At 52.9% G+C, this 57671-nt stretch carries 52 protein-coding genes, 7 tRNA genes and 1 pseudogene (2 of these 60 cut by a window edge); 34 read left to right on the forward strand and 26 right to left on the reverse strand.

Annotated features, from left to right (window positions below):
* Positions 1-10: transfer RNA gene (locus tag KKH3_RS14310), tRNA-Ala, on the reverse strand (it extends 66 nt beyond the left edge of the window).
* 47 nt (positions 11-57) lie between these two features.
* Positions 58-133: transfer RNA gene (locus KKH3_RS14315), tRNA-Ala, on the reverse strand.
* 266 nt (positions 134-399) lie between these two features.
* Here KKH3_RS14315 and KKH3_RS14320 point away from each other — a divergent pair.
* Positions 400-1266: an alpha/beta hydrolase gene (locus tag KKH3_RS14320; RefSeq protein ID WP_234991562.1), complete on the forward strand. Its 867-nt coding sequence runs from the start codon at positions 400-402 to the stop codon at positions 1264-1266.
* An 82-nt stretch (positions 1267-1348) separates the two neighbouring features.
* On the opposite strand, the gene gltX is transcribed toward KKH3_RS14320, so the two are convergent.
* A complete protein-coding gene (gene gltX, locus KKH3_RS14325) occupies positions 1349-2764 on the reverse strand; it encodes a glutamate--tRNA ligase (RefSeq protein WP_039360803.1) in 1416 nt (471 codons plus the stop codon).
* Between the two features lie 291 nt (positions 2765-3055).
* On the opposite strand from gltX, the gene KKH3_RS14335 reads away from it, so the two are divergent.
* From KKH3_RS14335 to KKH3_RS14350, 4 genes are all read left to right on the forward strand, one after another.
* Positions 3056-3131, forward strand: a tRNA-Val gene (locus KKH3_RS14335).
* A 58-nt stretch (positions 3132-3189) separates the two neighbouring features.
* Positions 3190-3265, forward strand: a tRNA-Val gene (locus tag KKH3_RS14340).
* Between the two features lie 55 nt (positions 3266-3320).
* Positions 3321-3396, forward strand: a tRNA-Val gene (locus KKH3_RS14345).
* Between the two features lie 7 nt (positions 3397-3403).
* Positions 3404-3479: transfer RNA gene (locus tag KKH3_RS14350), tRNA-Lys, on the forward strand.
* Positions 3480-3693: 214 nt separating this feature from the next.
* Here KKH3_RS14350 and KKH3_RS14355 read toward each other — a convergent pair.
* Positions 3694-4506, reverse strand: a complete 813-nt coding sequence (locus KKH3_RS14355) for an oxidoreductase (RefSeq protein ID WP_039360810.1) — start codon at positions 4504-4506, stop codon at positions 3694-3696.
* Positions 4507-4658: 152 nt separating this feature from the next.
* Positions 4659-5765 carry an NADH:flavin oxidoreductase gene (locus KKH3_RS14360; RefSeq protein ID WP_039360824.1) on the reverse strand — a complete coding sequence of 369 codons (1107 nt, stop codon included), beginning with the start codon at positions 5763-5765 and terminating at the stop codon, positions 4659-4661.
* A 192-nt stretch (positions 5766-5957) separates the two neighbouring features.
* On the opposite strand from KKH3_RS14360, the gene KKH3_RS14365 reads away from it, so the two are divergent.
* The 3 genes from KKH3_RS14365 (at position 5958) to KKH3_RS14375 (ending at position 8423) form a co-directional block, all read left to right on the forward strand.
* Positions 5958-7007: an aldo/keto reductase gene (locus KKH3_RS14365; RefSeq protein WP_039360825.1), complete on the forward strand. Its 1050-nt coding sequence runs from the start codon at positions 5958-5960 to the stop codon at positions 7005-7007.
* An 83-nt stretch (positions 7008-7090) separates the two neighbouring features.
* On the forward strand, positions 7091-7672 hold the full coding sequence (locus KKH3_RS14370; protein WP_039360830.1) for a TetR/AcrR family transcriptional regulator: 582 nt from the start codon (positions 7091-7093) through the stop codon (positions 7670-7672).
* Positions 7673-7988: 316 nt separating this feature from the next.
* Positions 7989-8423 (forward strand): DoxX family protein, encoded by a 435-nt coding sequence (locus KKH3_RS14375; RefSeq protein ID WP_039360832.1) that lies wholly within the window; start codon positions 7989-7991, stop codon positions 8421-8423.
* A gap of 81 nt (positions 8424-8504) precedes the next feature.
* Here the strand turns inward: KKH3_RS14375 and KKH3_RS14380 are convergent, their stop codons facing one another.
* The 7 genes from KKH3_RS14380 to dgt all read right to left on the reverse strand — a co-directional run bounded on the left by KKH3_RS14380 (position 8505) and on the right by dgt (position 17337).
* Positions 8505-9497, reverse strand: a complete 993-nt coding sequence (locus KKH3_RS14380; RefSeq protein ID WP_039360833.1) for a sulfate/molybdate ABC transporter ATP-binding protein — start codon at positions 9495-9497, stop codon at positions 8505-8507.
* Positions 9487-10368 carry a sulfate ABC transporter permease subunit CysW gene (cysW, locus tag KKH3_RS14385; protein ID WP_039360835.1) on the reverse strand — a complete coding sequence of 294 codons (882 nt, stop codon included), beginning with the start codon at positions 10366-10368 and terminating at the stop codon, positions 9487-9489. Before cysW ends, KKH3_RS14380 begins: the two co-directional genes overlap by 11 nt.
* A 12-nt stretch (positions 10369-10380) precedes the next feature.
* Positions 10381-11193: a sulfate ABC transporter permease subunit CysT gene (gene cysT / locus KKH3_RS14390; protein ID WP_010280704.1), complete on the reverse strand. Its 813-nt coding sequence runs from the start codon at positions 11191-11193 to the stop codon at positions 10381-10383.
* Between the two features lie 276 nt (positions 11194-11469).
* Entirely contained in the window at positions 11470-12474 is a 1005-nt protein-coding gene (locus KKH3_RS14395; RefSeq protein WP_369987577.1) for a sulfate ABC transporter substrate-binding protein, read from the reverse strand.
* 332 nt (positions 12475-12806) lie between these two features.
* Positions 12807-13964 carry a CdaR family transcriptional regulator gene (locus tag KKH3_RS14400; protein ID WP_039360836.1) on the reverse strand — a complete coding sequence of 386 codons (1158 nt, stop codon included), beginning with the start codon at positions 13962-13964 and terminating at the stop codon, positions 12807-12809.
* 232 nt (positions 13965-14196) lie between these two features.
* Entirely contained in the window at positions 14197-15636 is a 1440-nt protein-coding gene (gene degP, locus KKH3_RS14405) for a serine endoprotease DegP (RefSeq protein WP_039360839.1), read from the reverse strand.
* Positions 15637-15825: 189 nt separating this feature from the next.
* Positions 15826-17337, reverse strand: a complete 1512-nt coding sequence (gene dgt, locus KKH3_RS14410; protein WP_039360840.1) for a dGTPase — start codon at positions 17335-17337, stop codon at positions 15826-15828.
* Positions 17338-17582: 245 nt separating this feature from the next.
* Between dgt and mtnN the strand changes: the two genes are divergently transcribed.
* The 3 genes from mtnN to KKH3_RS14425 all read left to right on the forward strand — a co-directional run bounded on the left by mtnN (position 17583) and on the right by KKH3_RS14425 (position 19623).
* Complete coding sequence (gene mtnN / locus KKH3_RS14415) at positions 17583-18281, forward strand: 5'-methylthioadenosine/S-adenosylhomocysteine nucleosidase (RefSeq protein WP_039360841.1); 699 nt, start codon at positions 17583-17585, stop codon at positions 18279-18281.
* A 2-nt stretch (positions 18282-18283) separates the two neighbouring features.
* Positions 18284-19114 carry a vitamin B12 ABC transporter substrate-binding protein BtuF gene (btuF, locus tag KKH3_RS14420; RefSeq protein ID WP_039360844.1) on the forward strand — a complete coding sequence of 277 codons (831 nt, stop codon included), beginning with the start codon at positions 18284-18286 and terminating at the stop codon, positions 19112-19114.
* A 230-nt stretch (positions 19115-19344) separates the two neighbouring features.
* Positions 19345-19623, forward strand: a complete 279-nt coding sequence (locus KKH3_RS14425) for a hypothetical protein (protein WP_039360845.1) — start codon at positions 19345-19347, stop codon at positions 19621-19623.
* A gap of 330 nt (positions 19624-19953) precedes the next feature.
* Here the strand turns inward: KKH3_RS14425 and erpA are convergent, their stop codons facing one another.
* Complete coding sequence (erpA, locus tag KKH3_RS14430) at positions 19954-20301, reverse strand: iron-sulfur cluster insertion protein ErpA (RefSeq protein ID WP_005969047.1); 348 nt, start codon at positions 20299-20301, stop codon at positions 19954-19956.
* Positions 20302-20702: 401 nt separating this feature from the next.
* Between erpA and hemL the strand changes: the two genes are divergently transcribed.
* Together hemL and KKH3_RS14440 are read left to right on the forward strand one after the other, a co-directional pair.
* A complete protein-coding gene (hemL, locus tag KKH3_RS14435) occupies positions 20703-21983 on the forward strand; it encodes a glutamate-1-semialdehyde 2,1-aminomutase (protein WP_039360846.1) in 1281 nt (426 codons plus the stop codon).
* Positions 21984-22168: 185 nt separating this feature from the next.
* Positions 22169-22792 carry a glutathione S-transferase family protein gene (locus tag KKH3_RS14440; RefSeq protein WP_039360850.1) on the forward strand — a complete coding sequence of 208 codons (624 nt, stop codon included), beginning with the start codon at positions 22169-22171 and terminating at the stop codon, positions 22790-22792.
* 14 nt (positions 22793-22806) lie between these two features.
* Here the strand turns inward: KKH3_RS14440 and KKH3_RS14445 are convergent, their stop codons facing one another.
* Positions 22807-24267, reverse strand: a complete 1461-nt coding sequence (locus tag KKH3_RS14445) for an aminotransferase-like domain-containing protein (protein ID WP_039360853.1) — start codon at positions 24265-24267, stop codon at positions 22807-22809.
* Positions 24268-24403: 136 nt separating this feature from the next.
* Here KKH3_RS14445 and KKH3_RS14450 point away from each other — a divergent pair, with 136 nt between their 5' ends.
* Positions 24404-24994, forward strand: coding sequence for a LysE family translocator (locus KKH3_RS14450; RefSeq protein ID WP_039360856.1), 591 nt, complete (start codon positions 24404-24406; stop codon positions 24992-24994).
* Between the two features lie 41 nt (positions 24995-25035).
* Here KKH3_RS14450 and fhuB read toward each other — a convergent pair whose 3' ends face one another.
* The 5 genes from fhuB to hrpB form a co-directional block, all read right to left on the reverse strand.
* Positions 25036-27054: a Fe(3+)-hydroxamate ABC transporter permease FhuB gene (gene fhuB / locus KKH3_RS14455; protein ID WP_052201347.1), complete on the reverse strand. Its 2019-nt coding sequence runs from the start codon at positions 27052-27054 to the stop codon at positions 25036-25038.
* Positions 27047-27973 (reverse strand): Fe(3+)-hydroxamate ABC transporter substrate-binding protein FhuD, encoded by a 927-nt coding sequence (fhuD, locus tag KKH3_RS14460; RefSeq protein WP_039360857.1) that lies wholly within the window; start codon positions 27971-27973, stop codon positions 27047-27049. Before fhuD ends, fhuB begins: the two co-directional genes overlap by 8 nt.
* Positions 27974-27989: 16 nt before the next feature.
* Positions 27990-28787 (reverse strand): Fe3+-hydroxamate ABC transporter ATP-binding protein FhuC, encoded by a 798-nt coding sequence (gene fhuC, locus KKH3_RS14465; RefSeq protein ID WP_039360858.1) that lies wholly within the window; start codon positions 28785-28787, stop codon positions 27990-27992.
* A gap of 673 nt (positions 28788-29460) precedes the next feature.
* Positions 29461-31941 carry a bifunctional glycosyl transferase/transpeptidase gene (gene mrcB / locus KKH3_RS14470; protein ID WP_039360867.1) on the reverse strand — a complete coding sequence of 827 codons (2481 nt, stop codon included), beginning with the start codon at positions 31939-31941 and terminating at the stop codon, positions 29461-29463.
* Between the two features lie 102 nt (positions 31942-32043).
* Positions 32044-34506 (reverse strand): ATP-dependent helicase HrpB, encoded by a 2463-nt coding sequence (hrpB, locus tag KKH3_RS14475; RefSeq protein ID WP_039362475.1) that lies wholly within the window; start codon positions 34504-34506, stop codon positions 32044-32046.
* Between the two features lie 92 nt (positions 34507-34598).
* Between hrpB and thpR the strand changes: the two genes are divergently transcribed.
* The 10 genes from thpR (at position 34599) to tnpA (ending at position 42755) form a co-directional block, all read left to right on the forward strand.
* A complete protein-coding gene (gene thpR / locus KKH3_RS14480; protein ID WP_039360871.1) occupies positions 34599-35129 on the forward strand; it encodes an RNA 2',3'-cyclic phosphodiesterase in 531 nt (176 codons plus the stop codon).
* A gap of 34 nt (positions 35130-35163) precedes the next feature.
* A complete protein-coding gene (gene sfsA, locus KKH3_RS14485; protein WP_039360874.1) occupies positions 35164-35868 on the forward strand; it encodes a DNA/RNA nuclease SfsA in 705 nt (234 codons plus the stop codon).
* Positions 35869-36135: 267 nt separating this feature from the next.
* Complete coding sequence (gene dksA / locus KKH3_RS14490) at positions 36136-36591, forward strand: RNA polymerase-binding protein DksA (protein WP_010280759.1); 456 nt, start codon at positions 36136-36138, stop codon at positions 36589-36591.
* Positions 36592-36722: 131 nt separating this feature from the next.
* Complete coding sequence (gene gluQRS / locus KKH3_RS14495) at positions 36723-37655, forward strand: tRNA glutamyl-Q(34) synthetase GluQRS (RefSeq protein ID WP_039360876.1); 933 nt, start codon at positions 36723-36725, stop codon at positions 37653-37655.
* A gap of 106 nt (positions 37656-37761) precedes the next feature.
* Complete coding sequence (gene pcnB, locus KKH3_RS14500; protein ID WP_205939285.1) at positions 37762-39174, forward strand: polynucleotide adenylyltransferase PcnB; 1413 nt, start codon at positions 37762-37764, stop codon at positions 39172-39174.
* On the forward strand, positions 39174-39689 hold the full coding sequence (folK, locus tag KKH3_RS14505) for a 2-amino-4-hydroxy-6-hydroxymethyldihydropteridine diphosphokinase (protein ID WP_039360883.1): 516 nt from the start codon (positions 39174-39176) through the stop codon (positions 39687-39689). The genes pcnB and folK overlap by 1 nt, the downstream gene beginning before the upstream one ends.
* 104 nt (positions 39690-39793) lie before the next feature.
* Positions 39794-40588: a 3-methyl-2-oxobutanoate hydroxymethyltransferase gene (panB, locus tag KKH3_RS14510; protein WP_039360885.1), complete on the forward strand. Its 795-nt coding sequence runs from the start codon at positions 39794-39796 to the stop codon at positions 40586-40588.
* A 312-nt stretch (positions 40589-40900) separates the two neighbouring features.
* Positions 40901-41755 carry a pantoate--beta-alanine ligase gene (gene panC / locus KKH3_RS14515; protein ID WP_039360889.1) on the forward strand — a complete coding sequence of 285 codons (855 nt, stop codon included), beginning with the start codon at positions 40901-40903 and terminating at the stop codon, positions 41753-41755.
* Positions 41756-41772: 17 nt separating this feature from the next.
* Complete coding sequence (panD, locus tag KKH3_RS14520; RefSeq protein WP_014916285.1) at positions 41773-42153, forward strand: aspartate 1-decarboxylase; 381 nt, start codon at positions 41773-41775, stop codon at positions 42151-42153.
* Between the two features lie 164 nt (positions 42154-42317).
* Positions 42318-42755, forward strand: coding sequence for an IS200/IS605 family transposase (tnpA, locus tag KKH3_RS14525; RefSeq protein ID WP_039281630.1), 438 nt, complete (start codon positions 42318-42320; stop codon positions 42753-42755).
* Positions 42756-42826: 71 nt separating this feature from the next.
* Here the strand turns inward: tnpA and KKH3_RS14530 are convergent, their stop codons facing one another.
* Positions 42827-43597 carry an ABC transporter permease gene (locus KKH3_RS14530; RefSeq protein ID WP_039360891.1) on the reverse strand — a complete coding sequence of 257 codons (771 nt, stop codon included), beginning with the start codon at positions 43595-43597 and terminating at the stop codon, positions 42827-42829.
* On the reverse strand, positions 43594-44532 hold the full coding sequence (locus KKH3_RS14535) for an ABC transporter ATP-binding protein (protein WP_039360893.1): 939 nt from the start codon (positions 44530-44532) through the stop codon (positions 43594-43596). The genes KKH3_RS14530 and KKH3_RS14535 overlap by 4 nt, the downstream gene beginning before the upstream one ends.
* A gap of 138 nt (positions 44533-44670) precedes the next feature.
* On the opposite strand from KKH3_RS14535, the gene can reads away from it, so the two are divergent.
* Complete coding sequence (gene can / locus KKH3_RS14540) at positions 44671-45312, forward strand: carbonate dehydratase (protein WP_039360896.1); 642 nt, start codon at positions 44671-44673, stop codon at positions 45310-45312.
* A 59-nt stretch (positions 45313-45371) separates the two neighbouring features.
* Here the strand turns inward: can and hpt are convergent, their stop codons facing one another.
* On the reverse strand, positions 45372-45905 hold the full coding sequence (hpt, locus tag KKH3_RS14545; protein WP_029369092.1) for a hypoxanthine phosphoribosyltransferase: 534 nt from the start codon (positions 45903-45905) through the stop codon (positions 45372-45374).
* 151 nt (positions 45906-46056) lie between these two features.
* On the opposite strand from hpt, the gene KKH3_RS14550 reads away from it, so the two are divergent.
* Positions 46057-46491: a GNAT family N-acetyltransferase gene (locus KKH3_RS14550; RefSeq protein WP_039360898.1), complete on the forward strand. Its 435-nt coding sequence runs from the start codon at positions 46057-46059 to the stop codon at positions 46489-46491.
* On the opposite strand, the gene KKH3_RS14555 is transcribed toward KKH3_RS14550, so the two are convergent.
* On the reverse strand, positions 46492-47577 hold the full coding sequence (locus KKH3_RS14555; protein ID WP_039360901.1) for an ABC transporter ATP-binding protein: 1086 nt from the start codon (positions 47575-47577) through the stop codon (positions 46492-46494).
* A gap of 4 nt (positions 47578-47581) precedes the next feature.
* Positions 47582-49204, reverse strand: a complete 1623-nt coding sequence (locus tag KKH3_RS14560; RefSeq protein WP_039360903.1) for an ABC transporter permease — start codon at positions 49202-49204, stop codon at positions 47582-47584.
* A gap of 294 nt (positions 49205-49498) precedes the next feature.
* Here KKH3_RS14560 and KKH3_RS14565 point away from each other — a divergent pair, with 294 nt between their 5' ends.
* From KKH3_RS14565 to nrdF, 7 genes are all read left to right on the forward strand, one after another.
* Positions 49499-49846 (forward strand): YacC family pilotin-like protein, encoded by a 348-nt coding sequence (locus tag KKH3_RS14565; protein WP_039360905.1) that lies wholly within the window; start codon positions 49499-49501, stop codon positions 49844-49846.
* Positions 49847-49956: 110 nt separating this feature from the next.
* The gene (gene speE / locus KKH3_RS14570) at positions 49957-50820 is read left to right on the forward strand and encodes a polyamine aminopropyltransferase (protein ID WP_039360908.1); all 864 of its coding nucleotides are present in this window, start codon (positions 49957-49959) and stop codon (positions 50818-50820) included.
* A gap of 45 nt (positions 50821-50865) precedes the next feature.
* Positions 50866-51660, forward strand: coding sequence for an adenosylmethionine decarboxylase (gene speD / locus KKH3_RS14575; protein ID WP_039317746.1), 795 nt, complete (start codon positions 50866-50868; stop codon positions 51658-51660).
* A gap of 698 nt (positions 51661-52358) precedes the next feature.
* Positions 52359-52598, forward strand: a complete 240-nt coding sequence (gene nrdH, locus KKH3_RS14580; protein WP_014916295.1) for a glutaredoxin-like protein NrdH — start codon at positions 52359-52361, stop codon at positions 52596-52598.
* Positions 52599-52608: 10 nt separating this feature from the next.
* Positions 52609-53016 carry a class Ib ribonucleoside-diphosphate reductase assembly flavoprotein NrdI gene (gene nrdI / locus KKH3_RS14585; protein ID WP_010280810.1) on the forward strand — a complete coding sequence of 136 codons (408 nt, stop codon included), beginning with the start codon at positions 52609-52611 and terminating at the stop codon, positions 53014-53016.
* Positions 53013-55160 (forward strand): class 1b ribonucleoside-diphosphate reductase subunit alpha, encoded by a 2148-nt coding sequence (gene nrdE / locus KKH3_RS14590; protein ID WP_052201348.1) that lies wholly within the window; start codon positions 53013-53015, stop codon positions 55158-55160. The genes nrdI and nrdE overlap by 4 nt, the downstream gene beginning before the upstream one ends.
* Positions 55161-55184: 24 nt before the next feature.
* Positions 55185-56147: a class 1b ribonucleoside-diphosphate reductase subunit beta gene (nrdF, locus tag KKH3_RS14595; RefSeq protein ID WP_039281728.1), complete on the forward strand. Its 963-nt coding sequence runs from the start codon at positions 55185-55187 to the stop codon at positions 56145-56147.
* A gap of 96 nt (positions 56148-56243) precedes the next feature.
* On the opposite strand, the gene KKH3_RS14600 is transcribed toward nrdF, so the two are convergent.
* A tRNA-Asp gene (locus KKH3_RS14600) sits at positions 56244-56320 on the reverse strand.
* A 171-nt stretch (positions 56321-56491) separates the two neighbouring features.
* On the reverse strand, positions 56492-57229 hold the full coding sequence (gene dnaQ, locus KKH3_RS14605; RefSeq protein ID WP_039360915.1) for a DNA polymerase III subunit epsilon: 738 nt from the start codon (positions 57227-57229) through the stop codon (positions 56492-56494).
* Here dnaQ and rnhA point away from each other — a divergent pair.
* A pseudogene (rnhA, locus tag KKH3_RS14610) lies at positions 57183-57671 on the forward strand (ribonuclease HI); it runs 79 nt beyond the window's last position. The gene dnaQ and the pseudogene rnhA overlap by 47 nt on opposite strands.

Here is a 57671-nt window from a genome sequence, read left to right on the forward strand (position 1 = left end):
CTATAGCCCCACAACGTGTAGAATGTTCGTGATAATCAACCAAACAGAGGGAGTGTTTGGTGGAGCTAAGCGGGATCGAACCGCTGACCTCTTGCATGCCATGCAAGCGCTCTCCCAGTTGAGCTATAGCCCCGTATCTTACAGCATCACCGAGAAGGTAAGTACTGTGCGAACGCGTCGCATAATATGAAACCCGATTCGCAGTGTCAACGGCTAAATCCGGTTATCCGATTAACCGCTGAAAAAGACGCCAAGGGTGAGAAAAAACAGGCGGCAATTTCGATGTCATCTCATCATTAGCACAATAAAAAAGCTGCTAACGATAACGCGATTTATTATCATCATTTCACGTTACGCTTCTGCCTCCTATATAAGCCTCATCACATGCGCTATTTTCCTATGATTGTATTTTCTCTGATGGTATCTGCCTCTGGCGTGTTACCTGTTCGGGGCCAGCCGACCATTCCTGATATGACCGAACAAGCAAAAGCTCAATTTGAGATCAGGCACGTTGACATAAAAAGCAATGGGCATGCCTATCGGCTTTTCATCGCGCAGCCCCACCAACCTGCACCTGAAGGTGGTTATTCAATTCTGTACATGCTGGATGGCAATGCTCAGTTTCCCGTTGCCGTAAACAGCTATAATGCGAAAAACGGCGCAGCACCGCTGATCGTCGCCGTCGGTTATCCGATCGATAAGCCTTACGATGTTCCCGCCAGAACACGCGACTACACGCCACCGACAACCCTGACTGACCCAGATTTTGCCGCAGGCGGCGAAGCCGAAGCGTTTTATCAATTCCTGCAATCCACGGTAAAGCCTTGGGTTGAAGCAAACTACATCGTCAATAAGCAGAAACAAACGCTGGCTGGGCACTCTTTCGGCGGTCTGTTTACGCTCTATACGCTTTTTAACCACACCGAATCTTTCCAGCATTATGTTGCCGCAAGCCCGTCTATCTGGTGGGGAAATGGCGTTGTGATTCCGGCAAGAACGCCGCTGCTCACTACACCACCGCGGTCAATCACCATCACGGCAGGGGAAAATGAAGATGAGCCTGCCAAAATGCAGGCGGGTAAACCTGTTGATGAAAAGCGGGCTGAACGGCTCAGCCAAAGAAAAATGGTGGAAAGAGCAACGGCACTGGTCGCACAGCTAAATGAACAAGGTTCAAAAGCTGACTTTATTCTGTTTTCCGGTAAAGGGCACGGCGACGTGATCCCCGATGCCATTGGTAAAGCGGTTGCTATTGCCGGTCAATAATCCCCATACCACACCATAAAAAAAATGAACCCCGACTTCTGGCCGGGGTTCATTTTATATAACGCTATTCACACGATAGCGATTACTGCTGCGCTTCGCGCTCGGCAATGAACGCCAGTGCTTTATCAATACGCGCCAGCGAACGCTGTTGACCAATCGCGTGCACCGTAACGTCAACGCCTGGAGACTGGCCAGCACCCGTGACCGCAACGCGCAGCGGCATCCCGACTTTGCCCATGCCCTGACCCAGTTCATCCGCCGTGCCCTGAATGGCGTGATGGATGTTCTCAGCCGTCCAGTTCGTCATCGCGGCCAATTTCTCGCGCACCAGTTCAAGCGGCTGACGCGCAACCGGGCGCAGGTGTTTCTTCGCCGCATCGGCGTCAAACTCAGCAAAATCTTCATAGAAATAACGGCAGGAATCCGCCATTTCTTTCAGCGTTTTGCAACGTTCGCCCAGTAAACCAACCAGTTCACTCAATTGCGGACCGGTACGGGTATCAATCCCAGCCTGTTCAATATGCCATGACAGATGCGTTGCCACGTATTCTGCGGGTAAATGGTTAATGTAATGATGATTTAACCATTGCAGCTTCTCAGTGTTGAAGGCGCTCGCCGATTTGCTGACAGCATCCAAAGAGAACAGAGACTTCATCTCATCAATAGAGAAGATTTCCTGATCGCCAGACGACCAGCCTAAACGCACCAGATAGTTCAGAAGTGCTTCCGGCAGATAACCGTCATCACGGTATTGCATCACACCGACAGCGCCGTGACGTTTGGACAATTTCTTACCATCGTCGCCCAGAATCATCGACACATGCGCATAGTCTGGCACGGGTGCGCCCAGCGCTTTCAGGATGTTGATCTGGCGCGGCGTGTTGTTGATATGGTCTTCACCACGGATAACGTGCGTGATTTCCATATCCCAGTCATCGATAACGACACAGAAATTGTAGGTCGGTGAACCGTCAGTACGACGGATAATCAGGTCATCGAGCTCCTGATTGCTGAATTCAATCGGCCCGCGGATGCGGTCATTGAAGATGACCGAGCCTTCCTGCGGGTTGAGGAAACGCACAACGTGCGGCTCATTATCAGCATGATGTTCGTGAGAACCACGGCAACAGCCGTCGTAACGTGGTTTTTCGCCGTTTTCCATCTGCTTTTCACGCAGCGCTTCCAGACGTTCTTTAGAGCAATAGCATTTATATGCCGTACCGTTTTCCAGCATCTGGTCAATAACGGCGTTGTAACGGTCAAAGCGTTTAGTTTGGTAGTACGGGCCTTCATCCCAGTTCAGGCTCAGCCAGTTCATACCATCCATAATGGCATCAATCGCGTCCTGAGTTGAACGCTCCAGATCGGTATCTTCAATACGCAGCACGAATTCGCCGCCCTGATGACGGGCAAACAGCCAAGAGTACAGTGCGGTGCGAGCGCCGCCGACGTGAAGATAGCCAGTAGGACTAGGGGCGAAACGGGTTTTGATTTTCATTTGGGATTACAGCCTTATTACGCAACGGCTGTCGGCATAGACCGACATAAGCTCAGAGAACAAAAGTGGACAACATTCTATCACTCTGCTTCGATTCCTCAACGCCGTAACATGCCGCACAGGCTTTTATTCTGATAGCAATCGCAAGATAACAGGCTGAATTGCGCAAGGATGCAGCACCAACGGCGATAAATACGACGCCTTGACTAATTTTGCAACGAACAATCATTTTAGTTTTAAAAAGCGTTGACTCATATTCAAGGATCCCTATAATGCGACTCCACACAGCGGGGGTGATTAGCTCAGCTGGGAGAGCACCTCCCTTACAAGGAGGGGGTCGGCGGTTCGATCCCGTCATCACCCACCACTCTTTACGGGTTTTAAGTAAAAGTGTCTCGCTGTGTAGAGTAAGAAGATTTGAGATTGGGTGATTAGCTCAGCTGGGAGAGCACCTCCCTTACAAGGAGGGGGTCGGCGGTTCGATCCCGTCATCACCCACCAATCTCATACCAGCTGGTCTTCTTATTAGAAGTTGAAGTAAAAGTAGTTCAGAAGTGGGTGATTAGCTCAGCTGGGAGAGCACCTCCCTTACAAGGAGGGGGTCGGCGGTTCGATCCCGTCATCACCCACCACTTCTGCGGGTCGTTAGCTCAGTCGGTAGAGCAGTTGACTTTTAATCAATTGGTCGCAGGTTCGAATCCTGCACGACCCACCACTTCCGCAAAGTGATTCCTCTCTGAAGTAAACTCACCAAACATTATCTATTGCACGAGTCGTGTAGCTCAGACAAAACCATTGAATATGGTTTTGACAACGCTTGCAAAGGCGCCTTTCTGCTATCTGTTATTCTCAAAATTTGAATCAACAACAGATTCAAACCAGCATTGGCCCCAAATAAATGAGGCCAGATAATTGCACAAAATCTCATGTCATACGTCAAGCCGAAGGCTTTTACGGATACCAGCATCCAGGAGACTCGGCGCAAATCGACGCAATAACGCCAGATGAGCTGCCTCCGTACCAGACGTATAGCGGATTTTCGGGTGTTTCGCACGAGCCACTTTTAGCACAACCTTGGCGACGACAGCCGGATCGTCTGCATTTTCCATTGCCTTCTTCACCACTTTGCCTAACTCGCGCCGTACAGACGCATATTCATCCAGCATCGCATCCGGCAATACATTGTTCGCTTCAAACTGCGTCTTCGTATAAGCCGGTTCTATGACGGAAACCCGGATACCACGCGTACGTAATTCATGGTCCAGCGCTTCAGAATAGCCTTCGACCGCATGCTTGCTGGCCGCATAAAGTGCCATATAGGGCATCGGCACCATACCAAGAATAGAACCGATATTGATGACCCGCCCCGCCCTCTGCTGACGCATGTGAGGCACAACGGCCTGAACCATCCTGACAATGCCCAAAAAATTGGTGTCAAAGATCGCCTGAGCCTGTTCAAGCGAACTTTCTTCCGCACCTGCCGGACTCAGTCCAAAACCCGCATTGTTCACCAACAGGTCGATACGCCCTTCTCGCCGAATAAGTTCACTCACCGCCTCTTTCACTGACTTATCGCTGGTCACATCCAAAGAGAGCATTTCAAACCGTTTATTTCCTAACTGTGCACCTCGCCTGCTGGTTCCGTATACGGTATAACCCGCCAGCGCCAACTGCTCCGCGATAGCCTCTCCAATCCCCGATGAAGCGCCAGTAACCAGCGCGACGACGTTATCTGACGCCATAAAAGACTCCTTACCTAAATTAAAGGTCAAACATTTAAATGATGACTAACATATATAATGAGAAAATAAAGCCGACATGATGCAGGAACAATTCGATGTCGGCATAAAAAGACGTTCCATACCGCAGCCGGATCGGCCGCAGCACTTGAACATCACGCGAGTACGGCTAAATCCGCAGCATCAAAACCGCGTAATTTATCAGTCTGTCCAGAACGCACTTTTTGCACCCACTGTGCATCAGAGAGTAGTACCCGACCGACAGCGATCAAATCAAACTCTTCGCGCTCCATTCGCGCATACAGATTGTCCAACGCAGCTGTACCAGAACCTTCGCCACCAAATGCAGCAAAAAAGTCTGAGGTCAGCCCCACCGAACCCACGCTGATTGTCGCTGCGCCTGTGAGCTTCTTCGCCCAACCGGCGAAGTTAAGCCCCTCTGCCCCGTCAATCTCAGGAAATTCCGGCTCCCAGAAACGGCGCTGTGAACAATGGAGAACATCCACTCCGGCCTCAACCAGTGGTGCTAACCAGTCCGTCATCTCCTGTGGAGAGGCGGCAAGCCGTGCGCTGTAGTCCTGCTGCTTCCACTGACTCACACGCAGGATCAGTGGAAAGTCCTGCCCGACAGCCGCTCGGACAGCACGGATAACCTCTGCGGCAAAGTGAGAACGTTCACGGATCGTTGTTCCACCGAAAGCATCTGTACGCTTGTTCGTCCCTGGCCAGAAGAATTGATCGATCAGGTAACCATGTGCGCCATGCAGTTCCAGCGTGTCGAATCCCAGCCGTTTGGCATCGGCTGCCGCACGGGCGAAAGCCGCCACGGTATCGGCAATGTCTTCTTCCGTCATCACCACACCGCGAGGCTCATCCGGGCCAACCAGCCCTGAAGGGCTTTCAACAGGTGCATCCGGTTCCCAGCCGCGGCCATGCGTTGATCCCGTATGCCAAATTTGTGGCCCAATACGACCACCAGCGGCATGCACCGCTTGAGCCACCGCATCCCAGCCTGCCAGCGCCGCCTCACCGTGGAAAAACGGAATCCCTGGCATGTTGCGCGAAGCGGGACGATCGACCACCGTCCCCTCCGTCAGAATCAGTCCTACGCCCCCTTCGGCGCGGCGGCGGTAATATTCCGCATTCGCCGGGCCGGGAATCCCGCTTTCCGCCATACCCCGGGTCATCGGAGCCATAACGATGCGATTAGGAAGAGTCAAATCTTTCACCGTGAAAGGGCTAAACAGAATATCGTCAGACATGGATATTTCCTTTTTAAGGTTTAACGCCATGGCGGCGTTGAACATTGATTAAAAATGCAATACATGCGGTTAAACAACCCCCGTTAGCATTCATTGTCTCTCATAAAGAGGATGTCACTTTGCTTGCACATATAGATGATGTATGACATATATAATAAATGTCAACCGACATTTAAAAGTAAGGAAAATAGAATGAAATACACAACGTTTGGGCGTAACACAGGCCTACGTGTCTCCGAGCTGGCCCTCGGAACAGGAAATTTTGGCACTGGTTGGGGCTATGGTTCTGAAAAAGAACAAGCGAAACAGGTCTTTGATCGTTATGCCAACGCGGGCGGTAATTTCATTGATACGGCAGATGCTTACCAGTTCGGTCAATCTGAGCAGATGGTTGGAGAATTCATTGCCGCCGACCGCGATCATTTTGTCGTGGCGACAAAATACACTTTAAGCGCCATGCCGGAAGCAGGAATATCTCGAACCGGCAATAGCCGTAAGAACATGATCTCATCTGTAGAAAACAGCCTTAAGCGACTGAACACCGATCGTATTGATGTGCTGTGGGCGCACTTTGATGACCAATTAACACCGCTGGAAGAGATTGTTCGTACTTTCGACGATCTCATTCGGGCAGGAAAAATCCAGTACGCAGGCTTCTCTAATTTCCCTGCCTGGCGCATTGCCCGAGCGGACACCATCGCAGAATTGCGCGGCTGGTCGCGAATTGCTGGTATTCAAGTGGAATACAGTCTGGTGCAGCGCACCGCAGAGCGGGAACTGTTGCCGATGGCTGAAGCGATAGGGCTGGCAGCAACGCTTTGGTCTCCACTGGGTGGCGGCCTGCTGACGGGCAAATACCGTCAAAGCAAAGAAGGCCGTCTGACCGGTTTTGGCGGAAGATTAGTGCATACCGAGCAAGACACCGCGTTGCTGGATGAGGTATTCAGCGTCGCGCAGGAACTAAACGTATTACCGATACAGATCGCTATCGCCTGGTTGCGCCACAAATCCGCCCGCGCCAGCACCAGCCAGATCCCCATTCTGGGTTCCCGCACTCTGGCGCAGTTGGACGATACGCTGCTCGCATTGGATGTCACGCTAAGCGACGATCAGGTCGCCCGTCTGGACAAAGTCAGTGCGATTTCACTGGGAACGCCGCACGATCAAATCGCGGCTACCTTGCCCAAGGCTCAGGGAGGCGACAGCTCCCATCTCATTGCACCGTGGCCACCACGTGCCTGATCTGCTATTGATGAAGGTCATCATCTATTGAGTCTGGCTTTTCCATACCCTAAGATGATGCCTGACAGAAAAAGGAGAACAAAATGGCCCGTGTATCAAAGCAGCAGATGGAGCGTAATCGAGAGGAGATCATTCAGGTGTCTTCACAGCTCTTTCGTGAACGGGGCCTGAACGGTGTCAGCGTGAACGATTTGATGGCCGCAGCGGGGCTAACCCACGGCGGCTTTTATGGTCATTTTGCTTCTAAAGATGAGCTAGTCGCCATAGCCAGTCGCAAGGCGCTGGAAGATTCCGCTTCTCACTGGAAGGAGATAAACCAATGCTCAGCTCAACATGATTTGAGAACCTTGGTGGAACACTACCTTTCCCCTACTCACCGTGATAGTGCGAAGGATGGCTGTGCGCTCACCGCGCTAGCCAGCGACATAGCCAGAGAAAGTGAAGGCAAGCCGGTACACGAGGTTTATCTCAGCGGTGTCAAAATCATGCTGGATAGGCTGGAATCACTTTCCACAATAGAAGATAAAGCGCAGCGCAGGCTGCATGCTCTGGCACAATTTTCCCTGTTATCCGGCGCATTAACGCTGGCACGCGCCACTGCGGGTGATGCCTTGTCGGATGACTTTCTCTACGCCGCTAAAAAGGCGCTGCTTGACGAAGCCTGACTCCCCGTAGAAAAGGGGCCGAACGTATCTGCCGATGCCCCAAACCGTATTCACACTTAAAACACCAATACCTGACTCAGGCCGCTCCTTTTCATAACGCCTTGTTATTGCGTTATTCCCATCCATCATTAGACCGGCACAACCGCAGTGCTATGCTTATCGGCGTCCGCATGCTTCACATAATTTTTTGACAGAAAATATCAAATTTATTGGTTTTCTATTCAGCCCCTAAATCGACGACACTGCCGCACTATACAAAGCATTGCCAATAAGCATTACTAATAAACATTTTTGCTCACTTATAAGGTTGTCTATTATGATTTCTCAGTTGAATCAGTGGTTCACGCGTTTAACCGATCATCCTGATGCAGGTAAACTTTTACTGCGTTTAACCGTAGGTATTCTGCTGCTGTTTCACGGGGTAGCAAAAATTGAACACGGTGTGGGTTGGATCGTACAAATGCTGCAAGGCGCAGGACTGCCTGGTTTTATTGCTTATGGCGTTTATATCGGCGAGGTTGTTGCCCCAATCTTAATTATTCTGGGCGTATTTACCCGCATTTCCGGCCTGATTGCCGCACTGACGCTGGTTGTTGCGACACTGATGGTTGGCACCGGTAAATTCTTCACCCTGACCAACGTGGGTGCCTGGGCGTTAGAAGTCGAAGCTCTCTATTTCTTTGCGGGCATTATCATTATGCTGGTTGGCAGCGGTCGCTACTCTATTGCTTCCAACCCTGCTTATCGCTAATTCCCGCTATCCGGTAGGTATTGACGATAAAAGCAAAAACCCGCGAATTTCGCGGGTTTTTTCATGCCTGAGAGCCGCCGATTAGATTTCCCAATCGTGGCTGTAACGCTTGGGTTTGAACTGAATCACATCGCCTTTCTGTAGCCCGTGTAGGCTTGCATCATCTTTTGCGACTTCTGCTTCAATCAGCTCCGACTGTTCGCCCAGTTTCAGCGACAGACGCGTTAAGGCTCCGAGTGGGCGAATATCGCGCACCGTCACCGCCTGATAGCCATCCTGAGCCTGAACGGATAGCGATACCTCATGTGGACGGAACAGAATCGTCTCTTCCGTCTGCGCCACTTTCAACCGGTTACTGTCGCCAAGGAAATGGTAAACAAACTCGCTGGCCGGGTTGTTATACACTTCCGCCGGCGTACCAATTTGTTCGATGACACCTTTGTTCATCAGCACGATGCGGTCGGCGACTTCCATCGCTTCTTCCTGATCGTGCGTCACAAATACCGACGTCAGATCGATATCCTCATGTAGCTGAGACAGCCAGCGACGCAGCTCTTTACGCACCTTGGCATCCAACGCGCCAAAGGGTTCATCCAGCAGCAGGATGCTCGGTTCAACGATCAGCGCACGCGCCAGTGCGATACGCTGGCGCTGGCCGCCGGAAAGCTGTTCAGGATAGCGATCCCCCAGCCAGTCCAACTGCACCAGATTTAGCAGCTCATGTACTTTCTTTTCGATTTCACTCTTTGATGGCCGGATATTTTTCGGCTTCATTCGCAGCCCAAACGCAACGTTATCGAACACCGTCATATGGCGGAACAGCGCGTAGTGCTGAAAGACGAATCCCACATTGCGCTTACGCACATCGTGGACGGACACGTCCTGACCGTGAAAAATAATGCTACCGCTATCGGGCTGTTCCAGCCCAGCAATGATGCGCAGCAGCGTGGTCTTACCACAGCCCGATGGCCCCAGCAGCGCCACCAGCTCGCCGCTGTGGATCGACAAATTAATCTCGTTCAGCGCCCGGAACTGGCCAAATTGTTTATTAATATTGCGAATCTCAATGCTCATTTTTGGCCAACTCCTGTTGTTTCTGTATTTGCTTCGTCAATCGGCTCTCACTCCACTGGCGCAGTAACAGTACGACCAGTGACATAATTAGCAGCAGGATCGCCACACTGAAAGCCGCAACGATGTTGTACTCGTTATAAAGAATTTCGATATGCAACGGCAGCGTGTTAGTCAGGCCGCGAATATGGCCGGAAATAACGGAAACGGCACCAAATTCCCCCATCGCGCGCGCGGTACACAGCACCACGCCGTAAATCAGCGCCCATTTCACATTCGGCAGCGTAATGTGCCAGAACATTTGCCAGCCGTTCGCCCCCAGCAGCCGCGCCGCTTCTTCTTCTTGCGAGCCCTGCTCTTCCATCAGCGGAATCAGCTCACGGGCAACATAAGGCAGCGTGACGAAAATTGTCGCCAGTACGATGCCAGGCACGGCGTAAACAATTTGCAAATCGTGTTCAAGCAGGAAGGGATAGATTTTGCTTTGCGCCCCAAACAACAGCACATACACCAGTCCCGCCACCACGGGGGAAACGGAAAATGGCAAATCAATCAGCGCCAGCAGAAAGCTCTTGCCACGAAATTCGAATTTCGTCACACACCATGCCGTCGCCAGCCCAAACACCACGTTTAACGGCACGGAAATGACGGTCGCGAGTAACGTCAACTTAAGCGCAGAGATCGCATCCGGTTCGGTAATCGCATCCCAAAATGCGCCGACGCCTTTATCCAGCCCCTGAGTGACCACCATCATCAGCGGCAGTACCAGAATCAGGAAAAAAACAACCCACGCTAATGAAACCAGAATGTAATAGGCTGCGGGCTGTTTTTTTCTTTTAGCCGCGCTGGCCTGAGCGGAAATAACCTGTTCCATGACGACCAGCCCTTACAGTTTCGGTTGAATGCGGCGCTGCAACACGTTAATCAGCAGCAGCATAATGAAAGAAACCAGCAGCATGAACACGCCGATCCCGGTTGCGCCTTTGTAATCATACTGATCGAGCTTGGAGACGATCAGCAGCGGCAGGATTTCGGTTTTAAACGGAATATTCCCCGCGATAAACACCACGGAACCGTACTCCCCGACGCCGCGGGCAAAGGCCAGCGCAAAGCCCGTCAGCCAGGCGGGTAACAGCGCAGGAAGCAGCACATGGCGGAAAACCTGAAGCGGGCGCGCGCCAAGGCAGGCAGCGGCTTCTTCCACTTCTTTGGGAATATCGGCGAGCACGGGTTGCAACGTTCTGACCACGAAAGGCAGCGTAACGAAAATGAGCGCCAGCGTGATGCCAATGCCGGTGTAGGCAATTTTGAACGGAAAAAGCGAGCCAATCAGGCCATTCGGCGCATACAACGCCGTCAGCGCAATCCCCGCCACGGCGGTTGGCAGCGCGAAGGGCATATCGATCATGGCATCGATCACTTTACGACCGGGGAAAGTATAACGCACGAGTACCCACGCTAGCAGCGTGCCAAGGATACCGTTAATAAAGGCCGCGGCCAGTGCCGTACCAAACGAAAGCCGCAGGGAGAAAAGCACCTGTCGGCTGGTTATCAGATCCCAAAACTGGCCGAACGTTAGTTGGCTGGCATACAAAAACATCCCCGCCAACGGAATGAGGACAATTAACCCTAAATAGCTCAGGCTAAACCCTAACGTTAGCCCGAAACCGGGAATCACTGAGGAAGAACGTTGTGACATACCGTGCCTTTAATTTTCATACTCACTATCCAGCCAACAACTGCTTGCCGACGCGCGCTACCTGACGGAAGGTTTAAGGCTGCTATCAACTAATGCCACTCGTTTAAGCATCGAGATACACGGAGCGACCACAGAGGGGAAACCTCCCTGCGGGAACCTCCCCCTGTATCTCCCCTAATAACGGGCTTAAGTGACCAGTATTACGCTGTCGCCAGCCTTTTAACCTGAAAAAAGCCGCTACGGTGATAGCGGCCTTAATCCGTCAGACGTTAAAACTTACTTATTGATCTCTTTAAAGATTGCGTCGAACACGCCGCCATCGTTAAAGAATTTATCCTGTGCCGCTTTCCAGCCGCCGAAATCCTTATCAATCGTCACCAGATTCACTGGCGCAAACTGATCTTTAAACTCTTCGGCAATCTTGGCGTTACGTGGGCGGTAGAAATTTTTACCAATGATGCGCTGTGCTTCATCGCTGTAGAGGTATTGCAGATAAGCTTCAGCCTGCTTCTGCGTTCCCTTACGCTCAACCACTTTGTCGACAACGGCAACCGGTGGTTCAGCCAGAATCGACAGAGACGGTGTCACGATCTCAAGCTGATCGCCGCCCTGCTCTTGCAGAGACAGGTACGCTTCGTTTTCCCATGCCAGCAGCACATCGCCTAACTGACGCTGTACAAAGCTGATGGTTGCTCCACGCGCACCGGTATCCAGTACTGGCGCATGGCGATACAATTCCGTGACAAATTTCAGTGCGGTTTCATCATTGCCACCCGGTTGCGCTTTGGCATACGCCCACGCAGCCAGGAAGTTCCAACGTGCGCCACCCGAGGTTTTCGGGTTTGGCGTGATCACTTCAACGCCTGGCTTCACCAGATCGTTCCAGTCTTTGATTTGCTTCGGATTGCCTTTGCGTACCAGAAAAACGATGGTGGAGGTATAAGGTGTGCTGTTGTCAGGCAGACGCGCCTGCCATTTAGGGTCGATCAGCTGTTGGTTCAGGTTTAATGCATCAATATCACCAGCCAGTGCCAGCGTCACCACGTCAGCCTGCAAACCATCAATTACCGAGCGCGCCTGCTTTCCAGAACCGCCGTGTGAATTTTTGATGGTGATATCTTCACCCGTGGTCGCTTTCCAATGCTTGATAAACGCCGCATTGTATTGCTGGTATAGCTCACGCGTCGGATCGTAAGACACGTTTAATAATTCGGTAGCCGCCGAGGCTACACCAGAAAATAACAGCGCTGCCGTAGCAACAGATAACCCCAGACGACGTATTGACATTCTTATCACTCCCTAACCTTAATGCTTGAAAGTATTTAGATAAAATAATGACGAATGTGGCTGGTTAGGCCGTTTATGCGGTTATCGAACTGACAACGACAATATGGGAGTGACAATAGTGGATATAGGGAAGGGGCAAAAATATTGTTTCGCGATAATTTATGCTATCGCGTTATATTGTTAATGGTTATGTAATAGTTTTCAATCTAAGCAATTTTGTTGCAGCGGAAATCTTTTTACAACGGGATATGAGATAACCCTGATGCCTTGCGGCATCAGGTGAATACGGCGGAGAATAGGCTTAAGCGGATGCGCACCTTTCTGCCCTACTCTTCTTCATCCAACTGCAAAGCCACGTATAGCAGCAGACGGTCGTCGAAATTCCCCAGATCTAACCCTGTCAGTTCAGAGATGCGGTTAAGGCGATATTCCAGCGTATTACGGTGAATAAACAGCGCTTTCGCCGTCGCGCCAGGTTGAACGTTATTACGGAACCAGGCACCCAGCGTCCGACGCAGCAGGCCATTGCCATCCATTGCTTTAAGCTTCGAGAGCGGACGCACCAGCTCGTTTGCCTGCCAGCCGCCGCGCAGGCTATCCAGCAATACGGGCAACATCAAATCCTGATAGTAATAACAGCGCTGGGCGGGCATACGCTGTTTGCCTACGCTCATGGTCGTTCGCGCCGTGCGGTAAGAGCGCGCGATGCTGCCGGGGCCAGCAAAATAGTTTCCCAGCGCCAGCCGTACCCGCAGCCGGCTGCTTTCCGCCATACGCGACATCAGCGTATCCACCCGACGCCGGTGCTCCTCTGCATCCCAGCGCCCGTGGCTGTTCAGCGCCGGTTTTAGCACCACCATTTCCGTTAGAGAAACGATGGCGATGAGGTTGTCACGCTCCGGCGTAGTCAGCAACGTCTGCAACTGCTGTAGCTCCGCCATGGCGGAGTCGACACCGAGCTGCCCGCTGTCGACTTCGATCACCGCAGCAACGCGGGGCTTATTCAGATCAATGCCTAAGCGCTGCGCCCACTCCATGAGAGCGGGAGACAGATCGTCGGTGCGAATCAGGTTCAACACCAGTTCTTCGCGCAGACGGCTGTCCTGCGCCAGCATATGCAGCAGCCTCGCTTGCTCCAGCATCATTTCCGCCGTCATACAGACAAGCTCGCCGTATTGCCGTAGCTGGCTGGGGTTTCCCGTCAGGCCGATGACGCCAACAATTTCGCCATCAATGCGCAGGGGTAAATTGATACCAGGACGCACGCCGTGCAGGTGACGCGCGACGGCATCATCAATATCGACGACTCGCCCCTGCGAAAGCGCCAGCAGCGCGCCTTCGTGCAACTCCCCCAATCGTTCCTGATCGCCACTGCCGATAATCTTACCGCGAGCATCCATCACGTTGATATTGCTATCAATGATCTGCATGGTCCGCGCGACAATATCCTGTGCCATCTTGGCATTGAGATGATACGACGCCATTTTTACCTCTGAGAGGAACATTGACAATTGCACCAGCATACCGTCACACGGTGCGCCACACATTGTGCAAATTAACAAAGAAACAGGAATTAGGTTAAATCTGTGGAAGAACTCACAAAAGCACTTTCAGGGAGAAGCGAGAGGTAGCCGGGCACCCGCGTGCCCGACCAGAAGACTAACGTAACAAATTGTCTTAAAAGGTAATTATTAACTTACACGCCGAACCGTTCGATTACTGAGCCAGCAGATAAATCGTGCTGTCACCGCGACGCACGTTTAAAGCCAATACGGCTGGTTTGCTATCCAGAATTTTACGCAACTCGCCAATATTCTGTATCGCCTGCTGGTTAACGCCAAGAATAATGTCGTCCTTCTTCAGGCCAATTTTAGCCGCCGCAGAACCGGGTTTAACGTTATCGACCTTGACGCCTTTTTTGTCGTCCACCTGAGTATTGCTCAGCTCGGCACCTTCAATGCCAGAGTAGAGATTACCGGAGGCCACCTGAGCCTGATTGCTCTGTTGCAGCGTCACCTCAACCGTCAGCGGTTTACCCTCGCGCAGCAACCCCAGCGCGACTTTACTGCCCACCGGCAACGACCCAACCTGCGCGCGCAGGGCAGAGAAGCTGCTGATCGCCTTACCATTCAGCGTGACGATCACATCGCCCGCTTTGATGCCCGCCTCATCTGCCGCCGACTTCGGCCGCACCTGGCTTACAAACGCACCGCGCTGTGCATCAACTTTCATCGCCTGAGCCAGCTCGGAGTTCAGCTCCGTCCCGGTGATACCCAGCTCGCCGCGCTTCACTTCGCCAAATTCGACAATCTGTGCAACGACGCTTTTCACCATATTGCTGGGGATAGCAAAACCAATCCCGATATTGCCACCATCTGGAGCAAGAATCGCAGTATTCAGCCCAACCAGTTCCCCATTCAGGTTCACCAGCGCCCCACCGGAATTCCCCCGGTTGATCGCCGCATCGGTCTGAATAAAGTTCTCGTAGTTTTCAATATTCAACCCGCTACGCCCCAACGCAGACACAATGCCCGATGTCGCCGTTTCCCCTAAACCATACGGGTTACCAATCGCTACCGTATAATCACCGACCCGCAGTTGCTCGGAATCCGCGATCTTAATCGCCGTCAGATTTTTAAAATCTTTCAACTGCACCAGCGCGATATCTGAACGTGTGTCTTTGCCTAATACTTTGCCGTCATACTTACGACCATCGCTGAGTCGGACCTGAATTTTATCAGCGTTATCCACCACATGGCTGTTGGTCACCACATAGCCTTTCTCTGCATTAATCACGACGCCTGCACCCAGCGCCTGGAAATTTTCCTGCTGCGGTGGCTGACCGTCGTCATCACCTTCTCCCTGACACATCGGCGATGACTGGAACGGCGATCCCTCCTGACAGAAAGGCGAGTTTTCACCAAAAAACGGCTGAAGCTGCGGTGGGATCCCTTCTTTTCCCGCATTGGTGGTATGCCCTTCTACATAGATGCTCACCACAGAAGGCATGACCTTTTCCAGCATAGGAGCCAAACTGGGTAATTGACCCGATGACGCGGCAGACGCCGCTGACTCTGCGGCATTTGCCGTGGTAGAACCCATCGCCATCGCCAGACTTAACGCCAGCGCACTCAAAACCAGTGATTTTCTTTTCATAGGAGGCTATCTCATAGTAATCAACACGCGAGTCTTACGGCCCGTGTACCCGACACCGGGTACACTCAATGGTCGTGCTGTATGAGATAAATATGGATCAACAAGGTTCCCAAGGGGAAGATCGTGAAGCGTAAGGAAATATTGAACGGCTTTACAAAAGTCGCGATTTCCGTTGCTGCCTGTTCATCGCTAATCTGCCGCCATCAGCTTGCGGTATTCGTCGTAGGCGTACAAATCGGTCATACCACTGATGTAATCCTGAATCAGACGTGCCCGATAATAATATTCACGGACGATCCGCTCGGATTCAGGTAACCCTTCCAACCCAGTGACCGCTTCGCAATAGGCCAGACAATGTTTACTGGATAGCTTGTGGTAAAGCCGCGTTTCAATCGGATAGCGCCTGTGCATATCGTCGCGGACAAGCTGACTGAAATCCTGATAGGGCATGTCGAGCAGCGGGCTATAAATATCCAGGAGGCCGCGAATCACACGGTCGCCCTGTAGCTCCAACTGTTCAACTTCATGGTGGTTAAAAACGTGCTTTAAGGCGACGCGTTTGAAAATGCCTAACAGGCGGTTCTGCGGGCTGTCGTCCTCAAGCAACGCCTGATTGAACGATCCGGCATAGACTTCCGGCAGGTTGTCAATAAAACGCTGCGCGGCATGCGGCACCATCTGCCCAACGGTATGAACACGGAGATTCATGAAGAACTGATCGTCGTGGCTACGCCATTGAAAGCGCTCACGCTCTTTGTAAGCACGTTCAATCGTTTTAGCGAAAATGTCTTTCTCTGTCCCCTCGCCCCAGTTCTCGCGCAGACGCTCGTAAAGCTCTTCGATCGTGAGAATCTCTTTCTCGACGGCATCTTCCAGATCCGCGATACAGTAAGATACATCATCGGCCGCTTCCATAATGTAGCTCAGCGGATGACGATGAAATTCGCCCATATCCAGTTCTTCACGCAGCGTGGCGACAAACGCTTCCTCTGCCAGATAGTAACCCGGCTTTTTCATCAAATAATGGTAATCCGCCGGAAGCTCGCCGTGCCAATACGCCGGGCGGGTATATTTCAGGATACAAGCGACCTGACCGTAGGTAAGATTGAGCTTCAGCAACGTATGCACCAGACGGATCGCCTGTGCGTTGCCTTCAAAATGACTCAGATCCTGCCGAATCTGCCCGCGTAATTCGTCCAGTCCATCTTGCTGCATCCGCAGCACAGGGACTTTACAGTCATCGACGCGTTCCGGGGACTCACTGTCCAGATAGTGGCTATCCAGCAATTTTCTGAACCATTGATTAATCGCAGATTCGCCAAAATGCCCAAACGGCGGATTGCCGATGTCATGCATCAGGCACGCCATTTCGACCAAACTTTCAAACGGCGTTTGTCTGTCGTCCAGACCTAACGATGCCAGCCGCCCATCGACTTGCAAGCGGTGCAGAATCTCTTTGGCGATATAGCGGCCAACCTGCTGAACTTCCATCGAATGAGTCAGACGGGAGCGGACAGCCGCATTACGTTCTAGCGGAAAGACCTGGGTTTTTTGCTGTAAACGGCGGATGGCAGCAGAGTTGATGATACGACCCCGGTCGCTCTCAAACTGGCGCACAATCGCATAGCCATCATCAGCCGTTTTAGTCCGACTGAAATGTCGCTGAAAGCTCATTTTTTTGGCGAAATCGATATCAGACATACGGTTCTCCATGTCATCCCGCTACAGCACAATGATGGACACTCCATCTCATCCCGCTAGCCATGATAGACTAACATCCGCGATATACACCTAATGCTGGTCATTTAACGATCGAGATACACGGTGCGACCACAGGGGTGAGGCATCCCTGCGGAACCTCCCCCTGTGTTTCCCCTAAAATGGGACTTCAGTGACCAGCATTAGCGACACGCCTTCCATTTATAACAGAATTTGCGGGGAACCTTATGAAAGTCGGTATTATCGGTGCGATGGAACAAGAAGTCACACTGCTGCGCGATCGGATTGAAAACCGTCAGACCTTCCAGCGTGCGGGTTGCGAAATCTACACCGGACACATCAACGGCGTAGACGTCGCGCTGCTGAAATCTGGTATCGGTAAAGTCTCCGCCGCGCTGGGTACCACGCTACTGCTGGAACACAGCAAGCCGGACGTCGTGATTAACACCGGTTCCGCTGGCGGACTGGCACCCACATTGAACGTTGGTGATATTGTGGTTTCCGATGAAGTACGCTACCACGATGCTGACGTCACGGCCTTTGGCTATGAACCTGGCCAGATGGCAGGCTGCCCTGCCGCTTTCCTTGCTGATGAAAAACTCATCTCGCTGGCGCAGGAAGCAATTGCCGAGCTACAGCTGAACGCCGTGCGCGGCCTGGTTGTCAGCGGTGATGCCTTCATTAACGGCGCAGAACCGTTAGCCCGTATCCGCACCACGTTCCCGAAGGCCATTGCCGTAGAAATGGAAGCCACGGCTATCGCACATGTCTGCCATCAGTTCGCCGTGCCGTTTGTCGTGGTGCGCGCCATCTCTGATGTCGCCGATAAAGAATCACACCTGAGTTTTGATGAGTTCCTGAGCGTTGCCGCACAGCAATCCACACGGATGGTTGAAGCGATTCTGGCCAAGCTGGCCGCACGCTAATCGTGACCTTCAGGTTCCTCTGCTGGCTGACCGGGCTACTGCTCTGCACTGCCGCTTATGCCATTCCACAGCGTGTTATCAGTCTCGCCCCCCACGCGACGGAAATGGCCTATGCGGCAGGCATGGGCGAACAGTTGATTGCGGTTAGCGCCTGGTCAGATTACCCGCCAGAAGCGGAAAAGCTGGAACAGGTTGCTTCCTGGCAGGGAATCAACCTGGAGCGGATCCTCGCTCTCAAGCCCGATCTGATTCTGGCCTGGCGCGAGGGGAACCCGCAGCGTCCTCTGGAACAGCTCGCCCACTTCTCGATTCCCATCGTGTATCTGGATGCGAAGACGTTAGACGATATCCCGGCGTCATTGCGACAGCTGGCGACCTATAGCCGTCATCCTGAGCAAGCCGAACGAGCAGCAAAGGATTTTCAGCAGAAAATAGGCGAACTCCAGCACGCTGGCGATAGGCATAACGTCACGCCATTACGGGTATTCATTCAATTCGGCACTCAGCCGCTGTTTACCTCTTCGAAGGCGACGCTGCAAAGCCAGATCGTTTCACTGTGCGGTGCCGAAAATGTCTTTAGCGACAGCACAGTGCCTTGGCCGCAGGTCAGTCGTGAACAAGTGTTAAGGCGGCAGCCACAGGCCATTATTGTCGGCGGTACGCCAGATAGCATTGCCAGTGTGCAGACGTTTTGGCAACCACAGCTAGCCGTTCCGGTGATTGCCGTTAACGAAGACTGGTTTAGCCGCAGCGGCCCTCGTTTGCTATTGGCAGCCCAGCAGATCTGTTCTCAATTAGCAGAATTAAAACCTACGTCTTCGTCAGCGAGATGACAGCCAATTAACATAGTGAAATCATACCGATAACAATAGATTCATTAATATACAAGTTGTAACACTAGCAGACTTTTATTTCGCCAATATTTGCCGATAATCTGAACGTAACGGTGGAATCATAGACACCAATAAAAGGTGTCAGCTACCACTCGCAATAAAGCCAAAGCAATACGAAGTTTGAAAATTTTGAACCGATATCGGTTCCTTTAACACCAGGTAAAATAAACATGAAAAGTGCGTTGCTTTGCGCAGGTCTGCTGATCGCGGCTTGTGGTACTGCTTATGCAGGAAGTAGCGGTGGGCAAATTAATGCCCAATTGACGATGCTACCGGCATGCGGCGTAACGCCTCAATCCGGTCAATATCAAATGAAATGTAACGTAGCCTCTGTACCACAACCTAAAATTACTGAGTCACGCATTCCTGTCGCTCAGGCAAAATTTTCGACTTCTGCGGCAAAAACCGCACAGGGTACGGAAACGCGTCTGATTACGGTTGAATGGTAATCACAGTAAAAACACGAAGCGTATTCTTTTAATTAACGCTTCTTGTGACAAGTTACTTGTTTACTATGCCCTAAATAATTCGAGTTGCGTGACAAAACGTTAGCGTTTTGAACAACGCTCTGCGTTGACCCTTTAGGGCAGGCTCATTTATGGCCTTGTAACGCGGCAACCGAGCGAATCCTCAGGAGCTTACTCAGGTAAGTGACTGGGGTGAGTAAGAGCAGCCAACGCACAAGCAGCTTGAAGTATGACGGGCATATAAAAAACCGTGTCTTGTTGCCAGGACACGGTTTTTTATATTTTTAGTCGGTGAATAACCGCAGTGCAGGATCAGACGCTGAAAGAAGAACCACAGCCGCAGGTGGATTTCGCGTTCGGATTCGTCACGATGAAACGAGAACCTTCCAGCCCTTCAGTATAATCCACCGCACCGCCAACCAGATATTGCAGGCTCATCGGATCAACCACCAGCGCCACACCTTGTTTCTCAATGGTCATATCGCCGTCGTTGATTTGATCATCAAAGGTAAAACCATACTGGAAACCGCTACAGCCACCGCCCGTAATGTATACGCGCAGTTTCAGCTCTGGGTTTTCTTCATCAGCAATCAGGTTTTTCACCTTGCTTGCCGCCGCATCGGTAAATTGCAGAGGCAGTGCTGCTATATCATCGCTCATATTTTTACTCCCAACTCAGGGCTTATCAGGTGATAGACCCATATTCATACGCTTATTATCCGGCAGGATGAGAAAACGTTCAAGATTTGACAGCCCTACCCTAAATAATTCGAGTTTCAGGACAAAACGTTGACGTTTTGAACAATGCGAAGCGTTGGCCCGCTAGGGCGAGGCTCAGAGAGGAGCCGAGTATTGCCAACGCACATGCAACTTGAAGTATGACGGGTAAATTGTTGAAATAATCACCGCATTATGCCGTCTTATACACCACACAGCCAGTACTCTCAGTGGGTATGATGCGGTGTGTTTTCAAGTGAAAACCTGCACAGCGATTTCATAACGGCGGTCAGTTCATTAGAATACCCCTACATTTTACGATCAAGACCAGTCAGGACCGCGTAATGAACAAATCTGAAAGCCTGTATGCTGCGGCACAGCAACTTATTCCCGGCGGAGTGAACTCACCCGTTCGTGCTTTTAACGGCGTCGGTGGTACCCCGCTGTTCATCGAACGGGCTGACGGCGCTTATCTCTACGACGCTGACGAGCAAGCGTACATTGATTACGTGGGGTCGTGGGGTCCGATGGTGCTGGGTCACAATCATCCGGCAATCCGTGATGCGGTAATCGCGGCAGCGGAACGTGGCCTGAGCTTTGGCGCGCCGACAGAAATGGAAGTGCAGATGGCGCGTCTGGTCACCTCACTGGTGCCTAGCATGGATATGGTGCGGATGGTCAACTCCGGTACGGAAGCGACCATGAGCGCGATCCGACTGGCGCGTGGTTACACGGGCCGCGACAAAATCATCAAATTTGAAGGCTGCTATCACGGCCACGCCGACTGTCTGCTGGTGAAAGCCGGTTCCGGCGCGCTGACACTGGGTCAACCGAACTCCCCCGGCGTTCCAGCGGATTTCGCACGCCACACGCTGACCTGCGTCTATAACGATCTGTCATCCGTTCGCGCCGCATTTGAGCAATATCCTGACGAAATCGCCGCAATCATTGTTGAACCTGTCGCAGGCAATATGAACTGCGTTCCACCACTGCCAGATTTCCTTCCCGGCCTGCGCGCCCTGTGCGACGAGTTTGGTGCCCTGTTCATCATCGATGAAGTGATGACCGGCTTCCGCGTTGCGCTGGCAGGTGCACAGTCGCACTACGGCGTGGTGCCGGATCTGACCTGTCTGGGGAAAATCATTGGCGGCGGCATGCCCGTTGGCGCATTCGGCGGTAAGCGTGAAGTAATGCAGGCGCTGGCACCGACCGGCCCGGTTTATCAGGCGGGAACGCTGTCTGGCAACCCGATTGCCATGGCCGCAGGCTTTGCCTGTTTGACCGAAGTGGCGAAACCCGGCGTACACCAAAAGCTCACCGCGTTGACCAATCAACTGGCTGACGGCCTGCTGGCTGCCGCGCAAGCCGAAAATATCCCGCTGGTGGTGAATCAGGCAGGCGGCATGTTCGGTCTGTTCTTCACGGATGCCGAGAGCGTCACCTGCTATCAGGATGTGATGAAGTGCGACGTCGAGCGCTTTAAGCTGTTCTTCCACATGATGCTGGAAGAAGGGATTTACCTCGCGCCGTCCGCGTTTGAAGCGGGCTTTATGTCGTTGGCACACACGCCACAGGACATCGATCGCACCATCGAAGCCGCACAGCTCTGCTTCTCACGCCTGTAAAAGCGAATTGATAGGCGACAGCGTCACTCACCTGACGTTGTCGCTATTTCCTCTGTCGTTTCCGCCTTCATTCTCCCTCTCTCTTCCGCCCCCTACTTTTTTCATCAAGACGATCGTTCGAGAATGACAAGTCGTCTCAGATTGGTTATGAGTAGGTTTATATTCCTGAAAATAGTGGAGAGGTCATGCTAAAGGTTCTAGGGCGCACGTCGTCGATCAACGTTCGGAAAGTGCTGTGGCTGTGCGATGAGTTGGCGATTGCCTTTCACCGCGAAGACTGGGGCGAAGGCTATAAATCACCGCAATCACCGGAGTTTTTGGCGCTCAATCCTAATGCCATGATACCGGTTATTCAGGACGAGGATTTCGTCATGTGGGAATCGAACGCGATTTTGCGTTACCTCGCCAACGCGAAAGATGGAGCCTCGCTCTACCCACAAGATCCGCGTAGCCGTGCTTCGATCGACCAATGGATCGATTGGCAGGCTAACGAGCTCAATCCCTCATGGCGTTACGCCTTTATGTCGCTGGTACGCCAATCTCCCGCACATCAGGATCCGACGCTATTGGCAGCATCCTGCACGCTTTGGTCACGTACCATGGGTATTTTGAATCAGCAGTTGGAGCGAACCGGCCACTACGTTACAGGAAACGCGTTTACGCTGGCCGATATTCCCATCGGGCTATCGGTGAACCGTTGGTATGAAACGCCGCTGGAACACACGGACTACCCCGCCGTCCGCGCCTACTATGAGCGGTTAAGTGCACGCGCAGGCTACCTGACCTGGGGACGTAACGGCACACCATAAAGCTACTCATCAAACTACTCCGCGCTACCCGGACCGATACCGCTCATCTCACACGCCAGTGCACCCGCGCGCTTGAGCGCATACGTGTAGCGCTCATCAAACGGGTAGCAGCACGATAGCCGAAGCGCGTGTTTACAGCGACCACTCAGCGTATAGAGCTCGCCGGGCGTGACGCAAATCTTCTCTTGCAGCAGGCGATGGAATAATTCCACCCCATCGACATTACCCGGCAATTCCAGCCAAAAGACAAAGCCGCCCTGCGGCTGCGTCGCGCGCGTCCCCTGCGGAAAATGCCGGGCAATCAGCCCGCGCGCCTCATCCATCTGCGCGGCATAGCGACGACGCAGCGTGCGCAGATGGTGATCGTAACCACCAGACTCCAGAAACTGCGCCAGCGTTTCCGATAGCAGCGCCGATTCCGCCATTGACGATACCGCTTTCAGCCGTGCCACTTTGGCGCGGAAACGGCCTGACGCCATCCAGCCGATGCGGAAATCAGGTGCCAGTGTTTTCGTGAAGCTGGAGCAGTAAATCACCCAGCCGTCGCGGTCGAAAGCTTTCACCGTCGGCGACAGCGGCCAGGTAAACTGAAGTTCGCTGTATAACCCATCCTCGATAAGCGGTACCTGATAATCGTTCACCAGCTTTGCCAGCCGTTTTTTATCCGCCAGCGTCATGCTGCACCCTAACGGATTCTGCGCGTTCGGCATGGCGATAATCGCCTGTAACCGCCCCTCTGACAGCAGCAGTTCCAGTGCATCCAGCGCGAGGCCGCGTTGCGGATCGGTAGGAATTTCCACCGTTTTCAATCCCAGACTGGCAAGCAGAGGAAAGAGATAAAAATAGGTTGGCGTTTCCAACCCCACACAGTCGCCCGGCTGCGTCACCGTGCGAAGCGCCAGCTGTAGCGCTTCCATACAGCCGTGGGTGATCGTGATGTCCTCGCGGGTCAATGACATGCCTAAGTCCATCGCTCGCCGCGCCACTTCACGCCGCAGCCGCTCACTGCCCGGCGGCAACGCATAGCGACCAATCAGTTCAGGCTGCCGCCGCAGCAAAGAAGCGGCAATACGGCTGATCTTTTCGGTAGGGTAGAAATCCGCATGCTGTGGGCATGCCAGAGAAATGTTGGTGTAATCCGGGTGCGTCTGGGCAGCGAACACGGTATCAATCAGATCCAGTTTCTCACTGCCCGGCACAATCACCTGCGCACGGTGAGGCTTGCTCTCCGTCAGCGAAGGCAGACGCCCTCGCACAAAATAGCCGGACTGCGGCCGCGCTTCGATCAACCCGCGATCTTCGAGAATACGCCAGGCATTTAATACCGTGTTCACACTTACCTGATGCGATCCGGCGACGCGACGAATAGAAGGCAGGCGACTTCCCGGCGCTAACGTCCCTTGATGAATGGCTGTGGCGAAGGTTTCCGCGAGCTGTTGATAGAGCGTACTTTCTTGTGAGTCGATAATGGACACAGTTCCCCCGCCAGCCAATGAGTACAGTTAACGATTAATGCAGTTTGTACCCATTACAATAATCATTTTGTGTATCTGTAACCATTTATTTTTTCTGCCTACCATAGTGTTCTCACCCCATCATCAGGATAACACCATGCTCGACCCTTCTTTTTTCAGCTACGTCACCGTCATGTCGATCACGCCAGGGCCCAATAATCTGCTGCTGGCGACATCAGGCGTCAATTTTGGCCTGCGTCGCACCTTGCCAATGCTGATGGGTATTTTAATTGGCTGTGCACTACAAACGGCGCTGATGGGCGTGGCATTGGAGCTGTTGCTGAGCTGGCTGAGCATGATCCGCCTGCCCCTTACCGTGCTGGGGTGCGTCTATCTGCTGTGGCTATCGTGGAAAATCGTGCGTTCATCAGCACCGGAATTACAAGGGCGAGTACAGCCGATGACCGTACTGCAAGGGACGTTATTTCAGGCGGTAAACCCAAAAGCCTGGCTGATGTCCAGCAACATCGCGCTGCTGTATACCGCCAGCAACGGTATTTTCCCCACGATGGTCGCCTTTATGGCGCTCAATCTGCCCTGCATTCTCGTTTGGGCCGTGCTCGGCGATCGTATCGGTAAACATCTTCAGGAGCCGTGGAAACTGAAAGCCTTCAACGGCGTCATGGCGCTTTCTCTGGTGCTTACCACGTTCTGGATGCTGGCCGAAGCCATCAACGTCGCGGGTTAATCACACGATTCGGCGGGCTAATCTACCCGCCGACGCTCGCGTTATCTCACCTGCTTGCGTAGCAGATAAACAAAGTAAGGCGCGCCGATAAACGTCGCCAGCAGACCTGCCGGGATCTGCGCCGGAAAGAGGATCATCCTACCAAACCAGTCAGCAGTCACCATCAGTGCGCCACCAATCAATGCCGAGCTGGCGATTTGCGGTAACACGCGGCTAAAGCCCAACATCCGCGCCATATGCGGTGCCATTAAGCCTACAAAGCTCATCGGCCCGACCATCAGGGTTGCCATCGCGGTCAGCACCGATGCCAGCAGCAACACCAGCAGACGGACTGGCGTGACAGCGACGCCAAGCGATCTGGCCGTCGTCGTCCCCAGCGGCAGAATACGCAACCAACGCTGGCACAGCGGGACAATCAGCAACAGCAGAACGGCGATCACCGCCGTGCGTATCGCGTCGGCAGGTTCGACCGCATAGGTTGAGCCCGACAGCCAGGTCAGCACGGTTCCCATACGCGGATCGCCACTGGCCAATAGCAAGGCAATCACAGTAGAGAAAGCCATACTCAGTGCGATCCCCGCCAACAGCATGCGTTGCGTAGAGAACCCGCCGCGTCCGGCGATAATCACCATGATCAGCAGCGTCAATGCCGCACCTGCACTACCCGCAGGAAGCAGCCATACGAATGCATTGCCGGGAATGAAGAACAGCAAGATAATCACGCCAAACGAGGCACCGGAGCTAATCCCCAGCACTTCAGGGCTGCCCATCGGGTTACCCGTCAGTTTCTGAATTAGCGTTCCCGCCACCGCCAGCATCACCCCGGCAGTTAACGCCGCCAGAACCCGAGGCCAGCGCCATGAGAGCAATTGCGCGAGTACATCTCCACCGCCCCATTGCCAACCTTCCGCATCTTTCCCCAACATCAGTGCCACGAACACCACCATTCCCAGCAGTAGGATACCAAGCGCCAGCCATTTTCCCCACAGGCGGCGTTCAGCCGTCGGCGTACTATTACTGTCGACCAATGCGGGTTGACTGCTATTACGCAGGCGCGGCAGCAGCCACAGTAGCAGCGGCGCGCCAATCAGCGCCGTTGCCGCGCCCGTTGGGACGTCTAGCCACACGCGGCTCAGCCAGATAACCCCCTGATCGGCGACGCCGAGCAACAGCGCCCCCAGCAGTGGCGCTAATAAAAGGCGGTGAAGCAAGCGCCGTGCACCCAGCATTTTCGCCAACAGCGGCGCAAACAGGCCGATAAAACCGATAATACCCGCCGCATTCACTAACTGAGCACACAGGAAAATCCCTAGCCCCAGCGCACTCAGACGCGCCAGCGACAACCCAAGCCCCAGATTACGCGCCACACCATCATCCAGCCCCAGCAGGGTTAACGGACGAATCAGAAGCAGCGCCAAACAGAAGCACACCAGAAGACGCGGGAAAACAAACTGCACATTACTCCAGTCCTGCTGGTTCAGCACACCGCTGCTCCACAGGAACAAGCCCTGAAGTTGCTCATGATGGAAAAGCACCAGCAACTGATTGACCGCACTACAGTAGAAACTGAGCACCAGCCCCGCCAGTATCAGCGTTACCGGCGATAAACGCTTACCCCAGGCGACGCCAAAGACCAGCGCACCGACCATGATCGCACCGATCATCGCAGCGACCTGTTGGATCCATTCTCCACCGGGCAGCGCCCAGAGCGTTACCACGGTGATTCCCAACTGCGCCCCTGTGGCAATCCCCAGCGTTGACGGCTCGGCCAGCGGATTACGCAAGACCTGTTGAAATAGCACGCCACACAGCCCCAGCCCCGCACCAATCAGCAGCGCCAGCACCATGCGCGGCAATAGGCTGTAGTGAAACAAAAGCTGCGGCACATTGTTCAAGGCGGGTTGCGTCAGCCCCTGAAACCATTGTGATATCGGCAATTGCTGCTGCAAGTTGTAGCTGCCCATTCCCAGAATCACGAATAACAGAAACCCGACTAAAATAACGGGAAGCACCAGCGGGTGCACAGCACGCTTGTACGCGGCAGACAGAGAATTAGGCATGCTTTCTTGCCTCCAATGCCTGATTCAATACGCGACAGAAGCGCATCGCCGAGAGCGTTCCACCATACAACCAGACGGCTGGCACACGTTGCAAACGCTGTTGACGCACAAACGGCATGGCCTGCCAAAGCGGATTATTTTCAAGCTGGTCAATCGTGGCGCTATCGCCGTGCTCGAAGCAAAGCACATTGGCATCCCCGATATCCGCCAGACGTTCAATGCCCACAATCGTACTGCCCCAGAAACTGGTTTCACCACGCCAGGCATTTTCTATCCCGATGTGATCCATCACCTCCTGAAACAGGCTGTTCTTGCCAATCACCAGTACATGGCGGCTGTCTATCAGCGTGATAAGTAGCAGAGGCCGTTCGGTATACGGTTGAAGCGTGATTCTCTCCTGCCGGAGAAACTGCTCCAGCTCCGTCAGGTGCCGTTCCCCAGCCTCTTTCAAATTTAACGCATCAGCCAGTTTCACGACCGAAGCCTGTGCCGATGTCAACGGTTTCCCCTGATCGCTGCTGAAGCCAAAACCCAGCATCGGCGAAATTTGGGACATTTTCGCAACCGACGGGCCATAGCCTTTAGAATAAAGAATCATGGACGGACGAATCTGCGTCAGCAATTCCAAATTGGGTTCGGTACGCAGCCCCACATCAATCACCGACTCAGGCAGCGCGGGCTCTTTCACCCACAGGTTGTAGTTATGTTTATCCGCAATCGCGAAGGGCGTGATGCCCAACGCCAGAAGCAGTTCAACCGGCAACCACTCCAGCGCCACAATACGCTTCAAATCGGGGAATGTGGCCGTCGCTCCCCGGCTCACCGCCGAGCAAACCAGCGGCGACAGCAGCAGCGCCGTCAGCAAACGACGGCGTAGCGGATCGGGAGGGCATGGAGAAGAAAAAAATTCAGGCATCATGAGCAGGAAAACCGAGTTAACAAACGAAGCTGACCGGCGCGCCACCCGCCGGATGAGGCAGAATGCCCATAGGAATGCCGTAGATGTTTTCCAGCACGTCCCCTTGCATCAGCGCGACAGGCTCACCCTGCGCAATCATGTTACCACCGCGCAACGCCACCAGATGATCGCAGTAGCGGGCAGCCATGTTGATATCATGCAACACTGCAATGACGGTGATGCCGCGCTCACGACTCATGCGCTGAATCAGCGCCAAAACCTCAACCTGATGCGCGATATCCAGTGCGGAGGTCGGTTCATCCAGCAGCAGGCAGCGGCTATCCTGTGCCACCGTCATCGCCAGCCAGGCGCGCTGCCGCTCACCGCCGGACAGGCTATCCACCAGACGGTTAGCAAACGGCTTTAATCCCACCAGCGTGATGGCTTCTTCGACCTTTTCCCGATCGGCACTACCGAAACGGCCCAGTGCGCCATGCCACGGGTAGCGCCCCACCGCAACCAACTCACGCACGGTCATCCCTTCGGCAGCGGGAAGCTGCTGCGGTAAATAGGCAACCTGACGGGCAAACAATTTGCTGTCCCAGCTTCCGGTCGCCTGTTCCCCCAGCAATGCAGTTCCGCTGCTGGCGGGCTGATGGCGACCCAGAATTTTCAGCAATGTCGACTTGCCCGAGCCATTGTGCCCGATCAGCCCACACACTTTCCCCACGGGAAACGTGATAGATAACGGATGTAGCAGCGTGCGCCCGGCGACGGAAAAGCTGACGTCGTCCAGTCTGAAGGTGATGTCAGGCAGTACAGTTTGATTTTGCATAGCGCTTTTGTTTTTTAATGTCACCGAAGGAAAGGGGTGAGCAGAATTCACTATTCCCGCAATCGTCAATCTAAAAGAGAACGATAATGATTACGATAAAGGCAGCATGATAGGCGCAACGGAATGCCAATCGCAAGACTTTTACCTGTCTGCGTTAGAGTGATGGAGCAGGAAAAACGGTATCAGGCAGGACGTGGGGATCGTCCCAAAATAGCAGGGGGCAACAAATGCCCCCAGATTAACTCAGCCTGTTGGTCACATTTTTATGCCACTGTGGAAGCGGTTTCGTGCGCGATAATACCGTCATTTTCATGCTACCTCGTAGCACGCGCCCGACATAGGGGGCTACGCCAGCCCCCTATGAACCCCTGCTTTTGGCGGAAATTATGCCGCTAAAGCGGTGCCTTCGTCGGTATCAGACTTAGAGGACCGCTTGCGACACGTTTACTCGCCCCATAAATGGGGCTCACCCTTCGGGCCAGCACAAGTGCTGTTCAAAAACGTCTTTGACGTTTTTGTCCGACGTGGCGCAAGCTTTCGCCGCGTCCATGCGGCTCATCCTAAGCCTGCTATCTCCTCAGCATAATTTTTTACGCCGGGTAACGGCAAAACCCGCTATACCCCTGTCTTTGTCTATAAGAGACAATAGATTAACCGGGGTAGTGATAAGCATTTATTGACCAAACATTTCTTTGATCCAGTCAGCGACGCCTTCGCCGTTTTGCTGCTCCTGCTGCGCGGAAGGCTGCGGCTGGCTAGCCTGGCACAGTGCCTGCGGGTTATCCGTCCAGACAGGCAATACACGCCCAGCGCTGCTGCCGTTGCAGACAAAGTTACCGCTGGTATCCACCGTCATGGTCGTAATGCCTTCCGGCGGCGTCAGCATCAATGGCAGCGGCGTTTGGTTCTCCAGATAGCGACGATAAATCGTCAGCGCACCGTTCGCCCCAGTCAGTTTGGCCGGGCCGTTGTTATCGCGCCCTACCCAGCTAATCGCCACTTCTTTACCGTCGATCCCGGCAAACCAGCTGTCACGCAGGTCGTTAGTCGTACCGGTTTTCGCTGCCAGATGATAATTCGGGAATTTCACCGCCAGCGAACGCGACGTACCACGCTCGACAACCTGTTGCATACCATATAGCGTCAGATAGGCTGCCTGCGCCGGAACCGCGCGTTCTGCCTGCGGGAAGCTCTGATACAGCACCGTGCCATCTTCCGCAATCACCGAACGCAGAGAGGACAACGGCGCGCGATTGCCGCCGCTGGCGATCGTCTGGTACTCCTGCGCGACTTCCATCGGCGTCAGACTGATCGCCCCCAGCAGCATCGCCGGTACAGGCTGGATCACATTTTCGGGGATCCCTAAACGCTTCAACGTTTCCGTGATCTGATTCAGCCCCACAGCCATCCCCAGATTGACGGTCGGCACGTTCAATGAGTTCGCCAACGCATCAACCAGCATAACGCGGCCACGGAACTCGCGATCGTAGTTCTTCGGCTGCCACAATTGCCCGTTAGACTGTTTGATAGACAGCGGCTCATCCGCCAGCAGGGTATTCAGACGGTAGGTGTCCGGCTGGCTCAGCGCCGTCAGGTAAGTCGGCGGCTTCGCCAACGACCCAACGGGACGACGTGCCTGTAACGCACGGTTAAACCCGGCGTACTGCGTTTGAGAACCACCGACCATCGCACGAACTTCGCCGCTGAAGCGATCGACAATCACCATCGCCGCTTCCAGATCGCTGACGTTACGGCCTGCGCGCAGTGCCGGAACCCCGACTTCCACCGCTTTTTCCGCCGCATCCTGCGAGACTGGATCGAGCGTGGTAAAGATCTTCACGCCGGAAAGATCGTTAACCTTGTCGCCAAGCCGCTGTTGCAGTTCCTGACGCACCATCTGCATAAACGCAGGTTGAGGACTGATTACGCCGCCTTTTGGCTGTACGCCTAACGGACGCGCACTCAGCATGTTGTACAGGTCAGCATCGATAACCTGCTGATTCTGTAACAAACGCAGCACCAGATTGCGTCGCTCTAACGTAATCTGTGGGTTACGCCACGGGTTATACAGCGATGCCCCTTTCACCATGCCCACCAGCAGCGCCTGCTGATCGAGGCTCAGTTCATTCACCGGACGACCAAAGTAATACAGGCTGGCAAGCGGGAAACCGCGGATCTGATCGTTACCACTCTGACCGAGATACACTTCATTCAGATACAGCTCAAGGATACGATCCTTGCTGTAGCGATAATCCATGATCAGCGCCATATAGGCTTCGTTAGCTTTACGCCACAGCGAACGTTCGTTAGTTAGGAATAGGTTCTTAACCAACTGCTGTGTGAGCGTACTGCCGCCCTGTACCGCGCGCCCCGCCGTGATATTCGCTAAGAACGCACGGCCAATGGAATACAGGCTGATACCATCGTGTTCATAAAAATGACGGTCTTCGGTCGCGACCAGCGTATCAACCAGCAGATCGGGGAAGCCGGTACGCGGCACGAACAAACGCTGTTCGCCATTCGGCGACTGCATCATGGTGATCAGTTTCGGATCGAGACGGAAAAAGCCAAAATTACGCTGGTTGTCCAGATTCTGGATCTTTGACAGGCGATCGTTGGCAAACGTCAGGCGCGCCTGAATCTGTCCTTCTTTTCCATCAGGGAAGTCAAACGGACGGCGCAGCATATCGATGCTGTTGCCACGCACGCTGAATTCACCTGGGCGGGTAATACGGCTCACCTGACGATATTGCATGCCTTCCAGCAGACTGATCATCTCTTTCTGGCTATAGGCCATGCCCGGCTCAAGGTTGACCATGCGGCCATAGACAGCGGCAGGCAACTGCCAGACTTTGCCTTCAATACGGCTACGGATCTGGCTGTCGAGGTACACGCCATAGATCGCCATCGCCACAGCAAAGATCAGGAACAGCTTGATCGCCAGCCCCAGCCAGCGGCGTCTTCTTTGCGATTTACGCGTCATGGTGTCATCGCCGTCGTCATAATCATCGTCGTCATAGTCGTCCTGATAATCGTCATAATCTTCATCATCATAGTCGTCATCCCTGCGACGTCGTATGGCCTGCTTGCGTTCAGGCTTACGTTTTGGCGCTTTCCCTTTGCGTCCGATAGGTTCGCGGTCATCCCGAGACATTACAATAACTTCTCCATCAGGTTGTTCACGGCTATCTGCTCTGCGCTCAAGCCGCCTACTCTGTTTCCAGCCCCTTTTTTGGGAAAGCGGAAACGTCTGAAATTAGTGATTCTGATATTTCTTGGTGCGTCTCGTCGGCGCCGTATTCGCCGGGTCGTCCGGCCAGACATGCTTGGGGTAACGCCCCTTCATCTCTTTTTGCACATCGCGGTACGTACCTTGCCAAAATGCCGCTAAATCTCGCGTAATCTGTAGTGGACGCTGTGCGGGTGACAAAAGTTCCAATACCAACGCCACACGCCCTTCCGCCAGCAGCGGACTCTGCTGCTCACCGAACATTTCCTGCATCCGCACCGACAGCACCGGAGGCTTATCGTCATAATAGGCGATAGGCAAGCGACTGCCGCCGGGAGCCGTGTAGTGCGTGGGCAGTGCGCTATCCAGCCGCTGGCGCAGCGACCAGTCCAGCAACCGCAGCAGCGCATCGCTCAAATTAATCTGGTGCAGCGCACGTAAATCACGCACGCCGGCAAGTGACGGCAATAACCAACTATCCAGCGTTGCCAGCAGCGTGTCATCATCCACTCGTGGCCACTCAACCTCAGGCAACCACTGGTGCGCGCACTGTAGCCGGGCGCGTAACTGCAACGCCGCAGCATCCCAGTTTAACGCATCAATCCCCTGCTCCCGAATCCAGGATAACATCGCCTGCTGTAGTGCCTCATCGGAAGGCTTGTTCAGCGGGCGCGTTCGCAGAGTCAGACAACCTATCTGGTCGCGCTGGCTGGCGCGCAGAGTACCCTTTTCTTCGTCCCAGTGCACCACGTTACGTTCATTTATTAATCCGGGTAGCCGCCGTTCCAGCCGTTCAATATCCAACGGCAACGTCAGCAGGATCCGCGCATCTGCGCTTTGCTTGTTTTGCACTAATCGATCGTTCTGTAGCAACGCCGGGGTCAGCAGCCACTCCGTACCTGACAGCGCCTCATCAGGCGACATCATCGCGCCGCTGCCGTTAGCAAGCTGGTAGCGCCCATCCTGACTACGTCGTCGGGCGATGCGGTCAGGAAATGCCAGTGCCAGCAGCCAGTCGGCTTCGTCGCCGTTAATACGTCCCGAGGTCGTCGATAAACGGCGCGTCAGTTGCTTTGCCCGCCGCAGCCAGTGCGGCAATGGGCGATGCAACCAGTCAGCCAGATTGATCGACCCGCCACGTGGCGGCTCTTCGAGTATCGCCGCCAGACATCCGGCTGTGGCCAACGCGTCTGAACTTTGCTGTGATGCGGCATACAGCATCGTCGCCAGGCGGGCATCGCAGCCTAACGCGGCGATCTTCCGCCCCTCGATAGTTAACCGATCCTGCTCATCAGTAATACCAAGCTGGCGCAGCAGTTGACGTGCAGCATAAAGCGCCGGGGCTGGAGGCGTATCCAGCCAGGTTAACTGCGCCACATCAGTACAGCCCCAGAGTAATAAATCCAGCCAGATGCTGCTTAAATCGCTATTCAGTATCTCGGCTTCGCTTTGCGCCGCCGCGCGCTCTGCTTGTTCACGCGAGCACAGATGCCAGCATATGCCGGGGCTTAAACGTCCGGCTCGTCCGGCGCGCTGCACCATCGACGCCTGACTGATTCGCTGCGTCACCAACCGCGTGACACCGCTTTTCACATCAAAACTGGCTACGCGCTCAAGGCCACTGTCCACCACCAGCCGGATGCCTTCAATCGTCAGGCTGGTTTCGGCAATATTGGTGGCTAACACCACCTTACGACGACCCGATTCCGCAGGCAAAATCGCCTTTTGCTGCTCCGCCAGCGTCAATGCACCATATAAAGGACAAAGATCTGTCTCGCTCGACACGCTATTTTCCAGCAGCGCCTGCACACGGCGAATCTCCGCGACGCCGGGCAAAAACAGCAGCAGCGAACCGGCCTCTTCACTGAGTAAACGCCGCACCTGTCGCGCTACGCCCTCTTCTAAACGCTCCTGATTGTTCAACGGCGCATAACACCGCTCAACCGGATAGCTACGGCCTTCGGAAACCACGCAGACGGCATCCGGCAACAGCGTCGCCAGCCGCGCATTGTCGAGCGTTGCGGACATAATCAACAACTTTAAGTCGTCACGCAGCCCTTGTTGCACATCAAGCAACAGCGCCAATGCCAAATCGGCCTGCACGCTGCGCTCGTGAAATTCATCAAGGATGATTAGTGCCACGCCTTGCAGTTCCGCATCCTGTTGCAGCAAACGGGTCAGCATGCCTTCGGTGACAACTTCCAGCTTCGTTGCATCACTCACACAGCTTTCCGACCGCATGCGATAGCCTATGGTTTGCCCCGGCTCTTCACCCAACTGCTGTGCTAGCCGCCAGGCCACGCTCTTCGCCGCCAGACGGCGTGGCTCCAGCATGATAATGCGCCCCTTCAATTGACCCTGTTGCAACAATTGCAGCGGTAGCCAGGTTGATTTCCCCGCCCCTGTTGGCGCATTGAACAGCACCTGAGGCGCGTTATGTAGCGCCGTTATCACATCATCCAGCACGGCGCTGACGGGCGGTAAAATCACAGGCATCTCCGTATAAGGTTAACTTTCAGCGGCGAGCATTGTAGCATCTGGATGAATGTAGCATCTGATGGAATCAGAACAGAGAGATCGCCATGTCAGCCACCCGCCGCCTGTTTTTTGCCTTATCATTGCCGGAAACCACACAGCAAGAAATTATCCGCTGGCGTGCCGAACACTTCCCTCTGGAGGTTGGTCGTCCGGTCGCCGCCGCGAATCTTCATCTGACACTGGCGTTTTTGGGCGATGTCAGCGAGCAAAAAGCGCAGGTCTTACAGACATTAGCGGGCCGCATCCGTCAACCCACGTTTTCCCTTACGCTGAATGACGCTGGACACTGGCCGCGTCCCGGCGTGGTCTGGCTGGGCTGCCGTCGTGCACCGCGCGGGCTGTTACAGTTGGCGGAACTGCTGCGCTCCCAGGCCGCGCGCAACGGCTGCTATCAAACGGCCTTGCCGTTTCATCCGCACATTACGCTATTACGTGGCGCAACTCGCCCCGTTGCCATTCCCCCCGCAACCTTTAGCTGGCAGATCGACATGACGCACTTTTCGCTTTACGAGTCACTTTTCGACAACGGCAAAACCCGCTATCAACAGTTGGAAAGCTGGTCATTTATTAAATAAGTCATCGAGTGGATAAACAAAAAACAGGATACGAATGAACTATACCCCACGCTTACAACCCGCCCGGTTGATTAAACGCTACAAACGCTTTTTGGCCGATGTTTTGACCCCAGAAGGCGAGACGCTCACGCTGCACTGCGCCAATACCGGTGCAATGACGGGCTGTGCCACACCTGGCGATACCGTCTGGTACTCCACATCAGATAACCCTAAACGTAAGTATGCCCAGAGCTGGGAACTGACTGAAACGCAACAACATCACTGGATTTGTGTCAATACTCTGCGTGCCAACACATTATTGTACGAAGCCTTGTTAGAGAATCGCATAGAAGAGCTGGCAGGCTACCCGGACGTAAAAACGGAAGTGAAATACGGTACGGAAAATAGCCGAGTCGACCTGCTTTTACAGGCGCCGGACAGGATTGACTGCTATATTGAGGTGAAATCTGTCACATTATTGCAACATGAATGTGGTTACTTTCCCGATGCGGTTACCCTCAGAGGGCAAAAGCATCTGCGTGAGCTGCAACAAATGGTTGCCAATGGAAAACGTGCTGTCCTTTTTTTCGCCGTGCTCCATTCAGGCATTCAGCAGGTTTCTCCCGCCCGGCATATTGATTCACGCTATGCGGAATTATTTATCGAAGCACAGCAGGCAGGGGTTGAAATTTTATGTTACGGCTCCACATTATGCCCTGATGGTATTAAATTGACACACAAGCTACCGTTATTGGCATGACGTACAAGCATTGCATAACACGCCAAACGCATCATAAAAGGCGTAACACATTGTTTATTATTTAATGTATGTAGGTTGTTCCTCACACTTTATCAGGCCGGTGTCAGGAAGCATTGCCAACCCCATCTCCATCTGCTATTTATAGCGGCCTGTTTTTTCCCCCCGTTGGGGCCGATATACCCAGATAGCTGAAGTTATGGCCAACAACGCCGCAACTTCACTGCATAAAAGGGTATTATGCGTGTCGTGTTATGTAGGAGAAGCAACATGCAAGAAGGGCAAAACCGTAAGACATCTTCTCTGAGCATTCTCGCAATTGCCGGAGTAGAGCCGTACCAGGAGAAGCCGGGCGAAGAATATATGAACGACGCTCAGTTGGCTCATTTCAAGCGTATTCTTGAAGCATGGCGCAACCAACTCATGGATGAAGTGGACCGAACTGTATCGCACATGCGCGATGAAGCCGCAAACTTCCCCGACCCCGTGGATCGTGCTGCGCAGGAAGAAGAGTTCAGTCTCGAACTGCGTAACCGCGATCGTGAGCGCAAGCTGATCAAGAAAATCGCCAAAACCCTGGTGAAAATAGAAGAAGAGGATTTCGGATTCTGCGAATCCTGTGGCGTCGAGATTGGCATCCGCCGTCTGGAGGCTCGTCCGACCGCCGATCTGTGTATCGACTGCAAAACACTGGCAGAGATACGCGAAAAGCAAATGGCGGGATAATCTTCCTGCTCAGAATTGGCTCCTGCCCGTCGCAGGAGCCGACTCCAGGCACGCTACCGCTGATGAACCATGATGTTCATCACTCTATCTTCTGTCTGGATAACACGCTGACGAGATAGCACCCACCTCTTATGTCTGGAACAACTGGTTTCACCAAAACGCATCATTACGTCGGGCGTTTTGCTCCCTCTCCCTCTGGTGACCTGCATTTTGGTTCACTGATCGCCGCACTGGGTAGTTATCTTCAGGCTCGTTCTCAACAAGGGCGCTGGCTGGTACGCATTGAAGACATCGATCCGCCCCGAGAAATTCCCGGCGCCGCCTCCCGTATCCTTGCACAATTAGAACATTACGGCCTGCACTGGGACGGCGAGGTGATTTACCAGTCACAACGGCATGCGCGTTACCGTGAGATTCTTCAACTGCTACAACAGCAGGGAATGAGCTATTACTGCACCTGCACGCGTAGCCGTATTCAGCAGCTAGGTGGGCACTATGACGGCTATTGCCGGACGCGTAACCTGCCTCCCGATAACGCCGCACTACGCCTGCGTCAGACAACGCCGGTATTTCATTTTCACGATAAATTGCGTGGCGAGCTGCATGCTGACAGGGCACTCGCGCAGGAAGATTTCATTATCCACCGTCGCGACGGGCTGTTTGCCTATAATCTGGCCGTCGTGATCGACGATAACGATCAGGAGATTACGGAGATCGTGCGCGGTGCCGATCTTATCGAGCCGACGGTGCGGCAAATTTCGCTCTATCAGCAGTTGGGCTACGCGATCCCTACCTATGTTCATCTGCCGTTGGTGCTGAATACCGAGGGAAATAAGCTTTCCAAGCAGAATCATGCACCGGCGCTGCCGAATAGCGATCCGCGCCCCGTGCTGCTGGCTGCACTGCAATTCTTGAACCAACCGCTGCCGGAGAACGGTCAGGATATGACACTTTCCACCCTTCTGGCGTGGTCTGTCGCGCACTGGTCCCTTGATGTTGTGCCGTTACAGGAGGCAATAAACCCGTCCGCGATCACATCGGCATTCTCAAAGGGGCATTGGTGAGCTATGATTAGCCGCTATTTTTCGTGGCGCGCCATCCTTAGCCGCCCCTTTGGGGGGCGACGCCAATGCTGTGCTGTTGATTTATCCATCACTATCGAGGTGTATTATCTTTTCCCGAGTTGCTAATTTTTGTCGTAAGGTACTGAATCGTGAGAACGAAATGGTCGAATCAGAGGAACCGCGCCAGCATCTGACGGTGATTCCTCGTGACCAACATACTATTTCACGCAGCGATATCAGCGATAACGCGCTGAAAGTACTTTATCGCCTGAACAAAGCGGGCTACGAGGCTTATTTGGTTGGCGGCGGCGTACGCGACCTGCTGCTGGGCAAAAAGCCGAAAGATTTTGATATCACCACTAACGCCACACCCGATCAGGTGCGCAAGTTATTCCGCAACTGTCGTTTGGTCGGGCGTCGTTTCCGTCTCGCCCATATCATGTTCGGGCCAGAGGTGATTGAAGTTGCCACGTTCCGTGGTCACCACGAACAGCATCAGGAACAGCAAGAAGTCAAAAACTCCTCTCAGCAGGCTCAAAGCGGCATGCTGTTACGCGACAATATTTTCGGTTCCGTTGAAGAAGATGCCCAGCGCCGCGATTTCTCGATCAATAGTCTCTATTACAGCATTTCTGATTTCAGCGTACGTGACTATACCAATGGCCTGAACGATCTGCGTCAAGGCATCATCCGTATGATTGGCGATCCTGAAACGCGCTACCGTGAAGACCCGGTGCGTATGCTGCGCGCCGTCCGTTTCGCCGCTAAGCTGAACATGACGGTCAGCCCGGAAACCGCTGAGCCGATTCCTCGTCTGGCCTCATTGCTGCACGATATTCCTGCGGCGCGCATGTTTGAAGAGTCGCTGAAGCTGCTTCAGTCAGGCTATGGCTACCCAACCTATAAAATGCTGTGTGAATACCAGCTGTTCCAGCCACTTTTCCCGCTGCTGAGCCGCTACTTCACACCAAACGGCGATTCCACGCTGGAGCGCATGGTTGCACAGGTACTGAAAAATACCGATCGGCGTCTGCAAAATGACATGCGGGTCAATCCAGCGTTTTTGTTTTCCGCCATGCTGTGGTATCCGCTGGTTGAACACGCACAAAAACTGGCTCAGGAAAGCGGACTGGCTTATTTCGATGCCTTCTCGCTAGCGATGAACGATGTACTGGATGAACAGTGTCGTTCTCTGGCGATCCCTAAACGCATTACCTCTTTAGTTCGTGATATCTGGCAATTGCAAACGCGGCTGTCTCGCCGTCAGGGTAAACGCGCTTATAAGCTGATGGAACATCCTAAATTCCGCGCCGCGTATGACCTGCTTTGCCTGCGTGCCGAAATCGAAAACCATCAGGAGCTGCTGCGTTTGGCTCAATGGTGGGGTGAATTCCAGGTTGCTACGCCGCCGCGTCAGCAAAACATGCTGAAATCGCTGGATGACGGCCCGACGCCGCATCGTCGTTCCCGCCCTCGTCGACCGCGTAAACCGACAACGACACGTAGAGATCCGGCCTGATGACGCGCGTGTATCTGGCGCTGGGCAGCAATCTTGCCCAGCCTTTGCAACAGGTACGCGCAGCATTGTCTGCGCTAGATGCGATCCCACATACGCGCGTCGTTTGCTGCTCCTCGTTTTATCGTAGCCGTCCACTTGGCCCGCAGGATCAGCCGGACTACCTCAACGCCGTTGTTGAACTGGAAACCGCATTAGCGGCCGAATCGCTGCTGGATCACACTCAGGCCATCGAGCTGGAACAAGGTCGCGAACGCAAGGAACATCGCTGGGGTCCACGCACGTTGGATCTGGACATTCTGCTGTTCGGCAATGCCGTCATCCAGACTGAACGTCTGACCGTGCCACATTACGACATGAAGAATCGTGAATTCATGCTCTACCCGCTCGCAGAAATCGCCCCTGAATTGGTATTCCCCGACGGCGAAACACTTGCCCAGCGCTTAACCCACGTCGACCGCAACGGTCTGGCCTTATGGGATGACGAGAAACCAACCGCAACATTCAACCACGAATAACTCCCCCATCAGCAACTTGAAGCGCAACGGGTATATCGCTACACGTCGGCTTACATTAGAATGTCCCCCTCAATTCTTCGCCCTATTGACATAGGAAGACCGTCATGAAACCGACGACTATCTCCCACTTGCGCCAATGGAAACAAGAGCAGCGAAAATTCGCTACGATTACCGCTTACGACGCCAGTTTCTCCCGTTTGTTTTTTGAACAAGGCATCCGCGTAATGCTGGTGGGTGACTCGCTAGGAATGACCGTGCAAGGCCACGATTCCACCTTGCCCGTGACCACAAACGATATCGTTTACCACACGCAGTGTGTCCGCCGTGGCGCACCGCTGGCTTTGGTTCTCTCCGATATGCCTTTTATGACCTATGCCACGCCGGAACAAACATTCAGTCAGGCCGCAGAGCTGATGCGTGCCGGTGCGAATATGGTGAAGCTGGAAGGTGGAAGCTGGCTTGCCCCGACGGTAAAAATGTTGACCGAACGCGCAGTGCCGGTATGTGGTCATCTGGGTCTAACGCCGCAGTCGGTTAACATCTTCGGCGGCTATAAAATTCAGGGCCGGAGCGAAAGCGATGCCAATCAACTATTGGCCGATGCCCTTGCGCTTGAAGAAGCAGGTGCACAGTTGCTTGTGCTGGAATGCGTCCCTGTTGCGCTGGCCAAACGTGTGACGGACGCGCTGTCGATCCCCGTGATCGGGATTGGCGCAGGCAACGTGACTGATGGGCAGATTCTGGTCATGCATGATGCTTTCGGCATTACCGGCGACAACACGCCTAAGTTTGCCAAGAATTTTCTGGCACAAAGCGGCGACATCCGTGCGGCAGTGCGTTTGTATGCACAAGAAGTCGAACAAGGTATCTACCCGGCCGAAGAACATTCATTTCATTAAAAACGAGCATTCCGTTAATCGGGCTTATACCCTAAATAATTCGAGTTTCAGGACAAAACGCTAGCGTTTTGAACAGCGCTTGCGCTGACCCCGAAGGGGTGAGGCCATAAGGCCGAATAACGCGGCAAAAGAAAGAGTCCCGATGAGCTTACTTGAGTAAGTGATTCGGGTGACTGACAAATCTGCCACAGGCAGATTTGAACGCTGCTTGCAGCGGCTCCTACGGGGCGAGATCCACGCAAGTGGGCCGAGTATCGTAGCCAACGCACATGCAGCTTGAAGTATGACGGGTATATTTTTAGGAGTACGAGTGTGTTAATAATCGAAACCCCTCTGCTGCTGCGCCGCGAGGTTCGCCGCTGGCGTCAGGAAGGGAAACGCATTGCTTTGGTTCCCACCATGGGTAACTTGCATGACGGGCACATGACGCTGGTCGATGAAGCCAGAGCGCGTGCCGATATTGTTATTGTCAGCGTTTTTGTCAATCCTATGCAGTTTGAACGGCCAGATGATTTAGCCCGCTACCCCCGGACGTTGCAGGAAGACTGCGAGAAATTGAATCGTCGCGGTGCCGATCTGGTTTTCGCACCGAGCCCGGATGTGATATACCCAAATGGACTAGAGTCGCAAACGTTTGTCGATGTACCCGGTCTGTCTTCCCTGTTGGAAGGTGCCAGCCGTCCCGGTCATTTCCGTGGCGTTGCGACCATCGTCAGCAAGTTGTTCAATCTGGTACAGCCGGATGTAGCCTGCTTTGGTGAGAAAGATTACCAGCAGCTAGCGCTGATTCGGCAGCTTGTCCGCGATATGGGCTATGACATTGATATTATTGGCGTCCCTATCGTGCGTGCAAAAGATGGGTTGGCATTGAGTTCACGTAATGGCTATCTCAGTGCGGAAGAACGCCAATTGGCACCAAAACTTTATCAGGTGATGATGAATCTGTCGGCACAGCTGGACAACGGCTCTCGCCAGATAGACACCTTGTTGGAACAGGCGGCAGATAACCTGCGCGATGCAGGCTTTACGCCTGATGAACTGTTTATTCGCGATGCGGATACGTTGCAACCGCTGAGCGCGGCTAGCACACGAGCCGTGATTTTGATGGCTGCCTGGTTAGGCAAGGCCAGATTGATTGATAACCACCAGGTCGATTTGACTGTATGAACCGAGGTAACGAAGCGATGATACGTACCATGCTGCAAGGCAAGCTGCACCGGGTCAAAGTGACTCAGGCTGACTTGCATTATGAAGGCTCTTGCGCCATCGATCAGGATTTTATGGATGCTGCTGGCATTCTGGAATATGAAGCGATTGATATCTACAACGTTGATAACGGTCAGCGTTTCTCTACCTACGCGATTGCGGGCGAAAGGGGTTCACGCATTATCTCCGTGAACGGTGCCGCTGCTCGCCTTGCCTGCGTCGGCGACAAACTGATTATCTGTTCCTACGTGCAAATGTCCGACGAGCAGGCCAGAAGCCACAGCCCGAAAGTGGCCTATTTCTCTGGCGATAACGAGCTACAGCGTCAGGCAAAAGCGATTCCGGTTCAGGTCGCCTGATCGCTTTAGATAAGCAAAAGGCGGTGTTACCACCGCCTTTTCATTGTCAGCCTTAAACCACCTCCTCGGGAGGTGGTGATTGTCCCTGTGAGGCTATAGCCTGAAGGAAGCCCATGCCAGAAAATTCCAGCTTACTCACCACAAGTAAGAAGGAAATCACTGACATGAGCAGTTATAGAAGTTCAGCACATGTGTTTTGGCGTTGCAAATACCACTTGGTTTGGACCCCAAAATATCGCTACAAGATTTTAACGGGCACAGTAGGGAAAGAGCTTTACCGTTCGATTTACATACTTTGCAATATGAAAGATTGCGAGATATTGGAACTAAATGTTCAACCAGACCATGTTCATCTTGTCGTGATGGTTCCACCGAAACTCTCAATTTCAACGCTAATGGGCGTCCTGAAAGGGCGCACGGCAATTCGTCTCTACAATAAATTCCCGCATATAAGAAAGAAACTGTGGGGCAATCACTTTTGGGCTAGAGGATACTTTGCGGACACGGTGGGAGTGAACGAAGAAATTATCAGACGTTACGTGAGGCATCAGGATAAGAAAGACCAAGAATACGAACAGCAAATGGAGTTATTGCAGGATTAAAACGGACAAGGCCCCCTTCTAGGGGGCCCCACTTAAAGCCACCTCTTCAAGAGGTGGATTTTACTTACAAACTATGTCCGCAGCCCGCGTCCGCGTTCAATCAGCCACCAGACCAGCAGATAAAACACCACGATAAAGGCAATCAGCACAGACATCGTGAACAGCAGCGGCACGTCCTGAATCCCGAGGAAGCCGTAACGGAAACCGCTGATCATGTACACCACCGGGTTCAGCTTGGAAACGGCCTGCCAGAACGGTGGCAGCAGCGTCAGTGAGTAAAACACCCCGCCCAGATAGGTCAGCGGCGTTAACACAAACGTCGGAATCAGGCTGATATCATCAAAGGTTTTCGCAAAAACCGCGTTCAATAAGCCCGCCAGCGAAAACAGCGTCGCCGTCAGCAAGAGCGTCAGAACGATGATCCACCAGGCATGAACATGCAGCGGGACGAAGAACAGCGACACCGCCGTCACCAGAACCCCCACGCACAGGCCACGCGCGATACCGCCGCCAATGTAACCCGCAATAATCACGTGAGTCGGCACTGGCGCAACCAACAGTTCTTCAATATTGCGTTGAAACTTGGCGCTGAAAAAGGAAGAAGCCACGTTGGCATAGGCGTTGGTAATCACCGCCATCATGATCAAGCCGGGCACGATAAACTGCATGTAGGTAAAACCATGCATTTCCCCAATACGCGAACCGATCAGGTTGCCGAAAATAATGAAATACAGCGTCATGGTGATCACTGGCGGCACCAGCGTCTGAATCCAGATACGCCCAAATCGGGTGACTTCTTTCACCCAGATACTCTGCAACGCCACCCAATATAAATGCATCACACCTTTTCTCCCTTACCGTTCACCCCGTCCCCATTAACCAACGTGACAAATAGCTCTTCCAACCGGTTCGCTTTATTACGCATACTTAATATCGTTATGCCCTGCGAGCTTAGCTGGCTGAATAACGCATTCAAACCTTGCTCGCGCATCACATCGACTTCCAGCGTTGACGTATCCATCAGGCGGTACGTATAGCCTTCAAGCTGTGGCAGTGGGCTCTTCGCCGCCAGATCGAAAATAAACGTTTCGGACTTCAACTGAGCAAGCAACTGCTTCATCGAGGTGTTTTCCACCAGCTCTCCCCGCTGGATGATCCCGATGTTGCGGCACAGCATTTCCGCCTCTTCCAGATAATGCGTCGTCAGGATAATGGTGGTGCCCTGCGCATTCAGCTCCTTCAAAAAGCCCCACATGGAACGACGTAATTCGATATCCACGCCCGCAGTTGGTTCATCAAGAATCAGCAACTTAGGCTCATGCATTAATGCACGCGCAATCATCAAGCGACGCTTCATCCCCCCCGACAACATCATCGCCTTTTCGCTGCGTTTCTCCCACAAATCCAGCTGTTTCAGGTATTTTTCGGCACGCTGCAACGCGTCCTGACGTTTCACGCCATAATAGCCGGCCTGATTAACCACAATCTGTAATACCGTTTCGAAGGGATTGAAGTTAAATTCCTGCGGGACTAAACCCAGCTGGCGTTTCGCATTCACTTTGTCCAGCTCAAGGTCATAGCCGAAGACACGAACTTTGCCAGCGGTTTTATTCACCAACGAACTGATAATCCCAATCGTAGTGGATTTTCCCGCGCCATTCGGCCCCAGTAGCGCATAGAAATCCCCCGCTTCCACGTTCAGGTCGATCCCCCGTAACGCCTTGACGCCTCCCGGATAGGTTTTGGTTAATTGCGCCAGTTCCAGTGCATATGTCATAAGAAATGGATTGCCTTATAATCAGTGGGTTCTACAGATTCAAAGTTATGATGGAGATAAACTATCGTTTTTCAAACGAGGCATGTTGCCTTATATTACTCCTCACTGCCCCTTGTTTGTTACAGGTCATTTACTTTCATGAAAGAAATTGAAACGCTCATCGCGAATAACCAGCTCTGGTCTAATACGATGGTGGAAGAGGATCCTGGCTATTTTGAACGTCTGGCGCAGGCACAACGTCCCCGTTTTCTATGGATTGGATGCTCGGACAGTCGCGTACCTGCGGAAAGTCTGACCAGCCTTGAGCCTGGTGAACTGTTTGTTCACCGCAATGTCGCCAATCTGGTTATTCACACCGACCTCAATTGCCTGTCTGTCGTGCAATATGCCGTCGAAGTTCTCGAAGTCGAACACATCATTATCTGCGGCCACTACGGCTGTGGCGGTGTTCAGGCGGCGGTGGAAAACCCGGAATTGGGTTTGATTAACAACTGGCTGCTGCATATCCGCGATTTGTGGTACAAGCATAGTTCGCTGCTGGGGGAATTGCCTCCCGAACAGCGGCTGAATACGCTCTGTGAAATCAACGTTGTCGAGCAGGTTTATAACCTCGGCCATTCCACTATCATGCAGTCCGCCTGGAAGCGTGGGCAGAAAGTCACCATCCACGGTTGGGTGTACGGTATTCAGGATGGCCGTCTGCGCGATCTGGAAGTGACCGCGACCAACCGGGAGACGCTGGAACAGCGTTATCGCCGCGCGATTTCCTCCCTGCCTTGATACGCTGTCTGACGCCCACTCGCTGGGCGTCGCTCACGGTATCGGCCTTATCTTGTACGCTATTCCTGTGGAACAACCTTGCCGACGTAAGGTAAATGGCGATAGTGCTGGGCATAGTCGATGCCATAACCCACGACGAATTCGTCAGGGATCGAGAACCCAACCCACTCGACTTTCACCGCCACTTCACGGCGCTCTGGTTTGTCCAGCAACGTACAGATAGCCAGCGATTTTGGCGCACGCAGTTGCAGAATTTCCCGCACTTTGCTCAGCGTATTGCCGGAGTCGATAATATCTTCCACGATCAACACATCTTTGCCGCGAATATCTTCATCCAGATCTTTCAGGATCTTAACATCGCGCGTACTGTTCATACCGCTGCCATAGCTGGATGCCGTCATGAAATCCACTTCGTGAGGGACATCAATCGCTCGGCATAAATCGGCCATAAAGATAAACGATCCGCGCAATAACCCCACCAGCACCATATCGCTGCCGCTATCACGGTAGTGTTCGCTGATCTGTTGCCCCAGTTCGGTAACCCGCGCCATCACTTCCTGCTCAGAAATCATGACTTCCACGGTATGTTTCATCATACTGATAACTCTTTGAAGTAAGGTATTCAGCACCATCGGAAAATGAAAGATTCATTATCGATAATGCACCAATGCTGACGTTTGAATCAGCCAGAGCAATGCCCAAGCGCGCGAAGTATACCAGAAACCACACCATGAAGGAGACACCATGAGTAGACCACCAGTGGATGTTTGCTACAAAGTGAATGCCCCACTTTCCAGTCAGCAGTTCATTGAGCTGTTGGCGAAAACTTCATTGGGGCCACGCCGCCCGCTGGATGATGAGACGGCAATTGCAGGTATGCTTAAGCACGCCAACCTGCTGGTTTCCGCCTGGCAAGGGGAGACGCTGGTGGGTATTGCGCGCAGCGTGACGGATTTTCATTTTTGCTGTTATCTGTCCGATCTGGCGGTATCAGAGGACTGTCAGCATGCGGGTATAGGTAAGAAGCTAATTCAACAAACCGCTCAGCAGCTTGAAAAGGGCTGCAAAATCATTTTGCTGGCCGCGCCGCTGGCGGTGGATTACTACCCGAAATTGGGGTTTGAAAAGCACAATAGCACCTGGATCATGCCTGCGTCAGATCTTCACGCAACGGCATAATCATTTCGTTTCAGGGTCGTTAGCCGGATGGTTGACGACCGGCAAAGCAGGATACAAGACCGGCGGATCCGTCTTAATACTTAAACGCACCTGTTGCCCCGGTTCAAACCAGTTGCCGGTCTGCACCAACAGCATCAGTTCCCCCAGCTTTACCCGATATAAGTTTGATGTACCCATGAATAGCCTATCTTCGATCGACGCAGGACCATCGGGATCGAGCGCCAGCGCGATGTCTGCCGGGCGCACCATCCAGTCGCACGGCGAATCGATCGGCTGATTGAGCGGATGTGTCGCATGATGATCGCCCAATGGGCTTTGCCACTGATGGTCGCTCATGATTTTCACGGGCAAATAGTTTGTATTCCCCATAAAATCAGCGACAAAGCGGCTATTCGGCCGATGGTACAGCTCGGATGGATAGCCCTGCTGCATAATTTTCCCCTCATCCAACAGAATCAGATGATCGGCGCAGGCAAAAGCTTCCTCTCGGCTATGCGTGGCAAAAACCGCCGCAACATGGCGCTGTTTGAGAATCTGCCGTAATTCGGTGATCAAGCGGTAGCGGGTCTGGCTGTCCAGACCAGAGAATGGTTCATCCAGCAGCAGCAGTTTCGGTTCACAGGCTAGCGCGCGGGCAATCGCCAGACGCTGCTGCTGTTCATCCGATAACGCGTGTGGATAACGCGCGGCGACATCCTCCAGTTGCAAGAGAGCCAGCATCTCCGCACAGATTGGCTTCACCTCGCTTTCCGGGCGACCATATAAACCAAACGCAATATTGCCTTCCACGGTCAAGTGCGGAAAGAGCGCGTAATCCTGAAAAATCAGCCCAACCTGTCGCAGCTCAGGCAGGACGTACTCTTGCGATGAACTGACAGGCTCCCCCGCCAGCAAGATTTTGCCCTGAGTAATCGACAGCAGGCCAGCGATCGCCTGCAGTAGCACCGTTTTACCGCAGCCGTTCCTGCCCAGTAGGCAAATCGTCTCATCATCACGCACGGAAAATGAGATGTTCTCCAGCACGGGAGACTGCTGGAGCGTACAACTTACGGCCTGAACACTCAGAACATCTATCGACGCGGCCATGTCATTATCCTTTTATATTCAATGCGCGATTCAACCAGAAAACCGGTATCAGCCCCACAGCGACTAACACTAGCGCTGGAAAAGCGAATGACGCAATCTGCTCACTCGCCGTAAAGCGAAAAACATACGTTGCCAACGTATCAACGCCAAAAGGACGCAGCACCAGCGAAACATTCAGCTCTTTCATGCTTTCCGTGAAAATCAGCAGCGCCCCGATGAACAAGCTGCGGCGCAGCAGCGGAATATGCACGCGTGACCAGCGGCTGAGGGGGGAAGCGCCCAGTACGAGACTCGCGCTGTCCAGCGAGCGTGGAATCGCGTCCATACTGCGCTCAAGACTGTCCAGCATCAGACGTCCAAATTTAACGCTATAGGCGAGGATGAGAATAAACAGCGATCCCGCCAGCAAGGCATCAGCGGTAGGTAACCTCGCCGCACTGGCAAACAGATTAATCCCGCGGTCCACCAGCGACAGCAAGGTAAACAGCCCGACAGCCAGTATCGCGCCAGGCAAGGCAAAACTCAGGCTGACCAACCGAACCGGCGCTTGATTGGCAAACACGCCAGCCGTGCGTGTATAGAAGATAAACGACAGCGCCATTAGCGTAATAATGGCTGTTGCGATGGTGGACGCCATTAGGCTATTCATCACTGCATGCAGGAAGCCCATATCCCATACCGACAGCATGTGTCGGAAAGCCAGGAATATCAGAGACAACAGCGGGAACAGGAATGACAGACAAACGATCCCCCAGCAGTAACCGCGAACCACCCTGCTGCGCCACCCGCTCAACACCGGTGGAACCACCAAGGAAGCATTCGACTGAGCTTGATATATTTTCTGCTTCCGACGCCAGAAATTAACCAGAAACATCAAGAGAAAGATCGGGGGCAAAATCAACACACCAAGACGTGCTGCCGCACCGAGATCGCCCTGCTTCTGCCAAATATCCAACACCTGTGTTGTCATGGTTGGAGTATCAAGATAAGACGCCGCGCCATAATCGCCCAATGTTTCGACCACCACTAGCGCACCACCGCAGGCAATCGCAGGCCAGGCAATAGGCAAACATAAGCGGCGGAATACCTGAGCGCGCGTCTGATTCAGTAAACGCGCCGAATGGATAAGGCTGGCAGGTTGCCTCACCAGCGCTTCGCGCACCAGCAGGTAAATATAGGGATAGAGCACCAATGCCAACACCAGACTTATGCAGCCCAACGAAACGACTAGCCCAGCAACGTGAGATTCTCCCCACAATGGTGCTATCTGCCACCCGCCTTCCTGCAACAATTGGGATAGATGCCGCAATACATCAGTATAAAGATAGGCGAGCAGGAACGCGGGCATCGCGAGCGGCAGGCAAAGCGCCCATTGCAGCACGCGATGACCGGGAAAACGGTACATGGCGATAAACCAAGCGGAAGGCAATCCAAACAGGAGGCTGAAGAAAAGCGTACCCACCACAATGACCGCTGAATGTATCAGGTAGGTGGGTAACCCAATTTGCCATAGTTGGGTAAATCCCATCCCATCGGCAAAAAAAGCCTGATAAAAAACCGTTGCTAAAGGAAGCAGCAACAGTCCCGCCAACAACCAACTACTGACGCGCCAGACACCGGAGATCATAGAATAAAAACTGTATTAGATGAGATCGCTGTTATTAATAACAGAGGCTGACGTCGGCGTCATCGTATCAAACAGCGATAAATGGGCTTTAATCCTGCGATTAACTCAAGGTGATTTTCATCACCGATGAGTAATAAAATAAAAAACAACTATTTCAATGAATTACGATTCTCGGTTTCCCCTCTTTTCAACCATCATTTTTTATCGCAATCAGTGGTTTCCCGTAAGAAAACTTGGAACCTCATGGGATATCTGTGATAACGTCATCTGACAACATTTGGAACAGGTTCAACCATGAAAAACTCTGCGCTGGCTCTGCTCCTGCTAAGCCTGATGAGCTTCTCTTCCGCCAGCAAGGCGCTGAATGAATTTGAAGCGGAAGATCTGGCCGATCTGACCGCGATCTTTGTTTATCTGAAAAACCACTGTGGCTATCAAGAGCTGCCGAATGAACAGATTCGTCGGACGCTGGTTGCATTCGCTCAGCAAAATCGCTGGGATCTCAGCAACTATAGTGCCTACGACATGACGGCGATGGGTGAAGAGAGCTATCGCGATCTGAGTAAAATCGCGATTCCTACCCCGAAAAAATGCCAGTCTCTGGCGCGTAACTCGCTTGGTTTGCTCTCCTACGCACAGTAGTTCTTCTCTCCACCTCCGCGCTGACTGAAATTTGACCGTGCACGCGGCAAAAGAGTCGGCTATGATGGCGCGCCAATTTTCATGGCTGTTATCGCGGAGGAAGCCCTAACATGTCCCAGAAAGAAATTTGGTATGAAACCCTGCATGCCAACTTTGGCCAGTATTTTTCGGTTGATCGCGTGCTGTATCACGAGAAGACCGATCATCAAGATCTCATTATCTTTGAAAACGATGCGTTAGGTCGCGTGATGGCGCTTGACGGCGTGGTGCAAACCACCGAGCGCGATGAATTCATCTATCACGAAATGCTCACCCACGTTCCTCTTCTGTCACACGGCAATGCTAAACGCGTCCTGATTATCGGTGGTGGCGATGGCGGCATGCTGCGGGAAGTCAGCCGACACCGTGGCGTCGAACAGATTACGATGGTGGAAATCGATGCCGGAGTGGTGGAATTCTGCCGCCAATATCTGCCCAATCACAGCGCCGGTAGCTATGACGACCCGCGTTTTAATCTGGTGATTGATGACGGCGTTAACTTTGTCAGACAGTGCAGCGAAAAGTTTGACGTCATTATTTCCGATTGTACCGACCCCATCGGCCCCGGTGAAAGCCTGTTCACCTCCGATTTCTATCAGGGCTGCGCCCGCTGCCTGAACGAAGGCGGGATTTTCGTCGCTCAGAATGGCGTGTGCTTCCTGCAACAGGATGAAGCCGTCAGCAGCCATAAAAAACTCAGCCATTATTTCAACGATGTCAGCTTTTATCAGGCAGCGATCCCGACTTATTACGGCGGCATTATGACGTTCGCCTGGGCCAGCAATAACCCAGCGCTGCGCAACATAGACGCCGTAGTCCTGCATCAGCGCTTTGCACACTCTGGTATCACCTGTCGCTATTACACACCGGATGTTCACATCGGCAGCTTTGCCTTGCCACAGTATCTGTTGAACGCGCTACAGAATGCACAATAGTCCATCACTTCGGGTAACCACACCACAACAAGGGGGTGACGTAAATTGCACAAGCTGAAACTACACGGCTTCAACAACCTGACGAAAAGCCTGAGTTTTTGTATCTACGATATCTGTTACACCAAAACGGCCGACGATCGCGATGGCTATATCGCCTACATCGACGAACAATATAACGCGAACCGTTTAACAGAAATCCTCACTGAAACTTGCTCAATTATCGGTGCCAACGTCCTTAACATCGCACGTCAGGACTACGATCCACAGGGCGCCAGCGTGACCATTCTGGTCAGCGAAGAACCCATCGATCCGCGTGACGTGGATACTTCAGAACACCCGGGGCCACTGCCCAACTCCGTCGTTGCTCATCTGGATAAAAGCCATATCTGCGTCCATACCTACCCAGAAAGCCACCCAGAAGGCGGGCTGTGTACCTTTCGTGCGGACATCGAAGTTTCTACCTGTGGCGTAATTTCACCGCTGAAGGCGCTGAACTACCTGATCCACCAGCTTGAATCCGATATTGTGACCATCGACTATCGCGTGCGGGGATTTACCCGTGATGTCAACGGCATAAAACATTTCATCGATCACCAGATCAACTCAGTTCAGAACTTCATGTCCGAGGACATGAAATCGCTCTATCACATGATGGACGTGAACGTGTATCAGGAAAATATCTTCCATACCAAGATGCTATTGAAAGACTTCGACCTGAAACACTACCTGTTCAACGTCAGCCCGGAAGAACTCAGCGCTGCCGAACGAAAAAGAATTACCGATCTGCTGTATCACGAAATGCAGGAAATCTATTACGGCAGAAACCTGCCCGTCCTGTAATCGACACATCTCCCTTTACAAGGCAGTCTCTTAGTTACAAATAGTAAGGGGCATCGAGGATTTTACCGTTATCCGGCGTAAAAATTATGCAGCGGTGGACATGAACACCGAGTGAGCGGCATGGATGCCGCGAAAGCCAGTGCGGCGTCGGGAACGCCTCACTGGCGGCTCGAAAAGGTGATCATGAACGCCGATGGCACCGCGTAGCGGCATGATTTAGCCGGAAGCCTGGGTTCGCAGGGCGGCGGCGACTGAGCGCCCTGCGTCGGGCGCGTGCTATGAAGTAGCATGAAAGCGACAGCATTATTGCGCACGAAACTGTCTCTTAGTCTGCATAAGCACGACTAATCCAGCTCTTCACAGAAGGATGGCTGGATTAGTCATGTTGTCTTTCCCACATTATTTCTGATTTCACAGAACACTATTTCGTCAAAAATGATGCGCCTCACATTTATTTCTTTCTGCATTTTTTACTTGCATTCTCTACCAGCCTTGCTACGTCTGGGTTTGCGGCAATTGGTATAAGGTCAACTAAAAATCATATATCTTGTGTGGTTGAAATTTAAAACACCCACATCTAGTATTCTTTTGTAGCCCTCACATAATAGGTCGCTACCCAGTGGATCGGTTCGGGTGCACATGCCCTGAAGATAGCCGCTCCGACATACTTCTTTCACGCCAAAGGGTAAATACGAATCATGCGTATTACTATTTTCACCAAGCCAGATTGTGTTCAATGCAACGCCACATGCCGTGCGTTGGACAAGCAAGGAATTAACTATCAACTGGTGGACTTAACTGAAGATGAACAGGCGTTACAGCAGGTAAGAGCGTTGGGCTATCAGCAAGTGCCCGTCGTGATGACGGCCGACGATCATTGGAGTGGCTTCCGCCCGGATAAGATCAGTACTCTGAACGCCGCCCTGCAATTGCAGTAAGGGGGGCAATATGAACCCGCTGGTCTATTTCTCCAGCCAGTCGGAAAACACGCATCGCTTCATTTCCAGGGTGGGTTTACCCGCCCTGAGAATCCCGATAGCGACAGAACAGCCTGCTTTGAAAGTTGATCGCCCCTATATTCTGGTTGTCCCCAGCTACGGCGGAGGCAGCACGAAAGGGGCTGTGCCGCGTCAGGTCATCATCTTTCTCAACGATCCGCACAATCGCGCTTATCTGCGCGGCGTGATTGCCGCAGGCAATACCAATTTCGGTGCAGCGTACTGCATCGCTGGCGACATCATTGCGCAGAAATGTCAGGTGCCTTACCTGTACCGCTTTGAATTGCTCGGCACAGCAGAAGACGTTGCAAACGTGCGTAAGGGAGTAACTGAATTTTGGCAACAACAGACCACGTGAGTGCAAAAGCAACCAAGGCCGACGCAGATGCCCACTCACTCGATTACCATGCGCTGAACGCGATGCTCAACCTCTACGACGCAGAGGGGAATATCCAGTTCGAGATGGATAAACTCGCGGCACGCCGTTATTTCCTACAGCATGTAAACCAGAACACCGTGTTCTTCCACAATCTGGAAGAAAAGCTGCGTTATCTGGTGGAAGAAGGCTACTACGAAGCGGACGTGCTGGATCAATATCAGTTCGATTTCATCAAAAGCCTTTTCCAGCAGGCTTACGCTCACAAGTTCCGCTTTCAAACCTTTCTGGGTGCGTTCAAATACTACACGGGCTATACGTTGAAAACCTTTGACGGCAAACGCTATCTGGAGCGCTACGAAGATCGCGTCTGCCTTGTGGCGTTGACTCTCGCCAAAGGGGATACCGTACTCGCTAGCGCGTTGGTCGATGAGATCATCAGTGGACGCTTCCAGCCCGCTACGCCCACGTTCCTCAATTGCGGTAAAAAGCAGCGCGGCGAACTGGTCTCCTGCTTCCTGCTGCGCATTGAAGACAATATGGAATCGATTGGTCGCGCGATTAACTCCGCGCTTCAGCTCTCAAAACGCGGCGGCGGCGTGGCCTTCATGCTCAGCAACATCCGCGAGACCGGCGCGCCGATCAAACGTATCGAAAACCAGTCGTCTGGCATTATCCCGATCATGAAAATGCTGGAGGATGCCTTCTCCTACGCTAACCAGCTTGGGGCGCGTCAGGGCGCGGGGGCGGTGTACCTCAACGCGCATCACCCGGATATTCTGCGTTTTCTGGATACCAAACGGGAAAATGCCGATGAGAAAATCCGCATCAAGACGCTGTCTTTAGGTGTGGTCATCCCCGATATCACGTTCCAGTTGGCGAAGAATAATCAGGTGATGTACCTGTTCTCACCTTATGATGTCGAGCAGGTTTATGGCGTGCCGCTATCGGAAATTAGCGTAACCGAAAAGTACCACGAGATGGTCAACGACAAACGCATCCGTAAATCCCAAATTAAAGCACGCGAATTCTTCCAGATCCTCGCTGAAATCCAGTTCGAATCCGGCTATCCCTACATGATGTTTGAGGATACGGTGAATCGCGCGAACCCGATTCACGGCCGCATCAATATGAGTAACCTGTGCTCTGAGATTTTGCAGGTCAACGAGGCCAGCCTGTACGACGACGATCTTGGCTACAGCCATATTGGTAAAGACATCTCCTGTAACCTCGGTTCGATGAATATCGCCAACGCGATGGCTTCACCCGATTTCGGTCAGACGGTTGAAATGGCGATCCGCGCGCTGACTGCCGTTTCCGATATGAGCCATATCAGCTCCGTGCCATCCATCGAAAAGGGCAATGACCAATCGCATGCTATTGGCTTAGGTCAGATGAACCTGCACGGCTATCTGGCGAAAGAGCGTATTTTTTACGGTACAGAAGAAGCCGTTGATTTCACCAATATCTATTTTTACACCGTCGCCTTCCACGCGATTCGAGCATCGAATGCGTTAGCAATAGAGCGGAACCAGCGTTTTTCAGGCTTTGAACTCTCCAAATACGCCACGGGCGAGTATTTTGATAAATACATTGAGCAGCGCTGGGAACCCACAACGGCACGCGCACGTGAGCTGTTTGAACAATCTGGCATCCACATTCCCACTCAGCAAGACTGGGCGGCACTGCGCGAATCCGTGATTGCGCACGGCATTTACAACCAGAACCTGCAAGCAGTTCCGCCGACCGGTTCGATTTCGTATATCAACCACTCGACATCCAGCATTCACCCGATTGTGTCACGTATCGAGATTCGTAAAGAGGGCAAGATTGGTCGCGTCTACTACCCTGCCCCTTACATGAACAATGACAATCTGGAGTATTACCAGGATGCCTATGAAATCGGGCCACAGAAGATTATCGACACCTATGCCGCCGCAACGCAGCACGTCGATCAAGGGCTGTCGCTAACGCTGTTTTTCCGCGATACCGCCACCACGCGCGACATCAATAAAGCGCAGATCTACGCCTGGACCAAAGGCATTAAGACTATTTATTACATTCGCATACGGCAGATGGCGCTGGAAGGCACCGAAGTTCAGGGCTGTGTGTCCTGTGCTCTCTAAGCCATCGCGGAAGGAAATCGAAGCATGACCGCACTCACTCGCGTCCAGGCGATTAACTGGAACAAAATTGAAGACGACAAAGATTTGGAAGTCTGGAACCGGCTGACGTCTAACTTTTGGCTGCCAGAAAAGGTGCCACTCTCTAACGATATTCCGTCGTGGAGTACGCTGAATGCCCGCGAGCGTCAGTTGACGATCCGTGTGTTCACCGGCCTGACGCTGTTAGACACCATCCAAAATACGCTGGGTGCGCCGACGCTCATGCCCGATGCCGTGACACCACATGAAGAAGCGGTGCTGTCTAACATCAGCTTTATGGAAGCGGTGCATGCCCGTTCATACAGCTCTATTTTCTCGACGCTGTGCCTAACCAGCGAAGTGGATGATGCGTATCGCTGGAGCGAAGAGAATACGGCGCTACAGAAGAAATCCGACATTATTTTGTCGCACTACCGCAGTGACGACCCGCTGATGAAGAAAGTCGCCAGCGTGTTTCTGGAATCGTTCCTGTTCTATTCAGGGTTCTACCTGCCGATGTACTGGTCAAGCCGCGCCAAACTGACCAACACGGCAGACTTGATCCGGCTGATCATCCGCGACGAAGCGGTACACGGCTACTATATTGGCTACAAATTCCAGCGTGGGTTGGCAAAAGCCGATCCCGCTCGTCAGCAGCAGGTGAAAAATTTCGCCTACGATCTGCTACAGGATCTGTACGACAACGAGGTGCTTTATACGCAGGAGCTTTATGACGGCGTCGGCTGGACGGAAGATGTGAAGAAATTCCTCCACTACAACGCGAACAAAGCGCTGATGAATCTGGGTTATGAGGCGCTGTTCCCTGCCAGCATGACGGATGTGAACCCCGCGATTCTCTCGGCGCTATCGCCAAACGCGGATGAGAACCACGACTTCTTCTCTGGCTCCGGTTCATCTTATGTGATCGGTAAAGCCGTCAACACCGAAGACGAAGACTGGGATTTCTAAAAAAACGGCCACCACGTTCTGGGTGGCCACCTTTCTTCTATCATGCAGAAATGAAAAAACCCTGAATCATTGCTGATTCAGGGTCTTCATAATAAGTGGCGGAACGGACGGGGCTCGAACCCGCGACCCCCTGCGTGACAGGCAGGTATTCTAACCAACTGAACTACCGCTCCACTCATGCTCACTGAGCGGGATGAATACTAAGATGATGGCACTATTACGTCAATGCTTTTTATAACTAACCGTTTCTGTTTGCTTATAATTTCATCTTACTGGCTATTCTCTCACCCGTAGTGCGATCAAGCCATTCTTTTTACCGTGCAAAGGACGATATCACGGCGGTGCTATTCTGCCCGCCACAGGCAACTACCGCCTTTTTTAGCAATCAGATCCAGGCGTTGTTCATGCGCCAACAGCTCTGCCTCATCCGCGTAAAGTACCTTTAACGCCGATTGAGGTCGGACGATTCTCTGAATCGTTTCGGTATTCTCACTCTTCTGCTGCGTTTCACCTTCCATAGAAAAAGTCAGAGACGTTTGACCGCCAGTCATCGCCAGATAAACTTCTGCCAGAATCTCGGCATCGAGCAATGCACCGTGCAGCGTACGTTTGCTGTTATCTATCTGGTAGCGATCGCAGAGCGCATCCAAACTGTTACGCTTGCCAGGAAAAATCTTCCGCGCCATCAACAGGCTATCGGTGATCTTACAGAACGTCTCCGTCTTGGGAAGATCTCGGTTCAACAACCGAAATTCGTAATCCATAAAGCCGATATCAAACGTCGCGTTATGAATGACCAACTCCGCGCCACGAATAAAATCGAGAAACTCATCCACGATATCGGCATACATCGGTTTGTCAGCCAGAAACTCATCGCTAATACCGTGTACGTTATACGCTTCGGGATCCACCAAACGATCGGGTTTGATATACACGTGAAAATGACGGCCAGTCAGGCGACGGTTAATCACTTCAACCGCACCGATCTCGATAATTTTATGCCCTTCGTAGTGAACCCCCAGCTTATTCATACCGGTGGTTTCTGTATCCAGGACGATTTGTCGCGTAATTTCAGTGCTCATCGTTTTCGTTTTATGTCAGACTTGCCGTTTTTACCATAAGGGAGAGTCTACCAGAGATGCGCAAACAGGTAGAAATTTTCACCGACGGATCGTGCCTCGGTAATCCCGGCCCCGGCGGCTATGGCGCCCTGCTGCGCTACAAACAGCACGAAAAAGCGCTGAGTGCAGGCTATCGTCTTACGACGAACAACAGAATGGAGCTGATGGCTGCGATTGCAGCGCTTGAAACACTGACTACCGCGTGCGATGTGGTGCTCTGCACTGACAGCCAATATGTTCGTCAGGGAATAACCAGTTGGATTCATAACTGGAAAAAACGTGGCTGGAAAACCGCCGACAAAAAACCCGTCAAAAACGTCGATCTCTGGCAAAAGCTGGATGCCGCGATTCAACATCATTCTGTGCAATGGGAATGGGTAAAAGGGCACGCCGGACATCCTGA

Source organism: Pectobacterium actinidiae, assembly GCF_000803315.1.
Lineage (GTDB): Bacteria > Pseudomonadota > Gammaproteobacteria > Enterobacterales > Enterobacteriaceae > Pectobacterium > Pectobacterium actinidiae.

Excerpts from the sequence above, each read along its gene's own strand:
- KKH3_RS14440 (WP_039360850.1), top strand. The coding sequence starts at position 22,169 with ATGCTAAAGGTTCTAGGGCGCACGTCGTCGATCAACGTTCGGAAAGTG.
- nrdH (WP_014916295.1), top strand. The coding sequence starts at position 52,359 with ATGCGTATTACTATTTTCACCAAGCCAGATTGTGTTCAATGCAACGCC.
- gltX (WP_039360803.1), bottom strand. The coding sequence starts at position 2,764 with ATGAAAATCAAAACCCGTTTCGCCCCTAGTCCTACTGGCTATCTTCAC.
- mrcB (WP_039360867.1), bottom strand. The coding sequence starts at position 31,941 with ATGTCTCGGGATGACCGCGAACCTATCGGACGCAAAGGGAAAGCGCCA.
- fhuD (WP_039360857.1), bottom strand. The coding sequence starts at position 27,973 with ATGATGCCTGAATTTTTTTCTTCTCCATGCCCTCCCGATCCGCTACGC.
- KKH3_RS14450 (WP_039360856.1), top strand. The coding sequence starts at position 24,404 with ATGCTCGACCCTTCTTTTTTCAGCTACGTCACCGTCATGTCGATCACG.
- KKH3_RS14425 (WP_039360845.1), top strand. The coding sequence starts at position 19,345 with ATGAAAAGTGCGTTGCTTTGCGCAGGTCTGCTGATCGCGGCTTGTGGT.
- dksA (WP_010280759.1), top strand. The coding sequence starts at position 36,136 with ATGCAAGAAGGGCAAAACCGTAAGACATCTTCTCTGAGCATTCTCGCA.
- KKH3_RS14320 (WP_234991562.1), top strand. The coding sequence starts at position 400 with ATGATTGTATTTTCTCTGATGGTATCTGCCTCTGGCGTGTTACCTGTT.
- KKH3_RS14360 (WP_039360824.1), bottom strand. The coding sequence starts at position 5,765 with ATGTCTGACGATATTCTGTTTAGCCCTTTCACGGTGAAAGATTTGACT.
- hpt (WP_029369092.1), bottom strand. The coding sequence starts at position 45,905 with ATGAAACATACCGTGGAAGTCATGATTTCTGAGCAGGAAGTGATGGCG.
- panB (WP_039360885.1), top strand. The coding sequence starts at position 39,794 with ATGAAACCGACGACTATCTCCCACTTGCGCCAATGGAAACAAGAGCAG.
- KKH3_RS14560 (WP_039360903.1), bottom strand. The coding sequence starts at position 49,204 with ATGATCTCCGGTGTCTGGCGCGTCAGTAGTTGGTTGTTGGCGGGACTG.
- KKH3_RS14355 (WP_039360810.1), bottom strand. The coding sequence starts at position 4,506 with ATGGCGTCAGATAACGTCGTCGCGCTGGTTACTGGCGCTTCATCGGGG.
- tnpA (WP_039281630.1), top strand. The coding sequence starts at position 42,318 with ATGAGCAGTTATAGAAGTTCAGCACATGTGTTTTGGCGTTGCAAATAC.
- KKH3_RS14370 (WP_039360830.1), top strand. The coding sequence starts at position 7,091 with ATGGCCCGTGTATCAAAGCAGCAGATGGAGCGTAATCGAGAGGAGATC.
- dnaQ (WP_039360915.1), bottom strand. The coding sequence starts at position 57,229 with ATGAGCACTGAAATTACGCGACAAATCGTCCTGGATACAGAAACCACC.
- dgt (WP_039360840.1), bottom strand. The coding sequence starts at position 17,337 with ATGTCTGATATCGATTTCGCCAAAAAAATGAGCTTTCAGCGACATTTC.
- mtnN (WP_039360841.1), top strand. The coding sequence starts at position 17,583 with ATGAAAGTCGGTATTATCGGTGCGATGGAACAAGAAGTCACACTGCTG.
- erpA (WP_005969047.1), bottom strand. The coding sequence starts at position 20,301 with ATGAGCGATGATATAGCAGCACTGCCTCTGCAATTTACCGATGCGGCG.
- degP (WP_039360839.1), bottom strand. The coding sequence starts at position 15,636 with ATGAAAAGAAAATCACTGGTTTTGAGTGCGCTGGCGTTAAGTCTGGCG.
- thpR (WP_039360871.1), top strand. The coding sequence starts at position 34,599 with ATGTCAGCCACCCGCCGCCTGTTTTTTGCCTTATCATTGCCGGAAACC.
- KKH3_RS14550 (WP_039360898.1), top strand. The coding sequence starts at position 46,057 with ATGAGTAGACCACCAGTGGATGTTTGCTACAAAGTGAATGCCCCACTT.
- hemL (WP_039360846.1), top strand. The coding sequence starts at position 20,703 with ATGAACAAATCTGAAAGCCTGTATGCTGCGGCACAGCAACTTATTCCC.
- fhuC (WP_039360858.1), bottom strand. The coding sequence starts at position 28,787 with ATGCAAAATCAAACTGTACTGCCTGACATCACCTTCAGACTGGACGAC.
- gluQRS (WP_039360876.1), top strand. The coding sequence starts at position 36,723 with ATGTCTGGAACAACTGGTTTCACCAAAACGCATCATTACGTCGGGCGT.
- KKH3_RS14380 (WP_039360833.1), bottom strand. The coding sequence starts at position 9,497 with ATGAGCATTGAGATTCGCAATATTAATAAACAATTTGGCCAGTTCCGG.
- cysT (WP_010280704.1), bottom strand. The coding sequence starts at position 11,193 with ATGTCACAACGTTCTTCCTCAGTGATTCCCGGTTTCGGGCTAACGTTA.
- folK (WP_039360883.1), top strand. The coding sequence starts at position 39,174 with ATGACGCGCGTGTATCTGGCGCTGGGCAGCAATCTTGCCCAGCCTTTG.
- KKH3_RS14555 (WP_039360901.1), bottom strand. The coding sequence starts at position 47,577 with ATGGCCGCGTCGATAGATGTTCTGAGTGTTCAGGCCGTAAGTTGTACG.
- speE (WP_039360908.1), top strand. The coding sequence starts at position 49,957 with ATGTCCCAGAAAGAAATTTGGTATGAAACCCTGCATGCCAACTTTGGC.
- nrdF (WP_039281728.1), top strand. The coding sequence starts at position 55,185 with ATGACCGCACTCACTCGCGTCCAGGCGATTAACTGGAACAAAATTGAA.
- panD (WP_014916285.1), top strand. The coding sequence starts at position 41,773 with ATGATACGTACCATGCTGCAAGGCAAGCTGCACCGGGTCAAAGTGACT.
- can (WP_039360896.1), top strand. The coding sequence starts at position 44,671 with ATGAAAGAAATTGAAACGCTCATCGCGAATAACCAGCTCTGGTCTAAT.
- KKH3_RS14375 (WP_039360832.1), top strand. The coding sequence starts at position 7,989 with ATGATTTCTCAGTTGAATCAGTGGTTCACGCGTTTAACCGATCATCCT.
- cysW (WP_039360835.1), bottom strand. The coding sequence starts at position 10,368 with ATGGAACAGGTTATTTCCGCTCAGGCCAGCGCGGCTAAAAGAAAAAAA.
- KKH3_RS14565 (WP_039360905.1), top strand. The coding sequence starts at position 49,499 with ATGAAAAACTCTGCGCTGGCTCTGCTCCTGCTAAGCCTGATGAGCTTC.
- nrdI (WP_010280810.1), top strand. The coding sequence starts at position 52,609 with ATGAACCCGCTGGTCTATTTCTCCAGCCAGTCGGAAAACACGCATCGC.
- KKH3_RS14400 (WP_039360836.1), bottom strand. The coding sequence starts at position 13,964 with ATGGCGTCGTATCATCTCAATGCCAAGATGGCACAGGATATTGTCGCG.
- KKH3_RS14535 (WP_039360893.1), bottom strand. The coding sequence starts at position 44,532 with ATGACATATGCACTGGAACTGGCGCAATTAACCAAAACCTATCCGGGA.
- fhuB (WP_052201347.1), bottom strand. The coding sequence starts at position 27,054 with ATGCCTAATTCTCTGTCTGCCGCGTACAAGCGTGCTGTGCACCCGCTG.
- sfsA (WP_039360874.1), top strand. The coding sequence starts at position 35,164 with ATGAACTATACCCCACGCTTACAACCCGCCCGGTTGATTAAACGCTAC.
- KKH3_RS14365 (WP_039360825.1), top strand. The coding sequence starts at position 5,958 with ATGAAATACACAACGTTTGGGCGTAACACAGGCCTACGTGTCTCCGAG.